Consider the following 57,671-nt stretch of genomic DNA (forward strand, 5'->3'; position numbering starts at 1 on the left):
CGATGCCACTGGCGTGACAACCGGTACACCAGAGGTTCGTCCACTCCGGTCCTCTCGTACTAGGAGCAGCCCCTTCAAATATCCAACGCCCACGGCAGATAGGGACCAAACTGTCTCACGACGTTTTAAACCCAGCTCACGTACCTCTTTAAATGGCGAACAGCCATACCCTTGGGACCGGCTACAGCCCCAGGATGAGATGAGCCGACATCGAGGTGCCAAACACCGCCGTCGATATGAACTCTTGGGCGGTATCAGCCTGTTATCCCCAGAGTACCTTTTATCCGTTGAGCGATGGCCCTTCCATACAGAACCACCGGATCACTATGACCTGCTTTCGCACCTGCTCGACTTGTCGGTCTCGCAGTTAAGCACGCTTATGCCATTGCACTATCAGCACGATTTCCGACCGTACCTAGCGTACCTTCGTACTCCTCCGTTACGCTTTGGGAGGAGACCGCCCCAGTCAAACTGCCTACCATGCACTGTCCCCGACCCGGATCACGGGCCAAGGTTAGAACCTCAAACAAACCAGGTGGTATTTCAAGGACGGCTCCACCGAAACTAGCGTTCCGGTTTCATAGCCTCCCACCTATCCTACACAGATCGGTTCAAAGTCCAATGCAAAGCTACAGTAAAGGTTCATGGGGTCTTTCCGTCTAGCCGCGGGTAGATTGCATCATCACAAACACTTCAACTTCGCTGAGTCTCGGGAGGAGACAGTGTGGCCATCGTTACGCCATTCGTGCAGGTCGGAACTTACCCGACAAGGAATTTCGCTACCTTAGGACCGTTATAGTTACGGCCGCCGTTTACCGGGACTTCAATCAAGAGCTTGCACCCCATCATTTAATCTTCCGGCACCGGGCAGGCGTCACACCCTATACGTCCACTTTCGTGTTTGCAGAGTGCTGTGTTTTTATTAAACAGTCGCAGCCACCAGTTTATTGCAACCCCTTCACCCTTTGCCCGCAGGGGCATCAAGCTACAAGGGCGTACCTTATCCCGAAGTTACGGTACCAATTTGCCGAGTTCCTTCTCCCGAGTTCTCTCAAGCGCCTTAGAATACTCATCTCGCCCACCTGTGTCGGTTTGCGGTACGGTCATCGTTAGACTGAAGCTTAGAGGCTTTTCTTGGAACCACTTCCAATTGCTTCGCTCCCTAAGGAGCTCGCGCCACACCCTTGAATCCTGCGCCCGGATTTGCCTAAGCGCCTTCTCCAATGCAGCGACCGGGACTTCCAACACCCGGACAACCTTCCGCGATCCGTCCCCCCATCGCATCTAACAATGGTGCAGGAATATTTGACCTGCTTCCCATCAGCTACGCATTTCTGCCTCGCCTTAGGGCCGACTCACCCTACGCCGATGAACGTTGCGTAGGAAACCTTGGGCTTACGGCGAGGGGCCTTCACCCCCTTTATCGCTACTCATGTCAGCATTCGCACTTCTGATACCTCCAGCATCCCTTCCGAGACACCTTCGCAGGCTTACAGAACGCTCTCCTACCATGCGTGCAAAGCACGCATCCGCAGCTTCGGTATATAGCTTAGCCCCGTTACATCTTCCGCGCAGGACGACTCGATCAGTGAGCTATTACGCTTTCTTTAAAGGGTGGCTGCTTCTAAGCCAACCTCCTGACTGTTTTAGCCTTCCCACTTCGTTTCCCACTTAGCTATATTTGGGGACCTTAGCTGGCGGTCTGGGTTGTTTCCCTCTTGACACCGGACGTTAGCACCCGATGTCTGTCTCCCGTGATTGCACTCTTCGGTATTCGGAGTTTGCTATGGCGGGGTAATCTGCAATAGACCCCCCAACCATGACAGTGCTCTACCCCCGAAGGTGAGACACGAGGCACTACCTAAATAGTTTTCGGAGAGAACCAGCTATTTCCAAGTTTGTTTAGCCTTTCACCCCTATCCACAGCTCATCCCCTAACTTTTCAACGTTAGTGGGTTCGGACCTCCAGTACGTGTTACCGCACCTTCATCCTGGCCATGGATAGATCACTTGGTTTCGGGTCTACGCCCAGCAACTGAACGCCCTATTCGGACTCGCTTTCGCTACGCCTGCCCTATACGGTTAAGCTTGCTACTGAACGTAAGTCGCTGACCCATTATACAAAAGGTACGCCGTCACCCCTTTCGAGGCTCCGACTGTTTGTATGCATGCGGTTTCAGGATCTATTTCACTCCCCTCCCGGGGTTCTTTTCACCTTTCCCTCACGGTACTGGTTCACTATCGGTCGATCACGAGTATTTAGCCTTGGAGGATGGTCCCCCCATCTTCAGACAGGATTTCACGTGTCCCGCCCTACTTGTCGCACACCTAGTTCTTTCGTACTGTTTTCGCCTACGGGGCTATCACCCGCTATGGCCACACTTTCCAGAGTGTTCGGCTAACAATACAAATAAAGAGTGCAAGGCTCATCCCATTTCGCTCGCCACTACTTTGGGAATCTCGGTTGATTTCTTTTCCTGCGGTTACTTAGATGTTTCAGTTCACCGCGTTCGCTTCGCATAGCCTATGTATTCAGCTATGGATACTCCAAAAGGAGTGGGTTTCCCCATTCGGACATCTACGGATCAAAGCTTGTTTGCCAGCTCCCCGTAGCTTTTCGCAGGCTACCGCGTCCTTCATCGCCTGTGATCGCCAAGGCATCCACCACATGCACTTGTTCGCTTGACCCTATAACGAGTCTGTCTCATCGACAGTTCGTTACAGGTTGAGTTCTCGCATTTGTGCCGTATTCCAATTGAGTCAAACATAGAGTTCGAATCATCTTGAGATACATCGATACAATCACAACCCGGATAGTTTTCACGTCCATCTCATAGACGCTTCCGCTATCCAAATTACTTACTTCTTCCAGATTGTTAAAGAACGACAGCCGATATGGTGTTACTCATATCACTCTGACTGGCTCAATCGCCAATGACAAACGTTCGACGAAGTCGAACGCTTGTCATTGAAGATTGGTGGAGGCAGACGGGATCGAACCGACGACCCCCTGCTTGCAAAGCAGGTGCTCTCCCAGCTGAGCTATGCCCCCATGTACAGGTATGCCTCAGGGTGTACCGTCCGCCAAGACGGTGGTGGGTCTGGTTGGATTCGAACCAACGACCCCCGCCTTATCAAGACGGTGCTCTAACCGACTGAGCTACAGACCCCTGAGTCTGTCTTTAATTTACAGCCGATAAGCGTGAGCGCTCAACTTTGCGAGAAGCTCTAGAAAGGAGGTGATCCAGCCGCACCTTCCGATACGGCTACCTTGTTACGACTTCACCCCAGTCATGAATCCTACCGTGGTGACCGTCCTCCTTGCGGTTAGACTAGCCACTTCTGGTAAAACCCACTCCCATGGTGTGACGGGCGGTGTGTACAAGACCCGGGAACGTATTCACCGCGGCATGCTGATCCGCGATTACTAGCGATTCCAGCTTCATGCACTCGAGTTGCAGAGTGCAATCCGGACTACGATCGGTTTTCTGGGATTAGCTCCCCCTCGCGGGTTGGCAACCCTCTGTTCCGACCATTGTATGACGTGTGAAGCCCTACCCATAAGGGCCATGAGGACTTGACGTCATCCCCACCTTCCTCCGGTTTGTCACCGGCAGTCTCCTTAGAGTGCTCTTGCGTAGCAACTAAGGACAAGGGTTGCGCTCGTTGCGGGACTTAACCCAACATCTCACGACACGAGCTGACGACAGCCATGCAGCACCTGTGCGCCGGTTCTCTTTCGAGCACTCCCACCTCTCAGCAGGATTCCGACCATGTCAAGGGTAGGTAAGGTTTTTCGCGTTGCATCGAATTAATCCACATCATCCACCGCTTGTGCGGGTCCCCGTCAATTCCTTTGAGTTTTAATCTTGCGACCGTACTCCCCAGGCGGTCAACTTCACGCGTTAGCTACGTTACTAAGGAAATGAATCCCCAACAACTAGTTGACATCGTTTAGGGCGTGGACTACCAGGGTATCTAATCCTGTTTGCTCCCCACGCTTTCGTGCATGAGCGTCAGTATTGGCCCAGGGGGCTGCCTTCGCCATCGGTATTCCTCCACATCTCTACGCATTTCACTGCTACACGTGGAATTCTACCCCCCTCTGCCATACTCTAGCTTGCCAGTCACCAATGCAGTTCCCAGGTTGAGCCCGGGGATTTCACATCGGTCTTAACAAACCGCCTGCGCACGCTTTACGCCCAGTAATTCCGATTAACGCTTGCACCCTACGTATTACCGCGGCTGCTGGCACGTAGTTAGCCGGTGCTTATTCTTCCGGTACCGTCATCCCCCGACTGTATTAGAGCCAAGGATTTCTTTCCGGACAAAAGTGCTTTACAACCCGAAGGCCTTCTTCACACACGCGGCATTGCTGGATCAGGCTTTCGCCCATTGTCCAAAATTCCCCACTGCTGCCTCCCGTAGGAGTCTGGGCCGTGTCTCAGTCCCAGTGTGGCTGGTCGTCCTCTCAGACCAGCTACTGATCGTCGCCTTGGTAGGCCTTTACCCCACCAACTAGCTAATCAGCCATCGGCCAACCCTATAGCGCGAGGCCCGAAGGTCCCCCGCTTTCATCCGTAGATCGTATGCGGTATTAATCCGGCTTTCGCCGGGCTATCCCCCACTACAGGACATGTTCCGATGTATTACTCACCCGTTCGCCACTCGCCACCAGGTGCAAGCACCCGTGCTGCCGTTCGACTTGCATGTGTAAGGCATGCCGCCAGCGTTCAATCTGAGCCAGGATCAAACTCTTCAGTTTAAACCTGTTACTGTTTTCGGTTCAGTTAAGAACCGGTCGCTCACTCAAAGCTGACAGGAATATGAATTGCTTCATAAACCTGACTTACTTTAGTGTGAGACTCTTGATACTTTCGCTATCTGATCCGAGGATCAGCTCGCGTCCATCAAGCGCCCACACTTATCGGCTGTTAATTTTTAAAGAGCATTTCTGCGAGGAACTTCGTGTCTCTCAGCAGCGCTGCGTTTTCAGCAGCAGAGAAGCGAGATTATGAACCGTCTTTTTCAACTCGTCAACAACTTTTTTAACTACTTCGTTGCGACGGTTGGGGTTCAACGCCTTGTGTGTCGGGGCTCTACAGCAACCTCGACCGCACTGCTTCCCTTCCTTCTTCTCCCGCGCCGCGTTTCCGTTAGCGCGAAAGAGGCGTGATTCTAAGCACCCACCGCCGATCGCGCAAGGGGTTTCTCGAAAAAATTTAAGGCCCCGCACGCTACCGCGTGCGGGGCCTTAAATAGAGGCGGCCGAATCGTCAGGCCACGCGCATCTGGCGCGCGACTATCTCCATATAGTGATCGAGGTTGGGCGTCACCTTGCCTTCTTCCTTGGCCGTATCGTCCCAGCGACGCAGACGCAGCGCGTCCTCCGCGAACGGGCGCTGCAGGAACGCCGCCGTCTCCTCTTCACTGAAGATGCCGCCCTGCAGCCCGAGGCTGCGCACCGAGTCCGGCGACAGGCTCTCGAAGTAACCGGCGTCCGTCCGGCACAGGCACCGCTTCGCATCGACGTGCAGCCGGATCGGCTCCAGCACCGCATCGTTGAATAGCGGTCGCAGGAACGGCAACACGTAATACTGATGCAGATCGTCGATCCCGCGCGCGCTCGGCGTCTCGCCCTGCCGATTCAGCAGATGCCCGAGATCGTGCAGGAATGCCGCCGCGACCAGCGCTTCGTCGGCACCGGCCTCTTCCGCCAGCAAACCGCTCTGCAACGCATGCTCCAGCTGCGTGACCGGTTCGCCGCTATAGGCAACATGGCCGTGCTCGCGATACAGCCCGTGAATCTCGTCGACAGTCAGTGCCATCCGCTTACTCCCAAGGCAGCGAAAACGTCTTCAGGTTCGTGAAGCTCTTCATCGCTTCCTGAACGCCTTCCTTGTAGCCGAGCCCCGAATCCTTGATCCCGCCGAACGGCGACAGCTCGATCCGGTATCCCGGCACTTCCCAGACGTTCACCGTGCCGACGTTCAGCTCGTTCACGAACCGCACGACCGCGGCCGTGCTGTCCGTGCAGAGGCCCGACGACAGCCCGAACGCCGTCCCGTTGCTGATCCGGATCGCGTCGTCGATCGTGTCGAACGCGATCACGGGCGAGACCGGGCCAAAGGTCTCCTCGCGCACGATCGTCATCGACGGATCGACGTTGTCGAGCACGGTCGGCGCATAGAGCGCGCCGCGCCGCACGTTGCCGGTCAGCAGGCGCGCGCCCTGCGCGACCGCCTCGCTCACCCGCGCCTCGAACAGCTGCGCCGCCGCGTCGTCGATCACCGTGCCCATCTCGTTCGCGGGATCGAACGGATCGCCGTACGTCCAGGCGCGCGTCTTCTCGACGAGCAACTCGGTGAATGCCGGCGCAATCGAGCGCTGCACCAGCATCCGCTTGACGGCCGTGCAGCGCTGGCCCGAATTCCGGTACGAACCGAGCACGGCCAGCGACGTCGCCCGTTCGAGATCGGCATCGTCGAGCACGATCAGCGGATCGTTGCCGCCCAGCTCCAGCACGATGCGCCGGTAGCCGGCCCGCGCGGCGATCGCCTTGCCGATCGACACGCCGCCCGTAAAGGTAATCAGCGACGCATGCGGATGCGTGACGAGCTCGTCCGCGATCTCGCGCGGGTCGCCGGTCAGCACCTGCAGCATCGGTTCGGGCAAACCGGCCTCGTACAGCAGGTCCGCCAGATAGAACGCCGACAGCGGCACCTTCTCGGACGGCTTCACGATCACCCGGTTGTTGGTCGCGATCGCCGGCGCGATCTTGTGCGCAACCTGGTTCATCGGATGGTTGAACGGCGTGATCGCGACGATCACACCGTCGAGCGGTTGCCGCTGCGAGAACACGCGGCGCGCCTTGCCGTGAGGCGTCAGGTCGCACGAGAAGCTCTGCGCGTCGTCTCGCAGCGCTTCGACCGACGCGAACTTCAGCACGTCGGCGACGCGGCCGATTTCGTAGCGCGAGTCCCGTTTCGACAAGCCCGACTCGAGCGTGATCAGGTCGGACGCTTCCTCGGTACGCTCGCGCAACAGCGCGGCCGCTCGCTCGAGGATCTGCGAACGCTCGTAGCGCGTGAGGGTCGGCCGATACGCCATCGCGTAGTCGAACGCGGCGCGCACGTCGTCGACGCTCGCCAGCGGCGCCGTCCCGACACGCGTGCCGGTATACGGATCGGTGACGTCGAACACGCGCTCGCGCGGCGCGCGCATGCCGCACCAGCGCAGCGCCTCGGCGCGGAACGCGGGGTGATCCTGTCGGGGATGAGCCATCATGATGGGATCCGGTTCAGCACGAAATCGAAAACGTCGAAGTTGCGCGGACGACGCGCAGGGTCGTCACGCTCGATCCGACGGTTGAACAGCAACGGCACTTCCTGCTCGGACACGCCGCCGTGCGAACGCAGCGGGACGGTCAGGCCGGACAGGTCGTGTTCGCGCTCGCGCGTGCCGAGCGTCATGTCGCGCCGTGCGATCACGACGAGGTCGCCGATCCGGTCGGGCGGCAACTCGAAGCGCGCAGCCGCTTCCGCGTTGTCGAGCACGAGCTCGACACCGTCGAGGCCACCCACGCGCCACATCGCATCGGTCCGGTCGACGCCGGGCGCCAGGTACACGGTGGCGAACGAACCCAGCGCGCCGTGGTGCACGACGTACGGGTCGGTGATCGGCAGGATCACGCGCGCGGCCTGTGTGCCATACCAGCCGTCGAACGCATCCTGCAGATAGATCACGTTCGGGCGGCCCGTCGCAGGATCGTGCTTCGCGTTCATCCCGTGATCGGCGGTCAGCCCGATCGCCCAGCCGAGCGCGTCGAGTTGCGCGAGATAGCCGTCCATCATTGCGTAGAACGCGTTCGCGCCCGCACTGCCCGGTTCGCACTTGTGCTGTACGTAGTCGGTGGTCGACAGGTACATCAGGTCGACCTGACGCGTCTGCGCGAGCCGCACGCCGGCCGCGAACACGAATTCCGACAACGCCGCGCTGTATACGTCCGGCGACGGCAGCCCGACCCAGTCGAGCACGTCGACGATCCCGTTTTCCGCGAGGTTCGCCTGCGCCGCCTTCTCCGCGGAGAAACAGATGCCTTTCATCTGCCAGCCGAGCAGCCGGCGCAGCTTGTCCTTCGCGGTGACAACCGCCACGCGCGCACCGGCGCCGGACGCCGCCGCGAGCAGCGTGCCGGCCCGCAGGTACGCCGGGTCGTTCATCATCACTTCGGCGCCGCGACCGCCATCGGCGGCCGGATCCCAGAAGTAGTTGCCGCAGATCCCGTGGACCGACGGCGGCACACCGCACACGATCGACAGGTTGTTCGGGTTGGTGAAGGTCGGCACGACGCAGTCGGCGCGCCACGCGGTGCCTTCCGCGATCATCCGGCCGATGAACGGCGCGACGCCGGCTGCCACCGCACGGTCGAGATAGTCGTACTCGCAGCCGTCGACGCAGACGACGACGGTCGGTTCGACCGGCAGCCGGTAGCGCCGGCCGTTCACGTCGACGGAACGCCCCGCGAGACCCGTCGACACCTTGCCCGTCGAGGCCGGCTCGCCGGGCTGCCGCAATGCGAACGCGGCGTTCATGATGCCGCCCGCTTGCCGCGCGGCACGCGCGCAGCAATCAACAGCAGCGCCGCGAGCGACGCGCCGAGCATCAGCAGCGACAGCGCCGATGCGGGCAGGTAATAGCCGCGCTCCACCTGGCCGATCACGACGATCGGCACGGTCGCGAAACCGGGCGGATAGACGGTCAGCGTCGCACCGAGTTCGCCGAGCGACAGCGCGAAGCCGAGCGCGAGGCTCGCGCGCAGCGCCGGCACGAGCTGCGGCAGCAGCACACGGCGCAGCACCATCGCGGGCGGCGCACCGAGGCTCGCCGCGGCTTCGCGCAGCACGGTCAGCTCGGGGCGCAGCGCGGCAGCCGCGCAGCGATAGCAGAACGGCAGAATCAGCGCGAGCTGCACGAGCACGACGATCGCGGCGGAGCTCGACAGGTCGAGCGGCTTCTGGTGATACGCGATCAGTACCGCAAGCCCGAGCACGACGCTCGGCACGCCGTTCGGCACCATCACGAGCGCATCGACGAGCGCACCGAGGCCGCGCCGGTCGCGCCCTTCGAGCGCAAGCGCGAGCCACAGCCCGAGGATCGTGCCGATCGCCGACACGCCGAAGCCGATTTCGAGGCTCGTCAGCAGCGCATCGTATTCCGGCGACCCGAGCCGTTCGAACCAGCGCAGGCTGTAGCCGGCCGGCAGGATCGTGCCCGACCATTGCGTCGCCACGCTCGACAGCGCGACCACCACCACCGGCAGCACGAACAGCCAGAAGCACGCGAACGCGGCCAGTGCGAGCGCCGCACGCGACGCATGCTTGAGCAGCGTGTCGCCCCAGCCGATCTGGTGGCGCGGCACGGCTTGCCCGATACGGAATTCAGCGGACATCGTTCCCTCCCGTCGCACGCCGGTTCACCCGGCGATAAACCGCATACAGCGCCAGCGACAACGCCAGCATCACGACCGCGCCGGCCGACGCGGTCGGCAGGTCGAGGTCGACGGTCGCGCTGCTGTAGATCGCCACCGGCAGCGTCACGAGCCGCGCGCTGCCGAGCACGAGCAGGATCCCGAACTCGTTGAGCGTCAGCAGGAAACACAGCACGGTGCCGGCGGCGATGCCCGGCCACGCGATCGGCAACACGACGCGGCGCGCGAGCATCCAGCCGGACGCGCCGAGGCTGCGCGCCGCTTCGATCAGGCGCAGGTCGAGCGTCGCGAACGACGCGAGCGTCGGCCGCACGACGAACGGCGTGTAGAACACGGTCTGCGCGAGAATCACGCCGCCGATGCCGAACAGGAAGTCGAGCGGCGGATTCTCGAGATGGAACAGGTGCTGCAGCCCGATGCTGATCGAGCCTTGCGAGCCGTACAGGAAGATCAGCGTGAACGCGACGAGGAACGACGGGAACGCCACGTACAGTTCGAGGAAGCGCGTGACGAGCGACGCGCCCGGGAACGGCTTGAAGAACAGCAGCGCGGCGAGCAGCACGCCGAGCACCGACGCGGTGCCCGCGCTCGCGAACAGCACGCCGATCGTCGTCAGCAGCACGTTGCGCGTATCGGGGTTGCCGAAGAACGTACGGTACGCGGCGAAACTCAGCCCGTGATCGCCCGACACGCTCAGCAGCACGAGCCGCACCAGCGGATAGACGACGAGCGGGCCCAGCACGACGATCGCGAGTGCGGCCAGGTGCAGGTCGCCCATGCGCTTGCGGCGCCGCGCGACGGCGGCGTGCGCCGCGGCCGACGCGAGCACGTGCGGCGGCAGGCCGGCTTCAGGGCTCGATAAGGACGACATCGTCTGCCTCGCAATGCAGGGAAACGCGCGCACCGCGCTCGGGAGCCGCGCCGCGGCCGCGTTGCATCGTGACGCGCACGGGTTCGCCGGGCGCCGCGTCGATCACGACCGAGATCGACAGGTCCGCGCCCTGCCACTCGACGGACGACACCGTGCCGTGCAGGCCGCCGGCCGCCGGCGGCATCACGGTCAGGCGCTCGGGGCGCACGCATGCCACCTTGTCGCGCACGTCGTGGCGCGGATCGCCGAGCGGGAAAATCACACGCGGCGGCAACAGGTTGGCCGGGCCGAGATAGCGCGCGACGTAGCCGTCCTGCGGCGCGTCGTACAACTGCTGCGGCGTGCCGAGCTGCGCGATGTGACCGTCGCGCATCAGCAGCGCGCGGTCGGACAGCACGAGCGCGTCGTCGCGGTCGTGCGTCACGCAAACGACGGTCAGGTTCGGCAGGCGTTCGTGCAGCGCTTTCAGTTCGCTGCGCACGGAGGCGCGCAGGTTGGCGTCGAGCGCCGACAGCGGCTCGTCGAGCAGCAGCACGTCCGGCTCGATCACGAGCGCGCGGGCCAGCGCCACGCGCTGCTGCATCCCGCCCGACAACTGCGCGGGCAGGTGGTGGCCGGCATCGCCGAGCTGCACGAGCTTCAGCGCGTCGGCAACGCGGCGCGTCACGTCCGACGACGCCATCCCGCGGGCGCGCAGCCCGAATGCGACGTTCTCGAACACCGACAGGTGCGGGAACAGCGCGTAATTCTGGAACAACAGACCGAGATTGCGCTTGTGCGGCGGCGCATAGGTCAGGTCGCGTCCGGCCACGGTCAGCGTGCCGGTCAGGCCGTCGGCCTTCACGAACCCGGCGATGAAGCGCAGCAGCGTGGTCTTGCCGCAGCCGCTCTTGCCGAGCACGGTCAAAAATTCACCGGCACCGATCGACAGCGACAGATCTTCCAGCACCGTGCGTGCGCCGTAGCGCACGCTCAGGTGTTCGATCTGCACGCCGCCCGGCGCGCCGGACCGCAGCGTTGCATGCGGCTCGGCGGCGCCGAATGCGCCGGGATGGGTCAGGGTGGTTTCCACCGGGTTCATCCTCTTGCTCACTATTACAGGCGGCGTGCGCCGATCACTTCGGCTTGACGACGTCGAGCTGCTTGCCCGAGCTACCGATCACGTCCTTCTTCCAGCGCTCGATCCACTCCGGCTTCTTCGCCATCACCTGGTTCCAGTCGACCGGGATCAGCTTCACGCCCGCGATCGCCTTCTTCACCGCTTCGCCGTTCTTGCCGGCGAGCGGCACGTCGGTGCGGCCCGGGATGCCGTACATGTCCGGCACCTTCGACTGCACTTCCGTCGACATCAGGTAGTCGATCAGCTTCTTGCCGGCGTCCTGGTTCGGGCCGCTCTTGATCAGGCCGATGCCGTACGGCAGCTGGAACGTGGTCGGCTGGTCGCCGGCCTTCGCTGCCAGGAAGATCGGCTTGACGGACAGCGCGCCGTGCTCGGCGTCGTCGAGGTCCATCTGCAGGTCGCCGTTCGCGACGCTGATCTCGTTACGCGACAGCAGCACGTTCAGGTAGCCGGTGCCCTTGGTGTGGAACTTCACGCTCTGCGACAGCTTCGCGAGATAGTCGAACGCCTTGTCCTCGCCCATCAGCGTGGTCGTCAGGATCAGCACGGCCATCCCGTCGCCGGCGGTGGCCGGGTTCGAGTACGCGATCTTGCCGGCGTAGTTCGGCGACAGCAGGTCGGCGAACGTCTTCGGCTGGTTCTTCACGACGTCCGGGTTGATCGCGAACGAGAAGTAGTTGTTCACGAACGTGGCCCACGTACCGTCTTCCGCCTTCGCGATCGCCGGCACGTTCTTGTAGTTCACGCTCTGGTACGGCTGCAGCAGGCCCATCTGGCCGGCTTGCTGGATGAACGGCGGCAGCGTGACGATCACGTCCGCCTTCGGCGAATTCTTTTCGATGTTCGCGCGGTTGACGACTTCGCCACTGCCCGCCGTCACGATGTTGACCTTGATGCCTTCCTTCTTCTCGAACGCCGGCAGCACGTCGCGATACAGGTTCTCGAGGCCGTCCGCCGTATACAGCACGACCGCGTTCGCGGCATGCGCGGGCATCGCCACGCCTTGCAGCAGACCGGCGGCGCAGGCGGCCAGCGCAAGCTTGCGGAACGCGCCGGCAGCGGCGCGCGAAGAATTCTGCAGTGTCATCTCACTTCTCCGTAGGCGGAACACCAAGCGGCCGGGGCACGATCCGGCTCTTTCAGTCGGGCAGGCCGACAACCGGCCTGCCTCGCTGCCGCGCTGCAGGTGGTTTCGCGCGGCAACCGAAGGATCACAGCGTTCGATGACAAACCCGTGACGACTGCCACAATTTCCAAAAAATGACACATTTTGCCAATATCATGCAAGTCATTCAGAAATGCCGACCGGCGTTTCGTCCGACCATTGCTGGAGAAAAACCATGTCCGACCCGATTCTGCTCACACCCGGCCCGCTCACCACGTCCGCCACAACACGCCACGCAATGCAACATGACTGGGGCTCGTGGGACGCCGCATTCAACCAGTTGACCGCCAGCGTCTGCGCGGATCTCGTCGCGATCGCGCGCGGCGGCGACGCGTACGTGTGCGTTCCGATGCAGGGCAGCGGCACGTTCTCGGTCGAAGCCGCGCTCGGCACCCTGGTGCCGCGCGACGGCGTCGTGCTCGTGCCCGACAACGGCGCGTATTGCGCGCGCATCCTGAAGATCCTCGGCCGGCTCGGCATCGACGCGATCGCGCTGCCGTTCGGCGAGGACGCGGCCGTCGACCCGGCGGCCGTCGAAGCGGCGTTCGCGCGCGAGCCGCGCATCACGCACGTCGCCCTGGTGCATCTGGAAACGAGCGCCGGGATCCTGAATCCGCTCGACGCGATCGCGACCGTGTGCCGCCGGCACGGCAAGCGGCTGATCGTCGACGCGATGAGCTCGTTCGGCGCGCTGCCGATCGCGCTGGCGGACAGCGGGATCGACGCGCTGATCTCGGCGAGCGGCAAATGCCTGGAAGGCGTGCCGGGGATGGGGTTCGCGATCGTGCGGCGCGACGCGCTCGACGCGTGCGCCGGCAACTCGCCGTCGCTCGCGCTCGACCTTCACGACCAGTACGCGTATCTGCGCAAGACGGGCCAGTGGCGCTTCACGCCGCCCACGCATGTGATCGCCGCGCTGCGCGCCGCGCTCGACCAGTACCTCGCCGAAGGCGGCCAGCCAGCCCGCGGCGCGCGTTATGCGGAGAATTGCCGGACGCTGGTCGAATCCATGCGCGCACTCGGCTTCGCGCCGTTCCTCGACGCGAGCGTGCAGGCGCCGGTGATCGTCACGTTCCACGCGCCCGACCATCCGGCCTACGATTTCCGCCGCTTCTACGACGCGGTGCGCGACGCGGGCTTCCTCCTGTACCCGGGCAAGCTGACGCAACTCGAGACGTTCCGCGTCGGCTGCATCGGCGCGATCGATGCCGACGACATCCGGCGTGCGGTGGCAGCGATCGCGCAGGCGGTCGAATCGCTCGGGATTGCCGTGCAGCGCGCGTGACGCTCGCGCCAGCCCGGCGCGCAAACAAAAAAGCCCGACGGCCCTTTGGGGCCGCCGGGCGAACGCACCGAGAGTGCGTGGAGCCGTGACTTACAGTTCGATCCGCTTGATGTCGCCGACGACGAAGATGTACGACAGCGCGCCGATCAGCGCGATCACGCCGATGAACACGAGCGCGCCGACGAACGAGCCGGTCGATGCGACGATGAAGCCGACGACGAGCGGCGTCACGATCCCCGCGAGGTTCGCCGCCAGGTTGAAGATGCCGCCCGTCACGCCGAGCAAGCCGTCCGGCGCGATGTCCGACACGAGGGTCCAGCCGAGCGCGGCCATTCCCTGCGCGAAGAAGGCGACCGACATGATCGCGATCACAGCCTCGTTGCTCTGCACGTAGTTCGCGAGGATGATCGTCGACGCCAGCAGCAGGCCCGCGATGATCGGCAGCTTGCGCGCGATGTTCGCCGACTTGCCGCGACGCAGCAGCCAGTCGGAGAAGATCCCGCCGAACATCACGCCAACCGACGCGGCGATGAACGGCATCACCGCGAAGAAGCCGATCTTCAGCCAGCCCATGTGGCGTTCGGTTGCAAGATAGGTCGGGAACCAGGTCAGGAAGAACACGAGCGTCGAGTTGCCGGCGAACTGGCCGAGGCAGATGCCCGCGAGCTGGCGCTTCTTCAGCAGCCGGCCGGCCATCGACCAGCTGAACTGCTTCTGTTCGCCCTTGCCGCCCTTTTCAGCCGCGCCGCTCTTGCGGGCGCCGTGCACGAGGCCGCCGCCCGCTTCGATGTACGCGAGTTCCTCGGCGTTCGCGCCCGGATGGTTGCGCGGCTCGTGATAGAGCTTCCACCAGACGAGGCCGAACACGATGCCGATCGCGCCGACGACCCAGAACAGCGAACGCCAGCCGAACGCGCCCATCAGCGCGAACAGCACGGGACTGAAGAACGCGAGGCCGATGTATTCGCCGACGGTATAGGTGCCCGTCGCCATCGCGCGCTCGCTCTGCGGGAACCACGTCGCGACGACGCGGCTGTTGGTGGGGAAGCACGGCGCCTCCGCGACACCGAGGCCGAGGCGGCACGCGAGCAGCGTCCCGACGCCGGGCACGAAGCCCTGCAGGAACGTGCACAGCGACCACAGCGTCATCGACCAGTAATAAGTGACCTTGCTGCCCAGGCGGTCGAGAAAGAGCCCGCCCGGCACCTGCGCCGCGACATACGTCCACGAAAACGCGGAGAACATGATGCCCATCACCGCCGCGTTGATGCCGAGCTCCTTGGTGAGCTGCGGTGCAGCGACCCCCAGCACGGTCCGGTCGAGATAGTTGATCATCGTGCCGATCGCGAGCAGCGCGAGAATCTTGTAGCGCGCCGACGTGCGCCGGACCGTGCCGGCCGCCTGCGCGGGCGCGGCATTCGTGGGAGTGGTGTGCTGCATGGTCGTCTCCTGGTCTCTCTTTACGTATCTATGGGGTCAGCGCGCGACGAGCGACTGAAAGTGGTCGAACATCCGCTCGGCGTCCGGCGTGCGTCCGGTAAAGATCTCGAATGCGTCGACCGCCTGATACACGGCCATTCCACCGCCCGGCAGCGTGGCGCAGCCGGCCGCGCGCGCGGCGTGGATCAGTTCGGTTTCGAGCGGGAAATACACGATGTCGGCCACCCACATCCCCGCGTGAAGCAGTTCGGCCGGCAACGGCAGGCCGGGGTGCTTGGCCATGCCGGTCGGCGTTGCGTGGATCAGGCCCGTGGCCGCCTGCATCGCGGCCGCGAGATCGCTGCCCGGCGTGACGCGCGCCGCGGGAAAGCGCTGCTGCAGTTCGGCCGCGAGACCGGCGGCGCGCGTACCGTCGACGTCGAAAATCGTCAGTTCGGCCGCACCCATCTGCAGCGCGGCATGCGCGACGGCCGCACCCGCGCCGCCCGCACCGAGCTGGACCACGCGTTCGAGCGACGCGTCGGGCAGCCCGCGGCGGAACGACTTCGCGAAGCCCGACCAGTCGGTGTTGTGGCCGATCCGCTTGCCGTCCTTGAACAGCACGGTGTTCACCGCGCCGAGCGCGCGCGCGTCGTCCGACAGCGCGTCGAGGTGCTCGATCACGCGCTGCTTGCACGGATGCGTGATGTTCAGTCCGTTGTAGCCCATCCGCTGCGCGGCATCGAGCAATTGCGGCAGCGCGTCGACGGTCAGGCCGAGCGCGTCGAGATCGATGCGCCGGTAGACGTAGCCGAATTCCTGGCGGAATCCTTCTTCCTCATGCATCGCGGGCGACAGCGAGCCGCCGATACCCTGGCCGATCAGGCCGATCAGAAAGGACGGGCGGTTCATCGTGCGGCTCCTCGCGCAAACAGGGTCGACAGGCGCTGCAACGCAAACAGGTAGCCGTCGGTACCGCAGCCGCAAATCACGGCTTCGGCAACCGCCGATACGTACGAGTGGTGACGGAATGCCTCGCGGCGATGCACGTTCGAGATATGCACCTCGATCACGGGCTTCGCGATCGCGGAAAGCGCGTCGGCCAGCGCGACCGACGTGTGCGTGTAGGCAGCCGGGTTGATCACGATGCCGTGGGTGTCGTGGCGCGCAGCATGCAGCCAGTCGATCAGCTGGTGCTCGGCGTTCGACTGACGGAAGTCGACCTCCAGCCCGAGCCCCTCGGCCGCCGCATGGCAACGCTGCTCGACGTCGGCGAGCGTTTCCGCGCCGTAGATATGGGGCTCGCGGGTCCCCAGGAGATTCAGGTTGGGGCCGTTCAGCACCAGCACCTTGTACTTGCTCATGACGATTCTGCTCCAAAAACAGGGGCTGAACATGATCGACTCAGCCCCGTGACATCAGGAAGTGGCGCTAGTGTGCGCCGGCACGCGCACGCTGTCTTTTCGGGTTTTCGCTAATTTGTACCATCTAGTTAGTTTGTATAATTCGCCTCACTTCCCCAGTAAATTCGGGATATGGCGCTCGCCCGGAACTCAACGACTGGTTCATTCTGGTCCGATTCGGCCGGCGCCACACCCCGCTCATCCGCAGGATTCGCCCATGCAGCGCTCGATCGCCACCGTGTCACTGTCCGGCACGCTCGCCGAAAAGCTCGCCGCCATCCAGGCAGCCGGTTTCGACGGCGTCGAAATCTTCGAGAACGACCTCGTCTACTTCGACGGATCGCCCGCCGACGTCCGACGCATGGCCGCCGATCTCGGCCTCGACATCGTGCTGTTCCAGCCGTTTCGCGACTTCGAAGGCGTGAGCGCCGCCCAGCTCGCCCGCAATCTGGACCGCGCCCGGCGCAAGTTCGACGTGATGCACGCGCTCGGCACCGACCGCATCCTGGTGTGCAGCAACGTGTCGCCCGACACGATCGCCGACGATGCGCTGCTGGTCGACCAGCTCGGCGCGCTGGCCGAGGCGGCGCGGGAGGCCGGCGTGATCGTCGCCTACGAGGCGCTCGCGTGGGGCCGCGTCGTGAACCGGTACGGCCATGCATGGCGGCTCGTGAACGCGGTGAACAGCCCGCACCTCGGGCTCGCGCTCGACAGCTTCCATACGCTGTCGCTCGACGACTCGCCCGACGCGATCGCCGACATCCCCGGCGACCGGATCGCGTTCGTCCAGATCGCCGATGCGCCGAAACTGGCGATGGACGTGCTCGAATGGAGCCGCCACTACCGCTCGTTCCCCGGCCAGGGCGACTTCGATCTCGCGCGCTTTACGGCCCGCGTGATCGAGTCCGGTTATACGGGGCCGCTGTCGCTCGAGATCTTCAACGACGGCTTCCGCGCCGCCCCGACCGCGATCACGGCCGCCGACGGTCATCGTTCGCTGCTCTATCTGGAAGAACTGACACGCGCGCGGCTCGCACAGGACGGCCACGCGCCGGCGGCCAGCCAGCCGCTGTTCGCGCCGCCGGCACCGGCCGCGCACGTCGGATTCCAGTTCCTCGAATTCGCGGTGGACCCGCAGGCGGCGGCCACCGTCGGCGCATGGCTCGGCCGGATGCGCTTCCGGCTCGCGGGCCGTCATCGGTCGAAGGACGTGACGCTGTTCCAGCACGGCGCCGCGTCGATCGTGCTGAACGCCGAGCGCGACTCGTTCGCCGACGCGTTCTTCCAGCAGCACGGGCTGTCGCTGTGCGCATCGGCGCTCCGCGTCGACGACGCGAAAGTGGCGTTCGAACGCGCGGCCGGCTTCGGCTACGCACCGTTTTCCGGGCGCGTCGGCCCGAACGAGCGCGTGCTGCCGAGCGTGCAGGCACCGGACGGCAGCCTCGAATATTTCGTCGACGAGGCGCCGAACGCGCCGACGCTCTATGAATCGGACTTCGTGCTGACCGACATCGACGGTCCGAGCGAGGTCGGCCCGCTGACGGGTATCGACCACGTGTGTCTCGCGCTGCCGGCCGACGCGCTCGACACCTGGATCCTGTTCTTCAAGACGGCATTCGGTTTCGAGGCCGAGCGCAGCTGGCTGGTGCCCGATCCGTACGGGCTGATGCGCAGCCGCGCGGTGCGCAGTGCGGACGGCTCGGTGCGGATCGCGCTGAATGCGTCGGTCGACCGCCATACGGCCGTCGCCGAATCGCTCGACCGCTATCACGGCACGGGACTGAATCACGTCGCGTTCCGGACCGACGACATCGTGAAGACAATCGCCGCGTTCGCCGCCGACGGCGTGCCGTTCCTGCGGATTCCGGCGAACTACTACGACGATCTCGCCGCACGCTACGCGTTGTCGGACGAACTGATCGACACGCTGAGCGCGCACCACCTGCTGTACGACCGCGACGAGCACGGCGGCGAATTCCTGCATGCGTACACGGAACTGGTCGACAACCGCTTCTCGCTCGAAATCGTCGAGCGGCGCGGCGGCTACGACGGCTATGGCGCGGCGAATGCCGCCGTGCGCCTTGCCGCGCAGGCCCAGCGCAGGAAATAAGGGAAGGAATGACGTGTCGTTTCGGCGCCGAACCGGCTGAAAAAACGGTGCGGCCCGGCGACGCACGTCGCCCGGTGCACCATTATGGTGAATGCCGGGGTTTCGCCCGCCCGACAAGGCGCACCGCCTGCGGCCGGAGACGGCCGCCCGGCGGGGGTTACATCCGGTAACGCTCGCCGCAGCGCAGCATCCGCGGCAGCACCGCGGTTTTAAGAATCGCTTAAGTCTTCGACGGCACCATCCGCAACCAGTACCCGATGGAAATCCCGAAATGGAGGACAGCGATGAGCGCCGTAGAAGCACCCGCGGGCCGCCCGGCCGCACCCCCGAAGAAGACGATGTTGCGTCGTCTGCTCAGCCATCATGAAATCGCGACGCTGCTCGTGCTGCTGCATGCACCGATCAGCGCGAACGCCAAACCCGAATTGCCTGCGCTGCAGGAAGCCGGCCTCGTCGAGATGGTCAGGCTCGACGCCGATACGGCACCGAGCTTCCGGCTCACCGAAGATGGCACGGCCATCCTGAAAGGGCTCGGCTACCGCTGAGCCGCCGCTTTCCCGTTCCAGCCCCGCCCCGAACTTCCGGACCTGCCCGCACGCGCCCGGCGCGTCGCGTCAGCCAGCCCGGTCCTGCAACATCAGCCGGTATTCGGTCGGCGTCACGCCGACCGTCGCCTTGAACTGGCGCGTGAACGCGCTGTGATCCGTATAGCCGCATAACGCCGCGACATCCGTCACCTTGTCGTGCGTGACGAGCAGCGCCGTGGCCGCATCGAGCCGCGTTTTCAACAGCACCTGGCGCGGCGTCAGGTGGAACACCTTGTGAAAGTAGCGTTCCAGCTGCGCGACCGACATCCCGGCCATCTGCGCGAGCTGCTTCAGGTTCAGCGGCTGCACGTAGTGATCCTGGATGTGCTGGACCACGTCGGCGAGCTTGCTGTACGCCGGGTGCGACCCTTCGTGCGCCTTCAGGTCGCGCGAGATACCCGCGAGCCCGATCACCTTGCCGGCTGCATCGCGCAGCGGCTCCTTGCAGGTCAGGCACCAGCCCGGCTGACGCCCCGGATACAGATGCAGCTCGAGCTGGTCCATCAGTTGCTGGCCGGCGTTGATCGTCGCCATGTCCTGCTCGAAATAGGTGCGGCCGAAGCGGCGCGGAAACGCTTCGTCGGTCGTCTTGCCGAGCAGGTCGCGCTTGTCCTTGTAGCCGCAGCGCATCGCGAGCGTGCGATTGACGAGCGCGTAGCGACCGTTCGCGTCCTTCACGAAGAACGCGACGTCGGGCAGCGCGTCGAACACCGGTTCGAGCAGGCGGAAGTGCGCGAGCATCGCGCCGAAATCGGCATTGTCGGGCTGGTAGCGCAACGTGTCGGACAGGCTCATGGGCGGTACGGCAAGCAAGGTCGTCATCCCGGAATCTGCAAAGCGAGTGGCTGATGGCGTCGATTATAGGAGCGCCCCCTCGAACGCGTGGCGGCGATCCCGGGAGGCAGTGCAATCCGCGGGCACGGCGGAGTACGGCGGGTAGTCGTCGGCTGACGATGGCCGACAGCGGGCGGCGTGTCGTGCGGTTGTGTGCGCAACGACTACGCCGCGTGTGGCGCCGCGCTGTGAAGCACGCTCGTACATTCCGCACGTTCCGCCACATCACACCAGCGCTGCGCCGCGATGCCGGAGCGAACCGCATCGACACCTCGGCCACGCGCGCCCGAACCCGCCATCCTAAAAATGCCGGCGCATCGCGTCTTGGCGCGTTTGCGCATCAAGAATGACGATTTCAGCATATATCAGGGTATTCGACGATATGCCGAAATCGTCGCCGGTTGCGTACCGAACGCGCAAGACGCGCGTATTTTCGCTACCTAGACTTCGCTCAACGGTCACGAGACGACATCCCGCCGCCGCCCCGCACGCAGATTCCGGCACAGCGCGCAGCGTCCGGCGAGCCCGCACGGCTTTCACCCAGGCCGGCCAACCGATACGTCTCGCCCGGCTTACCGCACCGGCCAGCCAGCCGGCGGCGGCCCAACCATGCCATCAAGGGGAAGTGAAAGTGAAGCTGAAGGTATCGCACGTCGCGCTGGCTGCTGCCTGCGCACTGTCGGGCGCACACGCCATTGCCGCCGACGTCGTCAAGATCGGTTTCGCCGCACCGCTGACGGGACCGCAGTCGAACTACGGCACCGACATGCAGAAGGGCGTGCAACTCGCAATCGCCGACTTCAACGCAACGCATCCGACGATCGGCGGCAAGCCTGTCACGTTCCAGCTCGACTCGCAGGACGACCAGGCCGACCCGCGCACCGGCACCACCGTCGCGCAGCGGCTGATCGACGACAACGTCAGCGGGATCATCGGCCACTTCAACTCGGGCACGAGCATTCCCGCGTCCGACCTGTACGATCGCGCGGGGCTGCCGCAGATCTCGATGGCGACGTCGCCGCAATACACGGCGCGCGGCTACAAGACGACCTTCCGGCTGCTGACGAGCGACGCGCAGGCCGGCCGCATCGTCGGCACGTATGCGGTGAAGACGCTGCACTTCAAGCGCGTCGCGATCATCGACGATCGCACGGCCTACGGCCAGGGCATCGCCGACGAATTCGCGAAGGCGGTGCAGGCCGCGGGCGGCACGATCGTCAAGCGCGACTTCACGAACGACAAGGCGCTCGACTTCTCGGCGATCCTGACCAACCTGAAGGGCATCAACCCCGACGCGATCTTCTACGGCGGCGGCGATGCGCAATCGTCGCCGATGATCCGCAAGATGCGCCAGCTCGGCATGAAGTCGGCCTTCGTGACCGGCGAGATGTCGCGCTCGCCGACCTTCCTGAAGGTCGGCGGCGAAGCGGCCGAAGGCGCGATCGTCTACATGGGCGGGCTGCCGAAGGAAAAGATGCCGGGCTTCGCCGGCTACGCGGCACGCTACAAGGCACGCTTCAACGAAGACGTGATCACCTACTCGCCCTACTCGTACGACGGCACGATGGCGCTGCTCACCGCGATGAAGAACGCGAACTCGACCGACCCGAAGGTCTATACGCCGTATCTCGGCAAGGTGTCGGTCAAGGGCGTGTCGGCGCCGAGCATCGCGTATGACGCGAAGGGCGACCTGAAGGATGCGCCGGTCACGATCTACAAGGTCGAGCACGGCGCGTTCAAGCCGGTCGACACGATCGCCGGCAACTGATCCGGCGTCTGTCCCGCGCGGCGCGGCAAGCGGTTCATCCGCATGCCGCGCCGCGTGCATTTCACGTTCGGCGAAGTCCGAAGCCTTCCTCGGCGCAGCCCTGCGCGCGCGTATTTCGCGCTCCTGTAGAATCCCCCCACCCGCTTTCACGCTTCGTCTCCGTTGCGCCCCATCCCGGTGCGACGGTGCGTGTCGCGCGTCCTATCCGGCGCTCGGCACACATTCGACGACGCAGGCGCGCCTAGTCAGTCCGGCCAATAAGCGGGCCTGGAGACGCAGCACCGACAACAACATTCGAATACCGATCGTTCTGACCATGCAAGCTTCCGAATTGAGCGGCGTGCCTCGCGCCGCCGAACGCGCGCTCACGCGCAGCGACTACAAAACCCTTGGCCTTGCCGCACTCGGCGGCGCGCTCGAGTTCTACGACTTCATCATCTTCGTGTTCTTCGCGCCCGCGATCGGGCAGCTGTTCTTCCCGCACGACATCCCCGACTGGCTGCGCCAGTTGCAGACCTTCGGCATCTTCGCGGCCGGCTATCTCGCGCGTCCGCTCGGCGGCGTGATCATGGCGCACTTCGGCGACCTGTTCGGCCGCAAGCGGATGTTCACGCTGAGCGTGCTGATGATGTCGGTGCCGACGCTGCTGATGGGCCTGCTGCCGACCTACGACACGGTCGGCATCCTCGCACCGGTGTTGCTGCTGCTGTTCCGCGTGCTGCAGGGCGCCGCGGTCGGCGGCGAAGTGCCGGGCGCGTGGGTGTTCGTGTCCGAACACGTGCCGTCGCGCCACATCGGCTATGCGTGCGGCACGCTGACCGCGGGCCTCACGGCCGGCATCCTGCTCGGCTCGCTCGTCGCCGCCGGCGTCAACAGCCGCTATTCGGGCGCCGAAGTCACCGCGTTCGCGTGGCGCATTCCGTTCCTGCTCGGCGGCGTGTTCGGCCTGTTCTCCGTGTACCTGCGCCGCTGGCTGCACGAAACGCCGGTGTTCGCCGAGATGAAGGCGAAGAAGGCGCTCGCGGCCGAGATCCCGCTGAAGGCCGTGCTGCGCGACCACGGCCGCGCCGTGATCGTGTCGATGCTGCTCACGTGGATGCTGTCGGCGGCGATCGTCGTCGTGATCCTGATGACGCCCGCGCTGCTGCAGAAGCAGTTCCACCTGACGCCCGCGACCACGCTGTTCGCGAACAGCGTCGCGACGCTGTGCCTGACGGCCGGCTGCATCACCGCCGGCTCGCTCGCGGGCCGGATCGGCGCGAAGCGCGTGCTCGGCATCGGCGGCCTCGGGCTGGCCGCGTCCTATTACCTGCTGTTCGCGCAGGTCGCGGCCGACGCGTCGACGCTGCCGCTGTACTACGGGATCGCCGGCTTCATGGTCGGCACGATCGGCGCGGTGCCGTTCGTGATGGTGCGCAGCTTCCCGGCCGTCGTGCGCTTCTCGGGCATCTCGTTCTCGTACAACGTCGCGTATGCGATCTTCGGCGGCCTGACGCCCGTGATCGTGTCGCTGATGATGAAGTCGAACCCGCTCGCACCGGTGGTGTACGTCGCCGTGATCTGTGTGCTCGGCGGCATCGCCGTGCAGTTCTCGAAGGATGCGAAGGACCTGAAGGACGCACGCTGAACGCCGGCGCGCACGCGCCGCTTCATGAACAAAGGGCCGAATCCCGCACACCGCGGGATTCGGCCCTTTTGATTTGCTTCAGCGCGACAGCGCGGGGCGGCTCAGTTCAACGCAGCACGCCGTACGACGAGCTCGGACGACGCAGCGCGTCAATGCTCGCACCACCGGCGCCCGTCACGAACAGCAGCAGGAAACCGCCGGAGATCGCAACGTTCTTCCAGAAGTGGATCACCATGTCGTGCTGGACGGCGGCGTTGGTCGCGTCCCAGAAATTGTGCCCGACCATCGCGGTCGCGATCGTATAGACCGCCATCAGCAGCGCGAGCGGGCGCACCTTGTAGCCGACGATCAGCAGCAGGCCGCCCAGCCCCTCGATCGCGACGACGATCGGCGCGACGACCTGTTGATAGGGCACGTTCAGCGCGTGCAGATACGCGACGAAGTCGCTGTAGCCGAGCAGCTTCATGATGCCGCCCCACAAGAACAACGCCGCCAGCGCCAGGCGTGCGAAAAAAATGACGCCGGAATCGACGGTACGCGTCATGCCTTTCTCCTCGTATGCAATTCGGCCGTCCGCACGGAGCGTGCCGTGCGGTTCGGGCCGCGCAACCCTGCGGGGCCCGCGGCAAATGGGCCAGCATAGAGGGTCTTTCCGCGGTGTCCAAGCAAAAGGTTGTAGCAAATCTTTACACTGCGGCGGGTGCGCCGGCCAGCAGGTGCGACGGAAAGGCGTTTAGCCCGCGTCGCTCAACAGCACGCCCTTCTTGAACAGGAAGCAGCCGTAGCCGCGCAACTCGCCGGTGACGATCACCGCATACGCGTGCTGCGCGCGCTCGTAGAACGCGAACCGGTCGATGCCCGCGAGCGGCACCGCGCGCCCTTCCGCGCGATCGATCTCGGCCTGCACCTCGCGTTGCACGGGCGGCACGGCGGCCGGATCGCCGACGACTTCCATCCGCCATGCAGGCGTGTCGACGAACGTGTCGAGCGGCAGCACGGACAGCACCGCGCGCGCGACGCGCGCCGAGTCCGCGCCGTCGATGCGCAGCGCACGACCCACGACGGTGTGCTGCGCAACCGATTCGGCCGGAAAGTTCGCGTCGCAGATCGCGACTTCATCTCCGTGGCCCATCGCGCGCAGCGCGTGCAGGATGTCGGCGTGCAACAGCGGATCGAGATTCTTCAGCATGTCGGCAAGTCTCCGGGATCGGGAACGAATTGCATAACGTTACCCGATCCCGGCGGCGGCCGGGCGTGCGTCGTTCGCGTCACGCCGCCGCGGCCGGCATTTCGTCGATGAAACCCGTGACCGACTTCAGACGCCCGGACGCATCGACGGTGCCGAAATCCGAGCCCTTCACGATCGCCGCGCCGTCGGGCGACACGAGCGCCCACGAGAACCGCAGGTGCTGGCCGAACCCGTCGACGTCGGTCGTGCGGTGAAAGCGGTACGCGGGAAAACGCTCCTGCACCGCGGCGATCATCGTGTCGATGCCGGCGTGGCCGTCGCCGGCCATCAGCGGATCGCGATAGGCGGCGTCGCTCGCGTAGGTCGCATCGATCAGCGCACGACGGCGCGCGACGTCGGATTCGTTCCATGCGTCGATGTAGCGGTCGATCAGGTTGGCGTGAGCGGACCGGGCGGTTTGGGCGGTGTTCATGGCGAGGCTCCTTGTGTCGGTGAGAAACGATGTCGCGAACCTTTCGGGTCCGCGTGCTGCTATCGTCGCCGGCCTCGCGCGGGCGGTCGATTACGTGCGAGGTAACGAAATCGCGCCCGCGCCGCCCGCCGCGATCAGCCGTCCGCGTAATCGACGGCAAGGCTCCACGCGGGATCGCCGTGCTTCGCCCAGTACGCGTCGAACAGCCGGCGCGTGAGCGCGCCCGGTCGTCCATCGCCGATCACCACATCGTTCAGCCGCGTGACCGGCATGATCCCGCCCGCCGTCGACGTGATGAACACTTCGTCCGCGTCGCGCAGCTGCGCCTCGTCGAGGCGGGCAGCCTGCGCGTCGATGCCCATCGCCGCCGCCAGCTCGAACACGGTCTGTCGCGTGATGCCGTGCAGCACGCCGCGCTCGGGCGTGCGCAGCCGGCCGTCGCGTGCGACGAACACGTTGAATCCGGGCCCTTCGGCGATGCTGCCGTCCGTGCACTTCAGCAGGACCGACTCCGCGCCGGCGTCATAGCCCTTCAGCAGCCCGGCGACGAGGTCGAGCCAATGGTAGTTCTTGATCTGCGGATCGACCGATTCGGGCGGAATCCGCCGCACGTCGTCGATCACGTGCAGGTGCAGCCCTTCGCGCAGCTGCCGCTCGTTCGCGACCGAACCGTACGGCACCGCGAACGCGATGAACTGGTTCACGGCATCGCGCGGGTCGCGGCTGAAGGTGGGCGACACGCCGCGCGTACACAGCATCTCGACATAGGCATGGCGCAGCCCCGAGCGACGCACGCACTCGACGAGGATGTCGCGCAGTGCATCGTCGGTCAGCGCCACATTCAGCCGCAATCTCGCGAGCGAGCGCCGGAACCGCTCGATATGCCGGTCGAGCCGGAAGAACCGGCCGTTCCAGACGTGCACGGTATCGTACGTGACGTCGGAATGCAGGAAGCCCCAGTCGAGCACCGATACGCGCGCATCGGCGATCGGGATGAAGCGGCCGTTCATGTAGGCGGCGCCCTGCGGAAACGCGGGCGCTTCGACGGACGGAATGCCATGCGGCGCCATGCGCGTCTCCTCGGGCGCGGGCGGGGTGTAGTCGACCTGCGCGGCGAACGACGCGCGATCGGCTTCGAACGCGCTGCGATGCACGACGGCATTCGGCCCGGCCACCCGATCGAACGACAGCTTGCCGTCGAGATGATCGATCTCGTGCTGCATCAGTTCCGATTCCGCGGGCGACAGCGCGTCGCGCTGGTGCGGCTCGCCGTCGAGCGTGGTGTAGCGCACGCTCACCGATGCATGGCGCTCGACGCGCACGAACAGGTCCGGAAAGCACATGCAGTCGTCCCACAACGTCATCCGCGCGTCGCTGCGCCACACGATCTCGGGGTTCACGATCACGTCGGGCCAGCCGTCCAGCGCGAGCGCAATCATCCGCTGCCCGATGCCGATCTGCGGCGCGGCGATTGCGCGACCGAAGCCGTGCTCGTCGCGAAATGCGCGCAGCGCAGCGCGCAATGCGCAGGCCGCTTCGTGCACGGCCGGCGCCGCAACGTCGTCGACCGGACGTGCGGTATCGCGCAGCGATGCCGTGCCCACGGGAAGAATCCGCGTACTCATTTGACCACCTCCGACAAAGTCACCTTGTTGCCTCCTTTGAACGTCGAAATCGTTGCCGCCGGGTTGCGCAGTTCGCCGTGTGCATCGAATGCGATGCGGCCGGTCACGCCCTGGAAATCGACACGATGCAGCGCATCGACGATCTTCGCGGAATCGGTGGACTGAGCGAGCATCACCGCGTGATAGACGGCCATCATCGCGTCGTACGCATACGGCGCGTAGAGCTGCACGGGTGCGCCATATTTTTGCGTGAAGCGCGCCGCAAACGCCGGGCCGCCCGGCATCTTCGCGAGACTGCGGCCGCCGTCGGCGCACACGAGATTGCCGTCGAGCGCGTCGCCCGCGAGCGCCAGAATCTCGTGCGTGCACAGCCCGTCGCCGCCCAGCAGCGGCACGTCGATCCGCAGCTTCTTCATCTGCTTGAGCATCGGGCCGCCCTGCGTGTCCATCCCGCCGAAGAAGATCGCGTCGGGCGTCTTGCCCTTGAGCAGCGTCAGCGACGCGGCAAAGTCGAACGCCTTGTCGGTCGTGTATTCGCGCGCGACGACGGCGGCGCCCGACTTGGCGAGCCCGGCGACGAACACGTCCGCGATGCCTTGCCCGTACGCGGTGCGATCGTCGACGACACCGATCCGGCGCGCGTGCAGTTGCTCGACCGCGTAACGGGCGACGGCCTGCCCGAGGAAGTCGTCGTTCGCGAGCAGCCGGAACGTGGTGCGGTAGCCGAGCCGCGTGAACGCCGGATTGGTGGCCGACGGCGTCAGCTCCGCGATGTTCGCCGTCGCATAGAGCCGCGCGACGGCGATCGACGTGCCCGAGTTCTGGTGACCGATCACGGCGCTGACGTGCGTATCGACGAAGCGCTGCGCGACCGTCGTCGCGACCTTCGGATCGGCCTGGTCGTCCTGTGCGTCGAGCGCGAACGTGACCGGATGGCCGGCTACGCTCGGATGCGCCGCGTTGATTTCGTCGATCGCGAGCCGGATGCCGCGGGCGCTGTCCTCGCCGAAATGGGCCTGCGCGCCCGTGAGTGCACCGGCAAAACCCACGACCACCGTGTCCGCGCCGAACGCGGGAAGGGCCAGTACAAGCGGCGCAAGCGCCAGCAGCAAACGTCGGGAACGCATGATGTTTTCCTCGCGGCTTCATCGTTGACGGATGCTACGATTATCGGCATCCCTCACGAAATCCGATAAACATCGACTGGCTCATTTCGTGAATTCGTTTCGTTTTTTCTTTCCGAAGGAAATCCGATGAACACCGCCGCCGCGCCGCTGGACGACTTCGACCTGCGCATCCTCGCCCGCCTCCAGCACGACAACCAGATCACCAACCAGGCGCTCGCCGCCGAGATCGGCCTGAGCCCGCCCGCATGCCTGCGCCGCGTGAAGCGGCTGCGTGACGAGCGCTATATCCAGCAGGACGTCGCCGTCGTCGATCCGAACAAGGTCGGCCTGCCATTGACGATGCTCGTGCTCGTGCAGGTCGAGCGCGAACGGGTCGACCTGCTCGACGAGTTCAAGCGGTTCCTGAAATCGCTGCCGGAAGTCATGCAGTGCTATGTGGTGACGGGCCGCGCCGATTTCGTGCTGATGATCGCGATGCGCGATATCGACCACTACGAGGAATTTTCCACGCGCGTATTCCGGCAGCACCACAATATCCGCCACTTCGAAACGATGGTGGTGATGTCACGCGTGAAGGTCGGACTGTCGCTGCCGATCGGCAGCGACTGACGCGCGCGGTCGCGCGCCACAACGAAAAACGGGCGCCCGAAGGCGCCCGCATCGTCGTTCATCCCCGCCCGCGCGTATCAGGTCACCGGCGCCGGGTTGAACAGCGTCAGCGCGTTCGCGAGCTTCCATTGCTCGGCCCACGTGCGGCGCTTGCCGCTCGCGACGTCGAGCATCAGCCGGAACAGTTCCCAACCCACGTCCTCGATCGTGGCCGCGCCGGTCGCGATCTGCCCCGCGTCGAGATCCATCAGGTCGTGCCAGCGGCGCGCGAGATCGCTGCGCGTCGCGACCTTGATCACCGGCACCTGGGCAAGACCGTACGGCGTGCCTCGGCCCGTCGTGAAAATGTGCAGGTTCATGCCCGCCGCGAGCTGCAGTGTGCCGCAGATGAAGTCGCTCGCGGGCGTGGCCGCGTACAGCAGCCCTTTCTGCCGAGCGCGGTCGCCCGGACGCACGACGCCGGCAATCGACGCGCTGCCCGACTTCACGATCGAGCCCATCGCCTTCTCGACGATGTTCGACAGGCCGCCCTTCTTGTTGCCGGGCGTCGTGTTCGCGCTGCGGTCGACGCGGCCGCGCTGCAGATAGCGGTCGTACCAGTCCATCTCGCGGATGATCTCGCGGGCGACGTCCTCGTTCGCCGCGCGCGACGTGAGTTGCGCAACACCGTCGCGCACTTCGGTCACTTCGGAGAACATGATCGTCGCGCCCGCGCGCACGAGCAGGTCGGCCGCGAAGCCGACCGCCGGGTTCGCGGTAAGCCCGGAGAACGCATCGCTGCCGCCGCACTGCACGCCGACGACGAGATCCGACGCCGGGCAGGTTTCGCGACGGCGGCGATTCAGCCGCTCGAGATGCGATTCGGCCATCTTCATGATCGAGTCGATCATCGAGTTGAAGCCGACGTGCGCGGCGTCCTGCAGGCACACGACGCCACCGTTGCCGGTCGCGCCGTCGGCCGCGACCGGAATCGAGCCGGGCGGCAGCAGGCGCTCGGGCTGCAGCTTCTCGCAGCCGAGGCTGACCGTCATCACCTCGCCGCCGAAGTTCGGGTTCAGGCTGATGTTGCGCAGCGTGCGGATCGGGATGTCGGCATCGGGCGCATCAATCGCGACGCCGCAGCCGTACGTATGTTCGAGCCCGACCACGTCGTCGACGTTCGGGTAACGCGGCAGCAGTTCGTCCTTGATCCGCTTCACCGCATGCTCGACGACGCCCGACACGCACTGCACGGTCGTCGTGATCGCGAGGATGTTGCGCGTGCCGACGGAGCCGTCCGCATTGCGGAAGCCCTCGAACGTATAGCCTTCGAGCGGCGCCAGCACCGGCGCGGCGCGCGTCGCGAGCGGCAGGTCGTCGAGCCCCGGCGGTTCGGGCATGCGCATCGTGCGTTCATTGACCCAGCTGCCGCGGCGCAGCTCGGTGAGCGCGTAGCCGATCACGACGTTGTAGCGGACGATCGGGTCACCGGCCGCGAGATCGGCGAGCGCCACCTTGTGCCCTTGCGGCACGCCTTCGCGTAGCGTGAGCCCGTCGGCGAAGGTCGCGCCCTCGGGCAAACCGCCGTCGTTGACGACGATCGCGACGTTGTCGTCGGGGTGCACGCGGATATAGAGAGGGGAAGCAGTCATCGGAATTCCTGGAAGCTACCGGTGATATTGTTAGTCATCATACGACATTCAACACCCACGCGGGGTAGTACGTAAACCCTTATCCGGAAAGACCCTACCCACAATCCAGAAGCAAACTGCTTGCGTCACCCCTCCCCTCGTTGTACGATGACATACAACGACATCGCCAATGTGGCACGTATGCCGTTCCCGACGAACCCAGCACTCGCGCTAGACGGACGACCCAACCATGACCTCACCGCAAGAACTCAAACAGATCATCTCCCACGGCCTGCTGTCGTTTCCGCTGACGGACTTCGACGCTGACGGCAGCTTCCGCCCGACCACCTATGCCGAGCGCCTCGAATGGCTGGCGCCGTACGGCGCGACCGCGCTGTTCGCAGCCGGCGGCACCGGTGAATTCTTCTCGCTCACGCAGCGCGAATATTCGGACGTGATCCGCGTCGCGACGGAAACCTGCAAGGGCAAGGTGCCGATCCTCGCCGGCGCGGGCGGTGCGACGCGCGTCGCCATCGAATATGCGCAGGAAGCCGAGCGCCTCGGCGCGAGCGGCGTGCTGCTGATGCCGCACTACCTGACCGAAGCGAGCCAGGAAGGCATCGCCGAGCACGTCGAGCAGGTCTGCCGTTCGCTGAAGATCGGCGTCGTGGTGTACAACCGCGCGAATTCGAAGCTGAACGCCGACATGCTCGAGCGCCTGGCCGACCGTTGCCCGAACCTGATCGGCTTCAAGGACGGCGTCGGCGAAATCGAAAGCATGGTCACGATCCGCCGCCGCCTCGGCGACCGCTTCGCGTACCTCGGCGGCCTGCCGACGGCCGAAGTCTACGCAGCCGCGTACAAGGCGCTCGGCGTGCCGGTGTACTCGTCGGCAGTGTTCAACTTCATCCCGAAGACGGCGATGGCATTCTACGAAGCGATCGCGAAGGACGACCACGCCACGGTCGGCCGCCTGATCGACGAGTTCTTCCTGCCGTACCTGCAGATCCGCAACCGCCGCGCAGGCTACGCGGTCAGCATCGTGAAGGCGGGCGCGAAGCTCGTCGGCCACGACGCGGGCCCGGTGCGCGCACCGCTCATCGACCTGACGGATGCCGAAATGGCCGAACTGGACGTGCTGATCAAGAAGATGGGCCCGCAGTAAGCGGGTCTGGCTGGCGCGGCGCCCTCTGCGGCGGCGCGACCGGCCGTTGTATTGCCTGTTTTGCATCGCGGCCGGCTTTTGCCGGCCGCTGGCGTTTGTGGCGACAGCAGCGCGATGCCTCCCGCCGCGCCATTCACGTCACATCTGCGCGATGACGCCGACGATCCGGTGACGCACGTTGCCGAGCCTGATCCGGGTCACCTCGATCTGGCCCTGCGCATCCGCGCGCGCGCGGGCGTTCGACTCGCTGCCGAGAATCTGTCCCAGCACGTCGCGATCGACGACCGCATCGAAGAACCGGCCGACCGTGATCGTCGCGGACTGCTTCGCGGTCAGCAGCGCGCTGTTGGCCTGCATCAGCGCTTCGGTGCGCTGGTTCTGGTCGCGCTCGTCGATGTTGCGGCGGTGCTCGAGCGCGAACACCAGCGCCTCCATGTCCTGCCTGAAACGGCGCACGGCGAGGCCGAACATGAGCGAATGCGCGTCCGAGCCCGTCACGGGCCGCCCCTGGTTGATCGTCACGTCGAATTCGCTGCCGCCCAGGTCGCGCTGGAATTCCAGCAGCGCATTCGCGAGCACGCGCCCTTCGCTGTACTGGCCGATCCGGCTGCGCACGGAATGCGCGACATCGCCGATCGCTTTCCACAATCCGGCGGCGAACAGGTGATCGCCGCGCTTGCTGATGTTCATCGGGTGGCTCCTTGTTGGTCTTGTGCCGGGCTCTCAGGCTCGCCCGCGGGCCGGCCGGCCCGAGGCTTCGCTACTGTAGGAGAAAATCGGGTGGCGCGGAAGCCACCATGAAAAAAGCGGAGGCAGCCAGCCGGCCACCCCCGCTTTCATTCGTCCGGCAAACGGCCCGGGCTTGCACCCCGAGCCGCCGCCCCTTACTCCGCCTTGCCGTCCCGCAGACGCGGAATCCCGAGCGGATTGCTTTCCTGCAGCCCTTCCGGCAGCAGGTCGTCCGGGAAGTCCTGGTAGCACACCGGCCGCAGGAAACGCTCGATCGCGGTCGCGCCGACCGACGTGACGGCCGGGTTCGACGTCGCCGGGAACGGCCCGCCGTGCACCATCGCGTCGCACACCTCGACGCCGGTCGGGTAGCCGTTGACGAGCAGGCGCCCGGCCTTGCGTTCGAGAATCGGCAGCAGGCGGCGCGCGAGCGGCTTGTCGTCGGCGTCCATCTGCAGCGTGGCCGTCAACTGGCCTTCCAGCGCGTCGAGCACGCGCGCGACTTCGTCGAGATCGCGGCAGCGCACGATCAGCGATGCCGGCCCAAACACTTCGTGGCTGAACGCCGGCTCGGACAGGAACGCCGGTGCTGCGACTTCGTACAGCGCGCCGCCCGCCTGGCATTCGGTCTGCGCCGCTTCGCCCGCGCCGATTTCACGCACACCCGGCAGTTCGGCCAGCTTGCCGCGACCGTTGCGATACGCGTCGGCGATGCCGCGCGTGAGCATCACGCCAGCCGGCTTCTTCGCGAGCGCCTGCGCGGCGACCGACTCGAACCGGTCGAGATCGGGACCGTCGATCGCCAGCACGAGGCCGGGGTTCGTACAGAACTGGCCGACGCCCTGCGTCAGCGAATCGACGAAGCCCGTCGCGATCGCGTCACCGCGCGCGGCCAGCGCGGACGGGAACAGCACGACCGGGTTGATGCTGCTCATTTCCGCATAGACGGGAATCGGCTGCGGGCGCGCGTTCGCGAGCTGCACGAGCGCCATGCCGCCCTGACGCGACCCGGTGAAGCCGACGGCCTGGATCGCCGGATGGCTGACGAGCGCCGCGCCGACCACGCGGCCGGGGCCCATCAGCAACGAAAACACGCCGGCCGGCATCCCGCATTTCGCAACGGCGGCGCGGATCGCGCGGCCGACCAGTTCGGACGTGCCGAGGTGAGCTTCGTGCGCCTTGACGATCACCGGGCAGCCGGCCGCCAGCGCCGACGCCGTGTCGCCACCGGCCACCGAGAACGCGAGCGGGAAGTTGCTCGCGCCGAACACGACGACCGGCCCGAGCCCGACCTTCTGCAGCCGCAGGTCCGAGCGCGGCAGCGGCGTGCGCGCGGGCTGCGCGGGATCGATCGACGCAGCGAGGAAACGCCCGTCGCGCACGACGCGCGCGAACAGCCGGAGCTGGCCGACGGTGCGGCCGCGCTCGCCCTGCAGGCGTGCGACGGGCAGCCCCGTTTCGGCGTGTGCGCGTTCGATCAGCGCATTGCCGAGCGCGACGATTTCGTCGGCGATCGCTTCGAGAAACGCCGCGCGGGCCGCGAGCGGCTGCGCGCGGTACGCATCGAAGGCGTCGCGCGCGAGTTCGCACGCGCGCTCGACGTCGGCCTGCGTCCCGACGCCGAACGCCGGCGCGTCGATCGGCGCGCCCTTCGTCGGGTCGAACGCGCGCAAGGTACCGGCCGAGCCGGCCACCGCGTCGGCGCCGATCAGCATCTCTCCAGTCAGTTGCATGGGGTGTGCTCCGTGGTTCGGGAATGATGGACTCATTGTAGCTCAACAGATACGATGTCTGCCGACGCTATTTCAATATTCGCGTGGCATGCCGAACCTGTCATCGCCGCCGCGAAAGCCTTGTACATCCAGTGTACCCGCCTGTTTCTGACCTTTTCGCGTCATCTTTCAAAGGGAAAACCCGAGGTTTCTGCATCCTGTCATTGCTCATAAAATTTCGGTCATGTCATACGACGACGTACATTAAAGTGCCCAATCAGACCACCTCTCGCGATCTCCCGATCGATCTCGCCGGCACCGCGCGCCGCACCGCCGTGCGCTACTGGATCCTGGCGATGCTGTTCGTCGTCACGACGCTCAACTATGCGGACCGCGCGACGCTGTCGATCACCGGCACGCCGATCCGCAAGGCCTTCGGCATCGATCCGGTGACGATGGGCTACATCTTCTCGGCGTTCAGCTGGGCGTACGTGCTCGCGCAGCTGCCGAGCGGCTGGCTGCTCGACCGCTTCGGCGCGCGGCGCGTGTATGCGACGAGCATCTTCCTGTGGTCGGCGTTCACGCTGCTGCAGAGCACGATCGGCCTCGGCGGCAGCGCGGCGTTCGCGGTGACGGCGCTGTTCGTGATGCGCTTCGCGGTCGGCATCGCCGAAGCGCCCGCGTTTCCCGCGAACGCGAAGGTCGTCGCGAGCTGGTTCCCGACCGCCGAGCGCGGCACGGCGTCGGCGATCTTCAACGCCGCGCAGTATTTCGCGGCGGTGGTGTTCTCGCCGCTGATGGCGTGGCTCACGCATGCATACGGCTGGCATCAGGTGTACCTGTGGCTCGGCCTCGCCGGCATCGCGCTCGCGTTCCTGTGGCTGCGCGTGATGAAGGATCCGGTCGACCATCCGGGCGTGAACCGCGCCGAACTCGAGCATATCGAGCAGGGCGGCGGCCTCGTGCGCACGACGAGCCGGCCGACCGGCGCGCGCAGCAACGGCACGGCGTCCGCCGGCAGTCGCGTCGCGGGCTGGTACTACGTGCGCCAGCTGCTGTCGAACCGGATGCTGCTCGGCGTCTATCTCGGCCAGTACTGCGTGAACGTGCTCACCTACTTCTTCCTCACGTGGTTCCCGATCTACCTCGTGCAGGCGCGCGGGATGTCGCTGCTGAAGGCCGGTTTCATGACGTCGCTGCCGGCGATCTGCGGGTTCCTCGGCGGCGTGCTCGGCGGGATGCTGTCGGATACGCTGATCCGTCGCGGCGTGTCGCTGACGCTCGCGCGCAAGATCCCGATCGTCGGCGGGATGCTGCTGTCGATGGTCATCATCGGCTGCAATTACGTCGACAGCGAAGTGCTCGTGATCGCGCTGATGGCCGTGTCGTTCTTCGGCAAGGGGATCGGCTCGCTCGGCTGGGCCGTGGTCGCGGACACAGCGCCGAAGGAAGCGATCGGCCTGTCGGGCAGCCTGTTCAACATGTTCGGCAACACGGCCGGCATCGTCGCGCCGATCGCGATCGGCTACCTGGTCGGCGCGAGCGGCTCGTTCAACGGCGCGCTCGTGTTCGTCGGGCTGAACGCGCTCGTCACGGTGTTCAGCTATCTCGTGATCGTGAAGGACATCAAGCGCGTCGAGCTGCGTCACCGCGACGCGTAAGTATCGGCAGGAAGGGAAAAACGGCGGCGGCCGCGCATCGGCGCGCCGCCGTTTTTGCATCGGTCAGGCCGCCGAATGCGCGACGCGCAGCATGTCGTGCACGCCAGACGTCATCAGCGCGAGAAACCCGAGCAGGCCGACGTAGCAGAGCGCGTAGGTCGTCTTCGTCTCGACCGACGTCGCGTAGTACATGCGGTTCTCGGGCGCGTCGGGATCGTAGCGCCACGCGCGCTTCAGTTGCGGCAGCGCGAGGATCGCCATCACGATCAGCAGCGGGCTCGGCCGGTACACGAACAGCGCGATGAGCACGGGCACGCCGGCGAACCAGATGCGCGGCGACAGCACCGCGGTGATCCGCCCGCCGTCGAACGGCGACAGCGGAATCATGTTGAACAGGTTCAGGAAGAAGCCCGTATAGGACAGCGCGAGCAACAGGTTGCTGTCGTAGTGCCGCGCGGCCGCGTAGCAGGCCAGCGCGCCGAGCGTGCCGACGAACGGCCCGGCCAGCCCGACGTACGCCTCGGTCTCCGCGTCGTGCGGCATCTCCTTCAGCTGGATCCACGCGCCGACGAACGGGATGAACGTCGGCAGCCCGACGTCGAGCCCGCGCCGCTGCGCGGCCAGGTAGTGACCGGCCTCGTGGACGAACAGCAGCGCGACGAAGCCGGCCGCGAAGCGCCAGCCGTAGAACAGCGCGTAGACCCCGATCGACGCGAGCATGGTGCCCGCCGACACGAGCACCTTGCCGAGCTTCAGGCCGCCGAAAATCAGCAACAGCAGCTTGGTCATTCCTTGCGCTCCGTGCCGGACATGGCGGCTGCGTCAGCGGCATCGGCGACGACCGGCACGGCCGCCGGCTTCGGCTTGCGTCCGAAGAAGCGCTTGAGCGCCGCGCCGCCCGCCAGCAGCGCGACCGCGCCGATCTTGAAGAACTTCACCGCGAACGCGCCGATCAGCGCGAGCAGCCCGAGCTTCTTCGCGCCGACGCCGACGACCAGCGCCGCGAGCCCATACTCGGCAACGTGGTCGGTCGACTTGTTGAAATCGGCATAGCGCTTGCCGTCGTTGAAGCGGATGTTCGCGAGCAGGTCGTCGGCCTCCGGCCGGTACTTCGGCAGGTCGGCGAGCGTCGACGCCATCGTCAGCGACAGGTAGCCGTCGCGGCCGAGCACGAGCGTCCGGTAGTTCACGCCGTCGTTCTCCGCGTTCGCGGCCGCGCCCTTGTCGCGGATGATCGCGGACCACACGAGCCGGTGCGTGGCGGCGTCGTAGGCGGGCGCCTGCGCCCAGCCGACCACCTCGGTTTCGGGCAGGCCGCGCTCCTTGCGCGCCGGGTTGTCTTCCTCGGTGCCGGCCTGCAGGCTCTTCAGCAGTTCGTCCGGTTTCCAGTCCCTGGCATCGTCGTCGCGGATATAGCCGCTCGGCTCGAACGACACGACCGAGATCCAGTCGGCGTCCGGATCCTCGGGCAGCACGAGGCCCACCAGCTTCGATTCGTCGATCGCGTTGCCCATCGAGCGCAGGTAGCGGCCGGCTTCGGCGGCCGGCACGAACGACTCGCCCGCCTTCAGCTTCAGCACCGCTTCGTGTTTCACGTCGATGTCGGCCGGCCCGTTCACGACAGCCTGGTTGGCGGCCGCCGCGGCGGCCCGCATTTCGACCTGGGCGGCTTCGGTTTGCGCATGGCCGCGGGTTGCGGCGAAGGCGAGCATCGCCACGCAGGCGAGTCGGACGGCGAGTGTTTTCATTGTTGGATTCCCCTGGAATGCCTTGTCGTCAATGTTCGCGACGTCCGGCCCGAGCGTGGTCGTCGCGGGTCCGGCGCCGCCTCTCAGGTTGGCACGGGGATGATGGTAACGCACCGCCGGGGGGCGTCCTGGAACCGGGGGAACGCGCGCCGCACACGCAGCCCCGCGCCGGCACGCGCAATCGGCGACGGCGGCCGAACCGGAATGCTTACCTCGCAGGTCATGCCCAGTGCGCGCAGGATTGCCTATCATCGTGGACATGAACTCGACCGCCGCCCTTCATTCGCTCCCCCCGTCCGCCGGCCGCGCGTCCGGCATCGGCCCGCTGCTGCGCACGTGGCGTCAACGCCGGCGCCTGAGCCAGATGGCGCTCGCGCTCGAAGCGGACGTGTCCGCGCGACACCTGAGCTTCGTCGAATCGGGGCGGGCGCAGCCGAGCCGCGACATGGTGCTGCATCTCGCGGAGCGCCTCGACGTGCCGCTGCGCGAGCGCAACGCGCTGCTCGTCGCGGCCGGCTATGCACCGCTCTTTCGCGAGCGGCCGTTTTCGGATCCGCAGCTCGATGCGGCGCGCGGCGCAGTCGAAGCGGTGCTGCGCGGCCACGAGCCGTATCCGGCGCTCGCGGTGGATCGTCACTGGACCCTGCTCGCCGCGAACCGGATGCTCGGCGCGCTGGTCACGCAGGCCGATCCGGCGCTGCTGCAGCCGCCCGTCAACGTGCTGCGCCTGAGCCTGCATCCGGACGGCCTCGCGTCGCAGATCGTCAACTGGCACGAATGGCGCGCGCATATCCTGCATCGGCTGCAACGGCAGATCGACGCGAGCGGCGACCGCACGCTGCATACGCTGCGCGACGAACTCGCCGCATACCCGGCGCCGGCCGGCCAGCCCGACGACATGGCCGCGCGCGCCGACTACGCGGACATCGCGGTGCCGCTGCGGCTGCGCACGGCGGCCGGCGAGCTGACGTTCTTCAGCACGACGACGGTGTTCGGCACGCCTGTCGACGTCACGCTGTCGGAGCTGGCGATCGAGGCGTTTTTCCCGGCGAATCCGCAGACGGTGGACGCGATGCGCGCGCTGGCCGACGCGTTGCCGGCGCAGTGAGCACACTCACGCAAATCGACGGTGGACACACCGCCGAAACCGGGATTCCGTTGAAACGCGTCAAGCCGGCGGTGCGTCCGCGTCCAGAAACGCCACCGGCCGCCCCGCCGGCTGCCCGTTCAGCGCACCGTCACGCACCGCAACCTGCCCGCGCACGACCGTATGCACGGGCCAGCCGGTGACCGTGCAACCGTCATAAGGCGTCCAGCCGCTCACGCTCGCGATCCATTCGTGACGGATGATCCGGCGCGCACGCAGGTCGACGATGCTGAAGTCGGCGTCGTAGCCGGGCGCAATCCGCCCTTTACCTTCGATGCCAAAGATCCGCGCCGGGCCGGCACTCGTCAGATCGACGAGCCGTTCGAGGCTCAGGCGGCCGGCCTGCACGTGATCGAGCATCAGCGGCAGCAGCGTCTGCACGCCGGTCATCCCGCTCGGCGACTGCGGATACGGGCGGCCCTTTTCTTCGCGCGTATGCGGCGCGTGATCGCTGCCGAGCACGTCGACCACGCCATCGCGAACGGCCTGCCACAGCGCAAGCTGATGATGCCGCTCGCGCACGGGCGGGTTCATCTGCGCGAACGTGCCCAACCGTTCATAGCAATCGGGCGCATGCAGGCTCAGGTGGTGCGGCGTGATTTCGACCGTCACGCGCCGCCGATGCTGCGCGAGAAACGCCATTTCCTGTGCGGTGGAGACATGCAGCACGTGCAGACGCCGCCCCGTCTCGGCGGCCAGCCCGACGATGCGCCGCGTCGCGAGCAGCGCGCTTTCGTCGTCACGCCAGCGCGGATGGTCGCGCACGTCGCCGCTCGCTTCGACGATCGTCCGGCGTTCGCGCAGCCGCGCTTCGTCCTCGGCGTGCACCGCCATGCGCCGGCGACCGTGCCGCAGGATGCGGCGCAATACGGTGTCGTCATCGGCCAGCAGGTCGCCGAACGAACTGCCCATGAACACCTTCACGCCCGCGCAGCCGGGCAGGTTTTCGAGCGCCGGCAACCGTTCCGCGTTCACGGCCGAGCCGCCCACATAGAACGCGTAATCGCACCACGCCCGGCCGTGCGCAAGATCCAGCTTCGCACGCAGATCGTGTTCGTCCAGCGTCAGCGGCTGCGTATTGGGCATCTCGAAGACGGCCGTGACGCCACCGAGCACCGCGCCGCGCGTGCCGGCCTCGAACGTCTCCTTGTGCATCAGGCCCGGTTCGCGGAAATGCACCTGGCTGTCGACGACACCCGGCAGCACGTGCAGTCCGCCGGCATCCAGCGACACGTCGGCGCTCCAGCTGCCGCGCAATGCGCCCAGCGCAACCACGCGGCCGCCCGCACACGCCACGTCGATCCGCTCGGCACCGCCGGGCGTCATCACCGTGCCGCCGTGAACGAGCAACGCCGCATGACGCCGCGCTACCGCGTCGAATGCGTCACCGTCGCCGGCTCGCTGTCGAATGCGCTCGGCCATCGGTCAGAACTCGTTCTGGATGTGCTTGTAGCCGAGCACCAGCGCATTGTTCGTGCGTGCAACGTCCTCGGAGAAGTCGCTCGCATCGGCGCTGACCTGCGGCAACGCCGCGAGGTCGGTTTCCGGCCCGATGCGCTCCGTCGAGCGCACGTAGAAGCCCGGCGGCAGATGACAGCCGTCGACGACCGCGTTGTAGCGCACGACGCACCCGTCGTCGATCGTGCAGTTGAACAGCACGCTGTTGAACCCGACGAACACGCCGTCGCCGACCTTGCACGGCCCGTGCACGATCGCGCGATGCGCGATCGACGTGTGCCGGCCGATGGTGACGCTCGCGCCCGACTTCGAATGGATCACGACGCCGTCCTGGATGTTCGAATGCGCGCCGATCGTGATCGGCGCGATCTCGCCGTTCGTATCCGTTTCGTCGGCACGGATCACCGCGTACGGGCCGATGAACACATTCTCCTCGACGATCACGCGGCCGCACAGAATGGCGGTCGGATCGACGAACGCGTTCGGGTGGATCTGCGGCAGGTCGCCGCGCGGGTTCTTTCTGATCATCTGGATTCCTGCATAGATGGGACGCGATCGCGCGCGAGCCGCTCGAACAGGCCGGGATCACGCCACTGCGCGGCGATGGCCGGCGAGAACACGATCGCGTCGAGCTCGATACGGCCCATGCACGGATTGAACGCATCGTCGCGAAAGCACTGCGCGTAGCCGGTCTCGGTTTCGTGAACGATCACCGAATGCAGGCGCACGTCTGCCTCGCCGTTCGACATCGCGGTGCCGGACAGCACCGCGTCGACGAGACGAAACAGCACGCGCGAGAACTGCTCGGCGCTCGGCGAAACGGGCAGCAGCACCCAGCGCTCCGAGTGCCGGCGCATGCTGTCGACGTAATCGCGATCGTCGCCGGACCACAGCGTCACGGCATGGTCGAACGCGTCGATCAGGTCGCGCACGTCGCCTTTGAGCAGCCCGAAGTCGTACACCATCTGCCCGTTGTCGAGCGCATGCGCTTCGAGCAGCAGTTCGACCTTGTATGAGTGACCGTGGATCGAATGCGAACAGCGCCGTGTGCTGCAGCCGCGCACGATGTGCGCGTTCTCGAACCGGAACAGCTTGCGGATCAGCATGCTGGCAACCCGTCACGCGCCGGCGCCGCCCACGCGACCGCATCGTGCGGATGCAGGCTTTCCAGATGACGCACGTGAACGCGCGGATTCGCATAGGCCCCGTCCAGCGCCGCCTGGACGCGCCGCGCGGCATCCTCGACGAACATCAGGTTCCGGCCGTTCAGCACCGCGAACGCCTGTTCGTCCGCGCGCTTCACGGCGGTCTGCACCGGCGTGCCGAGTGCATGCTCGACGCGATCGATCAGCTCGATCAGCCCGAGGGTCGCGTGGCCGGCAGCAAGCCCGACGTCGACGACCGCCTCGCTGCGCTGGCTGTGCGGCGTCGCGGCGGTCGCATGCCGCTGCAGCCATGCGGCGACCGCGGCCGGCTCCACGCGATCGTCGCGCCCGAACGCCGCGAGAAACGCCTGTTCGACCCAGTGCCGCGACAGTGCGGCCGAACACGGACACGTCGACGCATAGACGATCGTCACCTGCGCGTGCAGCGCGAACACGTCGCCCGTCAGCGTCGCATCGAGCCGCACCGGATACGACTTCCAGCCGGCCAGCCCTTCGGTGACGAGCGCCGGGCGGCGCGCCAGCAGATCGAAATGCAGCCGCAGCCGTGCGCTGCGCGTGCCGCAGTCGCGATGGCTGTCGATCATCTCGTGCAGCACGCGTTGCAACCCGGCCGGAGACAGCGCTTCGCGCTCGCCCAGCATGTCGAGCAGCCGGTACAGCCGCGACATGTGGATGCCTTTCACATGCGGCGCGGGCAGATCGACCTGGACATCGGCGCGCGCATGCACGTCGCGCCGGCAGCAGGGTTCGGCCACCGCGACGGGCAGGTCGATGCCCTGCATGCCAACCCAGTCGAGCGGGTGGTGCCGCGGCGCGGCGTCGGTCACGGAAATATCGGGAAGCGGTGCATTCATGCTCGGAGTCCGGTGGAGCGCCTTCTCCATCCGGTTCGATGCAGGAAGCGCGTTCGGGTCAGGCCCAGTCGTGAAACGGGTTGTCCCACGTGATCCATTGTTCGGGGCCGGCGGCCATCTCGGTGTCGGTCAGCAGACACGCGTCGAAGCGCGCGCGCAGCGCCGGCTCGTCCATGTCCATGCCGATCAGCACGAGCTCCTGCCGCGCGTCGCCGACGCGCTCGTCCCACCGCGCGCGAATCTGCGCGACGGCCTCCGGGTCCTGCGGCCAGCGCTCGGGCGGCACGGCCGCCCACCAGTGACCGGCCGGCCCGTGCCGCGCGACCGCGCCGGCCTGCGACCACGAACCGGCGATGGTCGGATGCGTGGCCATCCAGAAGAAGCCCTTGGAACGGACGACGCCCGGCCATTCGCTTTCGACGAGCGCGAAGAAGCGCTGCGGATGGAACGGCCGCCGCGCCCGGTAGACGAAGCTGCGGATCCCGTATTCGTCGGTCTCGGGCGTGTGCGTGCCGCGCATTTCCCGCAGCCAGCCCGGCGCGAGCGACGCCGCATCGAAATCGAACAGCCCGGTGTCGAGCACGCGCTCGAGCGGCACCTTGCCGAATTCGGCGATCTCGATCCGCGCGCGCGGATTCAGGCCGCGCAGCAGCGCGATCAGCCGTTCGCGGGCCGACGCGTCGATCAGGTCGATCTTGTTGACCACGATCACGTCGCAGAACTCGATCTGGTCGATCAGCAGATCGACGACCGTGCGCGCATCCTCGTCGCCCATCGATTCGCCGCGCGACTGCAGGCTGTCGCGCGACGCGTAGTCGCGCAGGAAGTTGAACGCGTCGACCACCGTCACCATCGTGTCGAGCCGCGCGACTTCGCCGAGGCTGCGACCGTCCTCGCCTTCGAACGTGAAGGTCTCGGCCACCGGCAGCGGCTCGGAGATACCGGTCGACTCGATCACGAGCTGGTCGAAGCGCCCTTCGCGCGCGAGCCGGTCGACCTCGATCAGCAGATCCTCCCGCAGCGTGCAGCAGATGCAGCCGTTGCTCATCTCGACCAGCTTCTCGTCGGTGCGCGACAGCCCGGCGCCGCCGTCGCGCACGAGCGCGGCGTCGATGTTGACTTCGGACATGTCGTTGACGATCACCGCGACGCGGCGGCCTTCGCGGTTATTGAGGATGTGGTTGAGCAGCGTGGTCTTGCCCGCGCCGAGAAAGCCGGACAGGACGGTCACGGGAAGCCGCGCGGACGGTTGGGAGGCGGTGTTCATCGGGCGATTCCGGAAGCGGGACGGTGGACAGGAAGTGATATATTGTATCGATACGATATAACATATCATTTCGGGCGTCCAGCACGACGACAACGTGGCGGCGTGGCGCCGCACGCATCATGCCGTTTGAAAGGTGGGGTTGATAAGCTGCCCGGCGAGACCGTCGGCCACCCCTACACACCATGAAAAACAACACGCTTGCCACGCTGTTACTGTGCGCTGCCGTCCCCGGCGTCGCACTCGCACAATCGGTCGCCGCGCCCGCGCTGAAGCCCGGCGACACCTGGACCTACATCGACACGGTCGAACTCGGCCCGAACGGCTGGCGCCAGACGCGCGACCAGATTTCCATAGAGCGCACCACGTCGGATCACATCTACGTCGAAACCCGGCAGAGCGGCACGACGCAGGCGCCGCGCGAAGTGATCGTCGACGCGGACTGGAGCCGTGCGCGCAACGTCAACGGCACTGAAACCGTGGTGAACCGGCCGCTTGCGTTTCCGCTGACGGTCGGCAAGATGTGGACGGTCAAATACCGCGAAGCGCACCCGAATCCGCAGCACGCATCGGAAGCGTACGACACGCATTACAAGGTGGTCGGCCCCGATACCGTCACCGTGCCCGGCGGCAAGTTCGATGCGATCAAGATCGAGGCTGAAGGGACGTGGAACGCGCAAACCGCGCCGGGACAGTCGATCACGTCCGGCGTGTCCCACAACGCAGGCGGATCGACGATCGTGATGCAGAGCCGCAACAACGGGATGGTGGAACAGACCGGCAAGACCTACAAGGCGTTCTGGTACGTGCCGTCGGTGGGCCGCTGGGTCAAGTCGGTCGAGGAGTACTACGACGTCAACGGCGTGCGGACCGCGCGCTATTCGAACGACCTGGCGTCGTACACGCGCGCCGGGACGGCCAGCGGCAGCGGTGCGCCGTTGGCCGGCGGGCCCGCGACCGCGACCGCGTCGCCGGAAGGCCCGCCTCCCGGCGATCAATGACGTAGCGCTCCGTTACGTATAAAGCGACGCCTGCGGCAATTCCCCCGTCAGCGCAAACCGGCCGACATCGCGCAGCCGGTAGTCGAGCGGATCGTGCAGCGTATGCGTGCGCGCATTCCGCCAGAAGCGGTCGAGGCCGAGCGTCGCGGCCGTCGCGCGCGCGCCGCACGCATCGAACAGCGCCTCGCCGTTCTCGAGTGCCGCTCGTTGCGCGACGATCTTCGCTTCCGACACGGCGAGCGCCGCTTCCGCGCGTTCGTCGGCCGTCAACGCGTGCCGGCGCGTCCACGCGCGCTGCAGTTCGACGGCCGCGCGATCGGCCAGCGACGCGGCGGCAACGGCCTGCACGCGCATGTCGCCGAAGCGCTGCAGCGTATAGGGATCGTCGCTCGCCTGGGCGACGCCCGAGTGTATCCACGGCCGGCCCTGCTGCTGCACGTAGTCGCGCGCCTCGGCGAGCGCGCCCTCCGCAAGCCCGACGAACAGGTTCGTCAGCACGAGCTGCGACACCAGCGTGCGCAGCGTCGCGCGCGGCGTCGGCGGCGCTTCGGAGCGATGCAGCACTTCGTCGGGCGCGAGCGTCACGCCGTCGAAGCACACGCTGCCGCTGTCGGTCTGGCGCTGGCCGATCGGATCCCAGTCTTCGTTGACGGTGATCCCGTCGCGATCGGTCGGCACCACGCCGAACACGGAACGGCCGGTTGCGGGATCGTGCGCGGACACCGTCATCCGCTGCGAACCGCGTGTGCCGGAGCAGAACCCCTTCACGCCGTCGAGCCGGTAGCCGCCGTCCGGCGTCGCGGCGGCCACGAGCCGCGTGTCGAGCGGATTGACCGCATTGCCCCACCACCAGCGGTGCTCGACCGTGCCGCGCAGATAGCGTTCGCGCTGTGCCGCGCTGCCCCACACGTCGACGCTCACCACCTGCAGGACCTGGAACCCGACCAGATGCGCGAGCGCACTGTCGACGCGCGCGATCCGCCGGATCGTGTCGTAGATCTCGGGCCACGCGGCTTCCTGACCGCCGAATTCGCGCGGCACGGCGAGCGTCAGCAGGCCCGCGTCGGCGAGCCACTGCTTCTCGTCGGCCGCGTGACCGCCCGCGCGATCGCGCGCGGCGGCCGTCACGCGCAGCGCGTCGATGGCACGCGCCAGCGCAGCGGCGTCGATGCCGTGCGCGCCGGTCTCCGGTGCAAGCGTGGCCGGGCCACGTGGATCATTCATGCGACAGCTTCCTGTTCAATGGTTTCGTGCGCAACGACCGCGCCCGACAACGGCGCGAGCGCGTCGAGCCGGCGGCCGGTCAGCCGTGCCAGGATCTCGCGCCGCCAGTCGTCGTAGATCGCGCGGTATTCGGCGATATCCGCACCGAACACCTGCGCAGTATGCGCGTATTCGTCGTGCAGATAGCCGTCGAGCCGCGCCTGCGTTTCCTCGTCGGCGGCGATCACGCGGTCGATCAGCGCATCGCGCTCCGCGGCCGGCAGCGCGTTCAACGTGTCGAACCACCACTGGACGATCTGCACGCGATGCCACTCCTCGTCCGGCCGGATCCGGTTCTCGCCGTGCTCGCGCATCGCGCCATCGGCGATGCGGCCGGTCTTGCGCTGGATCCACAGCTTCGCGAGGATGTGCAGCTCGTAATGCCATTCGAACGCGAGGAAGCCGGCCACGTCGCGCACCGCGATATCGCCGATGCGTTCCCAGTGCGCGGCAACCAGCTGCTCGACTTCCGGCAGCGGATCGCGGCCCGTCAGCTCGGTCACGCGTTCGCGGCCGATCACCGCATGCGCGCCGTCGTCGCCGAGCTGGCGCGACAGGATCAGCTGGAAATGCGGATCGTCGCGAAACAGCGTGTCGATCGCTTTCGCGACGACCTGCACGATGAACAGGTCGTGCGACGCCATCTTCGTGTAGTAGTCGGCGACGGCAGCCCGTTCGCCGTCGTTGCGCGGCTCGCGCGGCGGGGTGGCGAGCTTGTCCGGAAAGCCGGGACGATGGCGTCGCGCGACCGCCAGAAACAGCGCTTCCTCGAATTGTCCGTTCCACTCGCGCGGCGCGCCGATGGGCAAGGTCATGGGTATCGTTCTCTCAGGGTCGTCGATGAAAAGAGCCGGCGCTCGTGGCGCCGCTCAGGTACGCCGGGTCACGTGTCGGACCAGGCGGTCGCCGGTGATTTGCACGGCGGAAACGAGGGCGATCAGGATCACGATCACGGTCACCATCACGGTGGTGTCGAAACGCTGGTAGCCGTAGCGGATCGCGAGATCGCCGAGCCCGCCCGCGCCGACGGCGCCCGCCATCGCGGTCGAGCCGATCAGCGCGACGACGGTGATCGTGAAGCCGCCGAGCATGCCGGGCAGCGCTTCGGGCAGCAGCACGTGCCACACGATATGGCGGCGCTTCGCGCCCATCGCGAGCGCGGCCTCGATCAGCCCGCGATCGACTTCGCGCAGGCTCACTTCGGCGATCCGCGCGAAGAACGGAATCGCGGCGATCGACAGCGGCACGACGGCCGCCCAGACGCCGATGGTCGTGCCGATCAGCACGCGCGTGAACGGCAGCAGCGCGACGAGCAGGATGATGAACGGCGTCGAGCGGAACACGTTGACGAGCGCACCGAGCACCGCGTTCACGCCGCGCCGCGCGTAGATGCCGCCGGGCGCGGTCGTCACGAGGATCACCGCGAGCGGGATGCCGATCAGCGCGGCGATCGCGGCCGATGCGGCGACCATCGACAGCGTGTCGCGAATCGCGTCGAGCAGTTCGGGCCACCAGAGGTCAAACATAGCCGAGCACCTCCGCGTGATTCGCGTGGCGACGCGCGCGCTCGAGCAACGCGGCGACCGCGCCGCCACGTGCCGACGACGAACCCGCGTCGTCCGCGCGCGGCGACGCCGCGATCACGAGACGCCCCTGCGCATGCCCCTGGATGCGTTCGATCCCGCCGTGCAGGAATCGCACCGAGCCGCCGAGCGCCACCGCGAGCGCACCGACGTCCGGCTCGCCGCCGCTTTCGCCCGTATAGCGGACGTCGAGCACGACCTGCGCACCGTCGGGCAACGCGGCCAGCTCGGGCAACGGCTGCACGCGCGCGGCCAGTTCGGCCGGCAGGTCGTGCACGAGCGTGCTGAGCAGCGCGCGCGTCGCGCCATGCCGCGGTGCGCCGAACACGCGCCACACGGGGCCGGTTTCGACGACCTCGCCCTGTTCGATCACCGCGACCGTGTCGCACACCGCGCGAATCACTTCCATCTCGTGCGTGATCAGCACGATCGTCAGACCGAGGCGGCGGTTGATGTCGGCGAGCAGTGCGAGGATCGACTGCGTCGTCTCGGGATCGAGCGCCGACGTCGCCTCGTCGCACAGCAGCACCTCCGGATCGTGCACCAGCGCCCGCGCGATGCCGACGCGCTGCTTCTGGCCGCCCGACAGGCTCGCCGGATACGCGTCGCGCTTCGCGGCGAGCCCGACGAGTTCGAGCAATGCATCGACCTTGCGCACGCGTTCGGCCTTCGGCACGCCGGCGATCTTCAGCGGCAGCGCGACGTTCTCGAACACCGTCTTCGCCGACAGCAGGTTGAAATGCTGGAACACCATCCCGGTGCGGCGGCGCAACGCGACGAGGCCGTCCTCGTCGAGCGCGCCGACGTCGACGCCCTGCACGCGCACGCTGCCCGAACTCGGACGTTCGAGCCCGTTCACGAGCCGCAGCAGCGTCGACTTGCCCGCACCGCTGCGGCCAATGATGCCGAACACCTCGCCGCGCCGCACGTCGAGCGTCACGTCGCGCAGCGCGGCGGCCTGGCCGCGCGGCGTCGCGAACACCTTGCCGACATGTGCAAGCGACACGGCCGCGCCGTCGGCCGGCGCGTGCGCTTGCTCATGCGCATCCGCGCTCACGCCGGCGCCGGCCCGCACGGCCGATGCCTCGATGAAACCCAGCGTATCGAACAATTGCGTCATCGCTTCGCTCCGTCACGTTCATGCATGCGCGGGATGCGCCGGTTCGGCCCGCGCCGCGGCGGCCGGCCGGTGCTGCGCACCCGTGTGCCACGCGGGCAATCTCGCGCCGCCGCCGAACAGCTTCTCGCGCAGCGTCGGCGCCGGGTCGTAGTCTTCCTTGTAGACGCCGCGGTTCTGCAGCTCGGGCACGACCCAGTCGACGAAATCCTCGAACGACTCGGGCATCACGGTTCGCGTCAGGTTGAAGCCGTCGATGCCGGTCTCGTCGATCCACGACTGCAGTTCGTCCGCGACCTGCGACGGCGACCCGACGATCGGCGCATAGCGGCCGCCGAGCGACATCTGTTCAAGCATCCGGCGCACGGTCCACGTGCCGGTCGTGCTCTTGCGCGAGATCGCGTCGACGGCCGACTGGATCGAATCGGTCTTCACGTACGAAATCGGCTCGTCGAGGCCGTACTTCGCGAAGTCGATGCCGGTCGAGCTCGCGAAATGCGCCAGGCCGGCTTCCGGGCTCGCGTAGCGCCGGTATTCGTCGAACTTCTCGCGGGCGAGCAACTCGGTCCCGGCCGTCACGACGCTCACGCCGGCGAAGATCCTGATCGACGCCGGGTCGCGGCCCTGCCGTGCGGCGGCCGCACGAATGTCGAGCGCGGCCGCGCGCGCGGCGGCCTTGCTCTGGCCGTTCACGAACACGCATTCCGCGTGCCGCCCCGCGAACTCGACGCCGCGCGCCGATGAACCGGCCTGGTACAGCACCGGCGTGCGCTGCAGCGACGGCTCGCTCAGATGAATCGCGTCGACCGAATAGAACGGCCCGTCGTGCTTCACGCGCCGCACCTTGCCCGGCTGCGCGAACACGCGGGCGTGCGCGTCGCGGATCACCGCGTCGTCGTCCCAGCTCTGCTCCCAGAGCTTGTAGACGACGTCCATGTAGTCGTCCGCGCGCTCGTAGCGGTCGTCGTGGCCGATCTGCTGCGCGAGGCCCATCCCGCGCGCTGCGCTGTCGAGATAGCCGGTCACGATGTTCCAGCCCACCCGCCCCTTGGTCAGGTGATCGAGCGTCGACATCCGGCGCGCGAACAGATACGGCGGCTCGTAGGTCAGGTTCGCCGTCACGCCGAAGCCGAGATGCCGCGTGACCTGCGCCATCGCCGGCACGAGCAGCAACGGATCGTTGACGGGCACCTGCACCGATTCGCGCAGCGCGGCGTCGGGGCCGCCGCCGAACACGTCGTACACGCCGACGATGTCCGCGAGAAAGATCCCGTCGAACTTGCCGCGTTCGAGCGTCTTCGCGAGATCGGCCCAGTAGTCAAGATCGGTGTAGTGCGCGGAGCGGTCGCGCGGATGGGTCCACAACCCGTGGTTGATGTGCCCGACGCAGTTCATGTTGAACGCGTTGAGCAGGATCTTCTTGCGGTTCGCCGTCGTCATGTCCGCCTCCGTCACCACGCGATCGCGTACAGCGAGCCGAACGCGTTGTCGAGCGCACGGCGCACCGCCGGCGAGTGCTGGTAGATCGCGATGAACTTGCGGATGCGCGGATCGTTCACGCTGTCGGGCCGCACGACCCACTGGATCGCGAAGCTCTTGTTCTCGGTGCCGTCGAACAGCAGCGCGCTGTTCGGGTCGGTCGTGCCGGCCAGCTTGATGAAGCTCGGGTAGCCCTGCGCGAGATCGACGTCGTCGAGCGAGCGCGCGAGCTGCGACGCTTCGAGCGGGATGATCTTCAGGTGCTTCGGGTTGGCCACGATGTCGTGCGTGGTCGCGCGGTAGTCGGTGCCCGGCTTCAGCGTGATGAGGCCCGCGCGCTGCAGCAGCAACAGCCCGCGCCCGCCGTTGACCGGATCGTTCGCGATCGCGACGCGCGCGCCGTCCTTCAGCTCGGCGAAGCTTTTCACCTTCTTCGAATAAAGGCCGATCTTCATGATCGTGCCGGGCGCGATCGACACGAAGTCGTAGCCGCCCTGCTTCTTCGCGTTCTCCAGAAACGGGATGTGCTGGAAGTAGTTGACGTCGATGTCCTTGTTCGCGAGCGCCGCGTTCGGCGTATTCCAGTCGGTGAATTCGACGATCTTCACGTCGAGCCCCTGCGCCTTCGCCTCCTGCGCGGCGATCTTCAGCGCTTCGATCTGCGGGCTGGTCGAAATGCCGACCTTCAGCGGCGCGGTGTCGGCGTGCGCGCCGCTCGGCAGCGCGAAGCCGAACGACACCGCGAGCAGCGCGGCCGCCAGCAGGCGGGCCGGCCGGATCAGCCGCGCGAGGCGGCCGGCGGAAAGGCGGGCGGGAAAAACGGGATGCAGCATGGAACCACTCTCCTGTCCAAAGACGGTATCGACGGATGAGCGACGCCGCGGCGAACGCGCGGGCGCTCTCCGGACAGTCGTCGTCGCATCGGAAAAGGATCAGCCGATGATAGAGAGCAGCGGGAGGGCGGTCTACGAAGCGATTGTGCGAAGAAAATCGCGCGCGGCGATATGGCCCGCCAATCCGCGCGCCATCGGGGCGCGATCCGGGGCCAGGCAAGCGCCCCGGCCGGCCATCTGGCCGAAATCTCGGCCCGGGCGCCGGGCCGATTCCGAGATCTCGGCCAGCCCGTCGCGGCAACCCTTTCCGCAGACGAAATAAATCCCTTATGAATCAATGCATTAAAAATATTCCGGCAGGCCGGATTTCTGGCACGGGGGTTGCGTAGTAGACGGCACACAATGCCGCGAAGCGATGCAGGCATTCCAACATCAGGAGACACGTCTTGCAGACCTCTATCCAAACCCAATCCCATCCGGAGCCGATGTCCGAAGCCGGTCCCGCCACGCGCGAACGCTTCTGGCCGGAAGGCTGGTGGAAGCTGATGGAAATCCGCATCGGCATCATTCCGCTGCCGGTCTACGTGATCCTGTTCGCGCTGATCGTCGGGTTCGTGGTGACGGGCAAGGTGCCCGGCGAGATTTCGATGGCGATCGCCGTGCTCGCGTTCTTCGGCTTCACCTGCGCCGAACTCGGCAAGCGGCTGCCGCTCCTGCGCAACATCGGCGCGGCCGCGATCTTCGCGACCTTCGTGCCGTCGGCGCTCACGTACTACCACGTGCTGCCGAAGCCGGTGCTGAACCTGACGGTCGAGTTCACGAAGTCGACCAACTTCCTGTACCTGTTCATCGCGTCGATCATCGTCGGCAGTATCCTGAGCATGGACCGCCGCGTGCTGATCCAGGGCTTCGTGAAGATCTTCATCCCGCTCGCGGCCGGTTCGGTCGCCGCCGCGATCGTCGGCACGGCCGTCGGCACCGCGCTCGGCCTCGGCGCACGCCACACGCTGCTGTACATCGTCGTGCCGATCATGGCGGGCGGTGTCGGCGAAGGCGCGATTCCGCTGTCGATCGGCTATTCGGAACTGATGCACCTGCCGCAAGGTGAAATGTTCGCGATGGTGCTGCCGCCGGTGATGCTGGGCAGCCTGACCGCGATCATCCTGTCGGGCGCACTGGACATGCTCGGCAAGCGCATGCCGCACCTGACCGGCAACGGTCGCCTGCAGGTCGGCGAAAGCGGCGACATGACGCCGGAAAGCGAAGAGATCCGCGGCCACGTCGACGTCACGCACATCGCGGGCGCCGGCATCACCGCCATCACGCTGTACCTCGTCGGCCTGATGGCACACAAGCTGTTCGGCCTGCCCGCGCCGGTCGCGATGCTGTTCCTCGCGGTGCTGGTGAAGCTCGCCCGCGCAGTGTCGCCGCCGCTGCAGGAAGGCGCGTTCGTCGTCTACAAGTTCTTCTCGACCGCCGTCACGTATCCGCTGCTGTTCGCGATCGGCGTGGCGATGACGCCGTGGGACAAGCTGACCGCCGCCTTCACCGTCGTCAACGTCGTGACGATCGTGTCGACCGTCGCGACGCTGATGGGCACCGGTTTCGTGGTCGGCCGCCTGCTGAAGATGTACCCTATCGACACCGCAATCGTGAACGCCTGCCACAGCGGGCAAGGCGGCACCGGCGACGTCGCGATCCTCACTGCCGCGAACCGGATGCAGCTGATGCCGTTCGCGCAGATCGCCACCCGCATCGGCGGTGCGATCGTCGTCACGGTGACGCTGATCCTGGTCGCGCACTTCGGATGATGCGCGGCCGCGCGCACCGTCGCGCGGGCTGCTTCGCACGCGCCGCCGCCGGCTCTGCCGGCGCGCGGCGCACGTCGTTCCGGGCCCGGGCCTGTTCACGCCGATCGCTGACAACAGGCCCCGGCGGCGGGCTTCGATAAGGACGAACGTGCAGAAGAGCTTCAAGGGAATCCCGTGGTGGGGCTGGGCATCGGCCGCCGTGCTGTATGTCGGCGTGGCGGGCGCGGCCGTCGATTTCGCGTGGGAACGCGCGATCGACGCGCTCGAGGAAACCGGCGCGCACCGGCTCGACCTGTATGCGTCGAGCCTGAAGAGCGAGCTCGGCCGCTTCGAGATCCTGCCGGGCCTCGTCGCGCGCCAGGACAGCGTGCGCGCGATGCTGAAGGCCGCACCGCACGACGCGCCCCCGCTCGTGCATACCGTCGACACCTACCTCGAAGCCGTGAACCGCGACGCGGGCAGCGGCGCGGTCGACGTGATCGACCTGCAGGGCGAAGTGATCGCCGCCAGCAACTGGAACGAGACGATCAGCTTCGTCGGCACCAACGTGTCGTACCGGCCGTACTTCAAGGATGCCCTCGCGCACGGCAGCGGCCGCTTCTTCGGGATCGGCACCAATACCGGCGTGCCGGGCCTCTACTTCGCGAGCGCGGTGCGCGACGACGGCGTGCCGATCGGCGCCGCCGCGGTGAAGATCAGCGTCGACTCGCTCGAATCCGCGTGGCGCGCGCCAGGCGTCGCCGCGATGGTGGTCGACAGCAACGGCGTGGTCGTGATCTCGACCGAACCGGCGTGGAAATTCACCGCGCTGCGCCCGATCACCGCGCAGCAGCAGCGCGACATCCAGGCGTCGCGCCAGTACGCGGGCCGCACGGTCGACGCGCTGCCGTACCACCGCATCGGCGACCGCAGCACGGCCGCGTGGTTCGGCACGTTTCCCGATCCGCGCCACACCGGCCGCAACACCCGCTATCTCGTGATGTCGCGCCCCGCGCCGCAGGCCGGCGATTCGCTGATGGTGCTGCTCGACATCGCCGGCGCGCGACGCCAGCAGCAGACCGCGTTCGTGTTCGTCACCGGCGCGTTCCTGATCGCCGCGCTGCTCGCCGGCTATGCGATCCAGCGGCGCCGGGCGATCGCCGCGCGGCTGAGCGTGCAGGATGCGCTGCGCCGCGCGAACGACCGGCTGGAGCTGACGGTCGCGCAGCGCACGGCCGCACTGACGGCCGCGAACGAGCAGATGCAGCGCGAGATCGTCGAACGCGAGCGCACCGAACAGCGGCTGCGCGATTCGCAGCAGGAAGTGGTACACGCGGGCAAGCTCGCGGTGCTCGGGCAGATGGCCGCCGGCCTCACGCACGAGCTGAACCAGCCGCTCGTCGCGATCCGCACGCTGTGCGACAACGCGCGCACGTTCTTCGAGCGCGGCCAGCCGGCACCGGCGTACGCCAATCTCGAACGGATCGGCAAACTCGTCGACAGCATGGCCGTGCTCACCGGCGAGCTGAAGACCTTCGCGCGCAAGCCCGACGTCGAGCGCGTCTCCGTGTCGCTGAACGAGGCCGTCGCGCATGCGCGGCTCATCTACGATGCGCGGATCCGCGACGAAGGCGTGCTGCTCGACGTGAACATCGCACCCGGCACGGCCGTATCCGCCGAATCGAGCCAATTGCAGCAGGTGATCGTGAACCTGCTCGGCAACGCGCTCGACGCGGTGCACGACGCGCCGGTGCGCCGCATCGTCATCGACGCGGTCGGGCCGGACGACGACGGCCGCGTGTACTTCACGGTCGCCGACAGCGGCGCGGGTATCGCGCCCGAAGTGCTGCCGCACCTGTTCGAGCCGTTCGTCACCACCAAGCCGCGCGGCCAGGGCCTCGGGCTCGGCCTCGCGATCACGTCGCGCATCGTCGAGGCGTTCGGCGCGAAGATCGCCGCGACGAACCGCGACGAAGGCGGCGCGCAGTTCACCATCGAATTCGCGGCGGCAACGCCGCAACAAAGGACAGAGCATGGAAGATGAGATTCGGGTGCTGGTCGTCGAGGACGATGAAAACGTCCGGATCGGCGTCGAGCAGGCAGTCGAGCTCGCCGGGTTCCCGGTCGACGCCTTCGCGTCGGCGGCCGACGCGCTCGCGCACGTCGCACCCGGCGCCCCCGTCGTGATCGTGTCGGACGTGCGGATGCCGGGCATCGACGGGCTGCAACTGCTCGAACGCGTGATGGCCGTCGATGCGCAGATTCCGGTCGTGCTGATCAGCGGCCACGCCGACATTTCGACGGCGGTGGGCGCGATGCAGGACGGCGCGTACGACTTCATCGAGAAGCCGTTTTCGTCGGACGTGATCGCCGGGCGCGTCGCCCGCGCGGTCGAGAAGCGCCGCCTGACGCTCGAGGTGCAGGGCTTGCGCGCGGCGCTGAACAACTGGCACGGCATCGAGGCGTTCGTGCTCGGCAAGTCGCCCGCGATGGCCGACGTGCGCAAGAAGATCCTGCGCCTCGCCGACACGTCGGTGTCGGTGCTGATCACCGGCGAGACGGGCACCGGCAAGGAACTGATCGCGCGCAGCCTGCACGACTTCGGCGGGCGGCGCGATGCGCATTTCGTCGCGCTGAACTGCGGCGGCCTGCCCGAGCAGATCTTCGAGAGCGAGCTGTTCGGACATGAAGCCGGCGCATTCACCGGCGCGATCAAGAAACGCATCGGCAAGATCGAATGGGCGCACGGCGGCACGCTGTTCCTCGACGAGATCGAGACGATGCCGATTCCGCTGCAGATCAAGATGCTGCGCGTGCTGCAGGAGCGCGTGGTCGAGCGGCTCGGCGCAAACGAGCTGATTCCGGTCGACTGCCGCGTGATCGCCGCGTCGAAGGCCGATCTCGCGGAACTCGCGACCGACGGACGCTTCCGCGCGGACTTGCTATATCGCCTGAACGTCGCGCAGATCGAGCTGCCGCCGCTGCGCGAACGGCGCGAGGACGTGCCGCTGCTGTTCGAGCATTTCGTGCTCGCGGCCGCGCGGCGCTTCGGGCAACCGGCGCCGGTCGTCACCGCTGCGCAGGTGTCCGAACTGATGACGCACGCATGGCCCGGCAACGTGCGCGAACTGCAGAACGTCGCCGATCGCTTCGTGCTCGGCCTGACCGGCGACAGCCTGCTGTCGTCCGGCGGCACGCCCACGGCAGGCGGCACGCTCGCGGAACAGCTCGCATATTTCGAGCGGATGCTGATCGAGGACATGCTGCGGCGTCACAACGGCAACGTGGCGGACGCAAGCGAAGCGCTCGGCATGCCGAAGAAAACGCTTTATCACAAGCTGCGCAACCTGCGGATTCCCGCGCGCGGCGACGCGGCGGCCGACGGCGGCGAATGACGCGAACAAGGATACGCACAACAGCATGGATCGCATTGATATCGCCGCACACGGCCCCGTCACTGGCCACCCTCGCGGCCACCTGATCCGCGGCGTCACCCGCGCACAGAAAACCTTCCGCCCGAGCGACTGGCCCGAGCGGCTCGCAGGCGTCATCACGCTGTTCGTCGGCGAGCGGCGGCCCGGCTATCCGTGCGCGCTGTCGCGGCTCGCGATGCCGGTCGTCAACGGCGGTGTCAAATGCCTGGTCGTGTCGGACGAATTGCGCGACGTGTGCGCCGATGCGTTCGACTTTGCGATGCAGTTCGCCGCCGACAACGACCTTCCCGTCGAGCTTCAGGCCGCGTCCGCACCGGCGGCGCGCTGACATACAGGCCGCGTCCAGCGGCCTTTTTTCTCCCCTTTTCCCCGCTTTTTCCGCTGCGATTCGCCCGTGCGCAGGCGTTCGCAGATGCTTTCGATTCCCAAACAAACCGTCAGACAATTGAAGGCTTCGGCATATCGACCACGCTGCGACAAGGGTTTTCGGCCGAACCATCAATAAAATTGATCGTCACGATGAAAATTATGCGTTTTCCTTGCAGCTCGCCCTGATGCATAGTTGCGTCGAGTTGACGCACCTTTGAGTCTTTTAGTCATGAACATGCGAATCGAGCCGTCCGTGCTCGCGAACCCCGACCTGCAATTTGCGACGCTTTCGTCGGGCATCAGCCTGCCGTATGTCGAGCGGGGCAGCGGCGCGCCGATGGTATTCGTACACGGATCGTTGTGCGACTACCGTTACTGGGATCCGCAACTCGCATCGCTGTCGTCCCACTACCGCTGCATCGCACCGAGCCTCAGCCACTACTGGCCGGCCGTCGAAGCAGGCATTCAGGACGACTTCAGCTGGCAGAACCACGTCGACGAGCTCGCCGAATTCATCGACGCACTCGATCTCGGTCCCGTGCATCTCGTCGGTCACTCGCGTGGCGGCAGCGTCGCGTTCAACGTCGCACGCCAGCATCCGCATCTCGTCGACACACTCACGCTCGCCGATCCGGGCGGCCCGCTGCAACAGCCGGGCGTGCGTGAAGCCGCGTTGCCGGCCGCCGCGATCGCGCTGCGCACGCAGGCCGTGAACCTGATCGATCAAGGCGAGACCGAAGCCGGCCTCGAGATGTTCGTCGATTCGGTGAGCCTGCCCGGCGCCTGGAAGAAGAGCACGTCGCGCTTTCGCACGATGGCGATCGACAACGCGAGCACGCTGCCGAAGCAACTGCGCGATCCGCTGCCCGCGTATTCGGCGCACACCGCGTCGGATGTCGCATGCCGCACGCTGCTGATCGACGGCCAGCGCAGCCCGAAGATGTTCCGCAACAACGTCGACACGCTGTCGCAGTGGATCGGCAATACGCAACGGCAAACCGTTGCCGGCGCATCGCACGGGATGAACGCGGCGAGCCCCGCGGTGTTCAACCGTTACGTGCACGAGTTCATCGCAGCGTAACGCTTGCGGGCGGCATGCGCGCCGCCCGGTCTTCCCCTCTCCTGCCGACACGAAACGACGTGGATCTGCCGCATCGTTTCGCATCCCTCTGCATCACGCAGCCGGTTCCGCCTTGCGCGTCACCGCATCCGGCAACCCGAACACGCTGTCGAACGACCAGTTGTACGCGAACGTGAAGATCGGGAAGAACACGATCAGCACCGCGTCGTACAGGAACGCCTGCAGCAGCGACACGTCGAGCCACCACGCGATCAGCGGAATCAGGAACGTCACGAGCGCGACCTGGAATCCGATCGCATGCACGACGCGCCGCCCGACGGTGCGCGTCGTTTCCGTGCGCCGCCGCTCCCACGCCTCGAATCCGAGGTTGTACAGAAAATTGACGGCGACGCCCGTCGTCGAGATCATCACGCCGAGCAGGCCGCTCGTCGCCGCGCTCGCACCGCTCAGCATCCCGAGTACCGACGATGCGACGAGGATGCCGAGCACCTCGAACATCACGACGT

The 57,671-nt window shown here is 66.3% G+C and carries 48 protein-coding genes, 2 tRNA genes and 2 rRNA genes (1 of these 52 running past the window's edge); 15 read left to right on the plus strand and 37 right to left on the minus strand.

Annotation, left to right across the window (positions count from 1 at the left end):
- From BX604_RS27835 to phnS, 11 genes are all read right to left on the minus strand, one after another.
- Positions 1-2,688: ribosomal RNA gene (locus BX604_RS27835) — 23S ribosomal RNA — on the minus strand; the annotation flags it as partial.
- 288 nt (positions 2,689-2,976) lie between these two features.
- A tRNA-Ala gene (locus tag BX604_RS27845) sits at positions 2,977-3,052 on the minus strand.
- A gap of 41 nt (positions 3,053-3,093) precedes the next feature.
- Positions 3,094-3,170 (minus strand) — tRNA-Ile (locus BX604_RS27850).
- A gap of 62 nt (positions 3,171-3,232) precedes the next feature.
- Positions 3,233-4,765 (minus strand): 16S ribosomal RNA (locus tag BX604_RS27855).
- Between the two features lie 511 nt (positions 4,766-5,276).
- Positions 5,277-5,828, minus strand: coding sequence for a phosphonate degradation HD-domain oxygenase (locus tag BX604_RS27860; protein WP_098554088.1), 552 nt, complete (start codon positions 5,826-5,828; stop codon positions 5,277-5,279).
- Positions 5,829-5,832: 4 nt separating this feature from the next.
- Positions 5,833-7,287, minus strand: a complete 1,455-nt coding sequence (gene phnY, locus BX604_RS27865) for a phosphonoacetaldehyde dehydrogenase (RefSeq protein WP_098554089.1) — start codon at positions 7,285-7,287, stop codon at positions 5,833-5,835.
- A complete protein-coding gene (phnA, locus tag BX604_RS27870; protein ID WP_098554090.1) occupies positions 7,284-8,594 on the minus strand; it encodes a phosphonoacetate hydrolase in 1,311 nt (436 codons plus the stop codon). The genes phnY and phnA overlap by 4 nt, the downstream gene beginning before the upstream one ends.
- A complete protein-coding gene (gene phnV / locus BX604_RS27875; RefSeq protein ID WP_098554091.1) occupies positions 8,591-9,451 on the minus strand; it encodes a 2-aminoethylphosphonate ABC transport system, membrane component PhnV in 861 nt (286 codons plus the stop codon). The genes phnA and phnV overlap by 4 nt, the downstream gene beginning before the upstream one ends.
- Positions 9,441-10,361, minus strand: a complete 921-nt coding sequence (locus BX604_RS27880) for a 2-aminoethylphosphonate ABC transporter permease subunit (protein ID WP_098554092.1) — start codon at positions 10,359-10,361, stop codon at positions 9,441-9,443. The genes phnV and BX604_RS27880 overlap by 11 nt, the downstream gene beginning before the upstream one ends.
- Positions 10,339-11,442, minus strand: coding sequence for a 2-aminoethylphosphonate ABC transport system ATP-binding subunit PhnT (phnT, locus tag BX604_RS27885; RefSeq protein WP_098554093.1), 1,104 nt, complete (start codon positions 11,440-11,442; stop codon positions 10,339-10,341). The genes BX604_RS27880 and phnT overlap by 23 nt, the downstream gene beginning before the upstream one ends.
- 34 nt (positions 11,443-11,476) lie before the next feature.
- Positions 11,477-12,568: a 2-aminoethylphosphonate ABC transporter substrate-binding protein gene (phnS, locus tag BX604_RS27890; RefSeq protein ID WP_098554094.1), complete on the minus strand. Its 1,092-nt coding sequence runs from the start codon at positions 12,566-12,568 to the stop codon at positions 11,477-11,479.
- 253 nt (positions 12,569-12,821) lie between these two features.
- On the opposite strand from phnS, the gene BX604_RS27895 reads away from it, so the two are divergent.
- Entirely contained in the window at positions 12,822-13,931 is a 1,110-nt protein-coding gene (locus tag BX604_RS27895; protein WP_098554095.1) for a 2-aminoethylphosphonate--pyruvate transaminase, read from the plus strand.
- A gap of 90 nt (positions 13,932-14,021) precedes the next feature.
- Here BX604_RS27895 and BX604_RS27900 read toward each other — a convergent pair whose 3' ends face one another.
- From BX604_RS27900 to aroQ, 3 genes are read right to left on the minus strand one after another with little or no spacing between them, the layout of a single operon-like run.
- Positions 14,022-15,371 carry an MFS transporter gene (locus tag BX604_RS27900; protein WP_098554096.1) on the minus strand — a complete coding sequence of 450 codons (1,350 nt, stop codon included), beginning with the start codon at positions 15,369-15,371 and terminating at the stop codon, positions 14,022-14,024.
- 36 nt (positions 15,372-15,407) lie between these two features.
- Positions 15,408-16,262, minus strand: a complete 855-nt coding sequence (locus tag BX604_RS27905; RefSeq protein ID WP_098554097.1) for a shikimate dehydrogenase — start codon at positions 16,260-16,262, stop codon at positions 15,408-15,410.
- Entirely contained in the window at positions 16,259-16,714 is a 456-nt protein-coding gene (gene aroQ, locus BX604_RS27910; protein ID WP_096506634.1) for a type II 3-dehydroquinate dehydratase, read from the minus strand. The genes BX604_RS27905 and aroQ overlap by 4 nt, the downstream gene beginning before the upstream one ends.
- Before the next feature lie 256 nt (positions 16,715-16,970).
- Between aroQ and BX604_RS27915 the strand changes: the two genes are divergently transcribed.
- Both BX604_RS27915 and BX604_RS27920 read left to right on the plus strand, forming a co-directional pair.
- Entirely contained in the window at positions 16,971-18,863 is a 1,893-nt protein-coding gene (locus BX604_RS27915; protein ID WP_098554098.1) for a bifunctional sugar phosphate isomerase/epimerase/4-hydroxyphenylpyruvate dioxygenase family protein, read from the plus strand.
- 284 nt (positions 18,864-19,147) lie between these two features.
- Positions 19,148-19,408, plus strand: coding sequence for a hypothetical protein (locus BX604_RS27920; protein ID WP_098554099.1), 261 nt, complete (start codon positions 19,148-19,150; stop codon positions 19,406-19,408).
- A 69-nt stretch (positions 19,409-19,477) separates the two neighbouring features.
- Here BX604_RS27920 and BX604_RS27925 read toward each other — a convergent pair whose 3' ends face one another.
- A complete protein-coding gene (locus tag BX604_RS27925) occupies positions 19,478-20,272 on the minus strand; it encodes an AraC family transcriptional regulator (RefSeq protein ID WP_098554100.1) in 795 nt (264 codons plus the stop codon).
- Between the two features lie 643 nt (positions 20,273-20,915).
- Here BX604_RS27925 and BX604_RS27935 point away from each other — a divergent pair.
- Positions 20,916-22,052 carry a branched-chain amino acid ABC transporter substrate-binding protein gene (locus BX604_RS27935; RefSeq protein WP_098555010.1) on the plus strand — a complete coding sequence of 379 codons (1,137 nt, stop codon included), beginning with the start codon at positions 20,916-20,918 and terminating at the stop codon, positions 22,050-22,052.
- Positions 22,053-22,368: 316 nt separating this feature from the next.
- A complete protein-coding gene (locus BX604_RS27940) occupies positions 22,369-23,679 on the plus strand; it encodes an MFS transporter (RefSeq protein WP_098554101.1) in 1,311 nt (436 codons plus the stop codon).
- A gap of 106 nt (positions 23,680-23,785) precedes the next feature.
- On the opposite strand, the gene BX604_RS27945 is transcribed toward BX604_RS27940, so the two are convergent.
- From BX604_RS27945 to BX604_RS27965, 5 genes are all read right to left on the minus strand, one after another.
- Entirely contained in the window at positions 23,786-24,223 is a 438-nt protein-coding gene (locus BX604_RS27945; protein ID WP_096506655.1) for a DoxX family protein, read from the minus strand.
- 189 nt (positions 24,224-24,412) lie between these two features.
- Positions 24,413-24,868 (minus strand): RbsD/FucU family protein, encoded by a 456-nt coding sequence (locus BX604_RS27950; RefSeq protein ID WP_098554102.1) that lies wholly within the window; start codon positions 24,866-24,868, stop codon positions 24,413-24,415.
- Between the two features lie 79 nt (positions 24,869-24,947).
- Positions 24,948-25,340 carry a nuclear transport factor 2 family protein gene (locus BX604_RS27955; protein ID WP_098554103.1) on the minus strand — a complete coding sequence of 131 codons (393 nt, stop codon included), beginning with the start codon at positions 25,338-25,340 and terminating at the stop codon, positions 24,948-24,950.
- Between the two features lie 134 nt (positions 25,341-25,474).
- Positions 25,475-26,965 carry an aminotransferase class IV gene (locus BX604_RS27960; RefSeq protein ID WP_098554104.1) on the minus strand — a complete coding sequence of 497 codons (1,491 nt, stop codon included), beginning with the start codon at positions 26,963-26,965 and terminating at the stop codon, positions 25,475-25,477.
- Positions 26,962-28,092, minus strand: coding sequence for a branched-chain amino acid ABC transporter substrate-binding protein (locus tag BX604_RS27965; protein WP_098554105.1), 1,131 nt, complete (start codon positions 28,090-28,092; stop codon positions 26,962-26,964). The genes BX604_RS27960 and BX604_RS27965 overlap by 4 nt, the downstream gene beginning before the upstream one ends.
- A 126-nt stretch (positions 28,093-28,218) precedes the next feature.
- On the opposite strand from BX604_RS27965, the gene BX604_RS27970 reads away from it, so the two are divergent.
- A complete protein-coding gene (locus BX604_RS27970; protein WP_098554106.1) occupies positions 28,219-28,701 on the plus strand; it encodes an Lrp/AsnC family transcriptional regulator in 483 nt (160 codons plus the stop codon).
- Between the two features lie 77 nt (positions 28,702-28,778).
- On the opposite strand, the gene garD is transcribed toward BX604_RS27970, so the two are convergent.
- Positions 28,779-30,332, minus strand: coding sequence for a galactarate dehydratase (gene garD, locus BX604_RS27975; protein WP_098554107.1), 1,554 nt, complete (start codon positions 30,330-30,332; stop codon positions 28,779-28,781).
- 229 nt (positions 30,333-30,561) lie between these two features.
- Here garD and kdgD point away from each other — a divergent pair, with 229 nt between their 5' ends.
- Positions 30,562-31,476 (plus strand): 5-dehydro-4-deoxyglucarate dehydratase, encoded by a 915-nt coding sequence (gene kdgD / locus BX604_RS27980; protein ID WP_098554108.1) that lies wholly within the window; start codon positions 30,562-30,564, stop codon positions 31,474-31,476.
- 138 nt (positions 31,477-31,614) lie between these two features.
- Here kdgD and BX604_RS27985 read toward each other — a convergent pair whose 3' ends face one another.
- Complete coding sequence (locus BX604_RS27985; protein WP_098554109.1) at positions 31,615-32,166, minus strand: hypothetical protein; 552 nt, start codon at positions 32,164-32,166, stop codon at positions 31,615-31,617.
- 194 nt (positions 32,167-32,360) lie between these two features.
- Positions 32,361-33,938, minus strand: a complete 1,578-nt coding sequence (locus tag BX604_RS27990) for an aldehyde dehydrogenase (NADP(+)) (RefSeq protein WP_098554110.1) — start codon at positions 33,936-33,938, stop codon at positions 32,361-32,363.
- 248 nt (positions 33,939-34,186) lie between these two features.
- Here BX604_RS27990 and BX604_RS27995 point away from each other — a divergent pair, with 248 nt between their 5' ends.
- Positions 34,187-35,578 (plus strand): MFS transporter, encoded by a 1,392-nt coding sequence (locus BX604_RS27995; RefSeq protein WP_098554111.1) that lies wholly within the window; start codon positions 34,187-34,189, stop codon positions 35,576-35,578.
- A 63-nt stretch (positions 35,579-35,641) separates the two neighbouring features.
- Here BX604_RS27995 and BX604_RS28000 read toward each other — a convergent pair whose 3' ends face one another.
- Both BX604_RS28000 and BX604_RS28005 read right to left on the minus strand, forming a co-directional pair.
- Entirely contained in the window at positions 35,642-36,367 is a 726-nt protein-coding gene (locus BX604_RS28000) for a site-2 protease family protein (protein WP_098554112.1), read from the minus strand.
- Positions 36,364-37,326, minus strand: a complete 963-nt coding sequence (locus tag BX604_RS28005; RefSeq protein ID WP_098554113.1) for a DUF2167 domain-containing protein — start codon at positions 37,324-37,326, stop codon at positions 36,364-36,366. Before BX604_RS28005 ends, BX604_RS28000 begins: the two co-directional genes overlap by 4 nt.
- A 259-nt stretch (positions 37,327-37,585) precedes the next feature.
- Here BX604_RS28005 and BX604_RS28010 point away from each other — a divergent pair, with 259 nt between their 5' ends.
- The gene (locus BX604_RS28010) at positions 37,586-38,434 is read left to right on the plus strand and encodes a helix-turn-helix domain-containing protein (RefSeq protein WP_098554114.1); all 849 of its coding nucleotides are present in this window, start codon (positions 37,586-37,588) and stop codon (positions 38,432-38,434) included.
- A gap of 60 nt (positions 38,435-38,494) precedes the next feature.
- On the opposite strand, the gene BX604_RS28015 is transcribed toward BX604_RS28010, so the two are convergent.
- Genes BX604_RS28015 through zigA form a run of 5 tightly spaced genes read right to left on the minus strand, consistent with a single transcriptional unit; the run spans position 38,495 to position 43,218 of the window.
- Positions 38,495-39,895: a dihydroorotase gene (locus tag BX604_RS28015; protein WP_098554115.1), complete on the minus strand. Its 1,401-nt coding sequence runs from the start codon at positions 39,893-39,895 to the stop codon at positions 38,495-38,497.
- Between the two features lie 3 nt (positions 39,896-39,898).
- Positions 39,899-40,459 carry a gamma carbonic anhydrase family protein gene (locus BX604_RS28020; RefSeq protein WP_098554116.1) on the minus strand — a complete coding sequence of 187 codons (561 nt, stop codon included), beginning with the start codon at positions 40,457-40,459 and terminating at the stop codon, positions 39,899-39,901.
- Positions 40,456-41,037, minus strand: a complete 582-nt coding sequence (locus BX604_RS28025) for a 6-pyruvoyl trahydropterin synthase family protein (RefSeq protein WP_098554117.1) — start codon at positions 41,035-41,037, stop codon at positions 40,456-40,458. Before BX604_RS28025 ends, BX604_RS28020 begins: the two co-directional genes overlap by 4 nt.
- Positions 41,031-41,951 carry a GTP cyclohydrolase FolE2 gene (folE2, locus tag BX604_RS28030; protein WP_098555014.1) on the minus strand — a complete coding sequence of 307 codons (921 nt, stop codon included), beginning with the start codon at positions 41,949-41,951 and terminating at the stop codon, positions 41,031-41,033. Before folE2 ends, BX604_RS28025 begins: the two co-directional genes overlap by 7 nt.
- Before the next feature lie 58 nt (positions 41,952-42,009).
- Positions 42,010-43,218, minus strand: a complete 1,209-nt coding sequence (gene zigA, locus BX604_RS28035; RefSeq protein ID WP_098554118.1) for a zinc metallochaperone GTPase ZigA — start codon at positions 43,216-43,218, stop codon at positions 42,010-42,012.
- 182 nt (positions 43,219-43,400) lie between these two features.
- On the opposite strand from zigA, the gene BX604_RS28040 reads away from it, so the two are divergent.
- Positions 43,401-44,216: a hypothetical protein gene (locus BX604_RS28040; RefSeq protein WP_098554119.1), complete on the plus strand. Its 816-nt coding sequence runs from the start codon at positions 43,401-43,403 to the stop codon at positions 44,214-44,216.
- Between the two features lie 12 nt (positions 44,217-44,228).
- Here the strand turns inward: BX604_RS28040 and BX604_RS28045 are convergent, their stop codons facing one another.
- The 6 genes from BX604_RS28045 to BX604_RS28070 are packed head-to-tail and all read right to left on the minus strand — an operon-like array spanning position 44,229 to position 50,491.
- Positions 44,229-45,440, minus strand: coding sequence for an acyl-CoA dehydrogenase family protein (locus BX604_RS28045; protein ID WP_098554120.1), 1,212 nt, complete (start codon positions 45,438-45,440; stop codon positions 44,229-44,231).
- Entirely contained in the window at positions 45,437-46,294 is an 858-nt protein-coding gene (locus BX604_RS28050) for a hypothetical protein (RefSeq protein WP_098554121.1), read from the minus strand. The genes BX604_RS28045 and BX604_RS28050 overlap by 4 nt, the downstream gene beginning before the upstream one ends.
- A gap of 54 nt (positions 46,295-46,348) precedes the next feature.
- Positions 46,349-47,005, minus strand: a complete 657-nt coding sequence (locus tag BX604_RS28055; protein WP_098554122.1) for a methionine ABC transporter permease — start codon at positions 47,003-47,005, stop codon at positions 46,349-46,351.
- Positions 46,998-48,182: a methionine ABC transporter ATP-binding protein gene (locus BX604_RS28060; protein WP_098554123.1), complete on the minus strand. Its 1,185-nt coding sequence runs from the start codon at positions 48,180-48,182 to the stop codon at positions 46,998-47,000. Before BX604_RS28060 ends, BX604_RS28055 begins: the two co-directional genes overlap by 8 nt.
- Positions 48,183-48,200: 18 nt before the next feature.
- On the minus strand, positions 48,201-49,619 hold the full coding sequence (locus BX604_RS28065) for an LLM class flavin-dependent oxidoreductase (protein ID WP_098555017.1): 1,419 nt from the start codon (positions 49,617-49,619) through the stop codon (positions 48,201-48,203).
- 11 nt (positions 49,620-49,630) lie between these two features.
- On the minus strand, positions 49,631-50,491 hold the full coding sequence (locus BX604_RS28070) for a MetQ/NlpA family ABC transporter substrate-binding protein (RefSeq protein ID WP_098554124.1): 861 nt from the start codon (positions 50,489-50,491) through the stop codon (positions 49,631-49,633).
- A 446-nt stretch (positions 50,492-50,937) separates the two neighbouring features.
- On the opposite strand from BX604_RS28070, the gene BX604_RS28075 reads away from it, so the two are divergent.
- From BX604_RS28075 to BX604_RS28095, 5 genes are all read left to right on the plus strand, one after another.
- Complete coding sequence (locus tag BX604_RS28075; RefSeq protein WP_098554125.1) at positions 50,938-52,302, plus strand: 2-hydroxycarboxylate transporter family protein; 1,365 nt, start codon at positions 50,938-50,940, stop codon at positions 52,300-52,302.
- Positions 52,303-52,438: 136 nt separating this feature from the next.
- Positions 52,439-54,325 (plus strand): sensor histidine kinase, encoded by a 1,887-nt coding sequence (locus tag BX604_RS28080; RefSeq protein ID WP_098554126.1) that lies wholly within the window; start codon positions 52,439-52,441, stop codon positions 54,323-54,325.
- Positions 54,315-55,676, plus strand: coding sequence for a sigma-54-dependent transcriptional regulator (locus BX604_RS28085; protein ID WP_098554127.1), 1,362 nt, complete (start codon positions 54,315-54,317; stop codon positions 55,674-55,676). The genes BX604_RS28080 and BX604_RS28085 overlap by 11 nt, the downstream gene beginning before the upstream one ends.
- Positions 55,677-55,701: 25 nt before the next feature.
- Positions 55,702-56,043 carry a DUF3579 domain-containing protein gene (locus BX604_RS28090; RefSeq protein WP_098554128.1) on the plus strand — a complete coding sequence of 114 codons (342 nt, stop codon included), beginning with the start codon at positions 55,702-55,704 and terminating at the stop codon, positions 56,041-56,043.
- Between the two features lie 270 nt (positions 56,044-56,313).
- Entirely contained in the window at positions 56,314-57,165 is an 852-nt protein-coding gene (locus BX604_RS28095; protein ID WP_098554129.1) for an alpha/beta fold hydrolase, read from the plus strand.
- A 93-nt stretch (positions 57,166-57,258) separates the two neighbouring features.
- Here the strand turns inward: BX604_RS28095 and BX604_RS28100 are convergent, their stop codons facing one another.
- Positions 57,259-57,671, minus strand: the 3' portion of a protein-coding gene (locus BX604_RS28100) for a PACE efflux transporter (protein ID WP_098554130.1). The gene runs 28 nt beyond the window's last position; only the last 413 of its 441 coding nucleotides appear in the window; the start codon falls outside the window, past its right edge; it ends in the stop codon at positions 57,259-57,261.

It is taken from the genome of Burkholderia sp. JKS000303 (assembly GCF_002563755.1).
In the GTDB taxonomy this organism is placed as follows: domain Bacteria; phylum Pseudomonadota; class Gammaproteobacteria; order Burkholderiales; family Burkholderiaceae; genus Burkholderia; species Burkholderia anthina_B.

What these genes read in the sequence shown, in the direction of transcription:
- BX604_RS28070 (WP_098554124.1), bottom strand. Translation starts at nt 50,491, where the DNA reads ATGCTGCATCCCGTTTTTCCCGCCCGCCTTTCCGCCGGCCGCCTCGCG.
- zigA (WP_098554118.1), bottom strand. Translation starts at nt 43,218, where the DNA reads ATGAACACCGCCTCCCAACCGTCCGCGCGGCTTCCCGTGACCGTCCTG.
- BX604_RS28020 (WP_098554116.1), bottom strand. Translation starts at nt 40,459, where the DNA reads ATGATCAGAAAGAACCCGCGCGGCGACCTGCCGCAGATCCACCCGAAC.
- BX604_RS28055 (WP_098554122.1), bottom strand. Translation starts at nt 47,005, where the DNA reads ATGTTTGACCTCTGGTGGCCCGAACTGCTCGACGCGATTCGCGACACG.
- BX604_RS28025 (WP_098554117.1), bottom strand. Translation starts at nt 41,037, where the DNA reads ATGCTGATCCGCAAGCTGTTCCGGTTCGAGAACGCGCACATCGTGCGC.
- BX604_RS27960 (WP_098554104.1), bottom strand. Translation starts at nt 26,965, where the DNA reads ATGAGTACGCGGATTCTTCCCGTGGGCACGGCATCGCTGCGCGATACC.
- aroQ (WP_096506634.1), bottom strand. Translation starts at nt 16,714, where the DNA reads ATGAGCAAGTACAAGGTGCTGGTGCTGAACGGCCCCAACCTGAATCTC.
- BX604_RS27900 (WP_098554096.1), bottom strand. Translation starts at nt 15,371, where the DNA reads ATGCAGCACACCACTCCCACGAATGCCGCGCCCGCGCAGGCGGCCGGC.
- BX604_RS28045 (WP_098554120.1), bottom strand. Translation starts at nt 45,440, where the DNA reads ATGAATGATCCACGTGGCCCGGCCACGCTTGCACCGGAGACCGGCGCG.
- phnV (WP_098554091.1), bottom strand. Translation starts at nt 9,451, where the DNA reads ATGTCCGCTGAATTCCGTATCGGGCAAGCCGTGCCGCGCCACCAGATC.
- BX604_RS27965 (WP_098554105.1), bottom strand. Translation starts at nt 28,092, where the DNA reads ATGCGTTCCCGACGTTTGCTGCTGGCGCTTGCGCCGCTTGTACTGGCC.
- BX604_RS27895 (WP_098554095.1), top strand. Translation starts at nt 12,822, where the DNA reads ATGTCCGACCCGATTCTGCTCACACCCGGCCCGCTCACCACGTCCGCC.
- BX604_RS27985 (WP_098554109.1), bottom strand. Translation starts at nt 32,166, where the DNA reads ATGAACATCAGCAAGCGCGGCGATCACCTGTTCGCCGCCGGATTGTGG.
- BX604_RS27860 (WP_098554088.1), bottom strand. Translation starts at nt 5,828, where the DNA reads ATGGCACTGACTGTCGACGAGATTCACGGGCTGTATCGCGAGCACGGC.
- BX604_RS27905 (WP_098554097.1), bottom strand. Translation starts at nt 16,262, where the DNA reads ATGAACCGCCCGTCCTTTCTGATCGGCCTGATCGGCCAGGGTATCGGC.
- BX604_RS27990 (WP_098554110.1), bottom strand. Translation starts at nt 33,938, where the DNA reads ATGCAACTGACTGGAGAGATGCTGATCGGCGCCGACGCGGTGGCCGGC.
- folE2 (WP_098555014.1), bottom strand. Translation starts at nt 41,951, where the DNA reads ATGAATGCACCGCTTCCCGATATTTCCGTGACCGACGCCGCGCCGCGG.
- BX604_RS28095 (WP_098554129.1), top strand. Translation starts at nt 56,314, where the DNA reads ATGAACATGCGAATCGAGCCGTCCGTGCTCGCGAACCCCGACCTGCAA.
- BX604_RS27915 (WP_098554098.1), top strand. Translation starts at nt 16,971, where the DNA reads ATGCAGCGCTCGATCGCCACCGTGTCACTGTCCGGCACGCTCGCCGAA.
- BX604_RS28060 (WP_098554123.1), bottom strand. Translation starts at nt 48,182, where the DNA reads ATGACGCAATTGTTCGATACGCTGGGTTTCATCGAGGCATCGGCCGTG.
- phnA (WP_098554090.1), bottom strand. Translation starts at nt 8,594, where the DNA reads ATGAACGCCGCGTTCGCATTGCGGCAGCCCGGCGAGCCGGCCTCGACG.
- BX604_RS28010 (WP_098554114.1), top strand. Translation starts at nt 37,586, where the DNA reads ATGAACTCGACCGCCGCCCTTCATTCGCTCCCCCCGTCCGCCGGCCGC.
- garD (WP_098554107.1), bottom strand. Translation starts at nt 30,332, where the DNA reads ATGACTGCTTCCCCTCTCTATATCCGCGTGCACCCCGACGACAACGTC.
- BX604_RS27945 (WP_096506655.1), bottom strand. Translation starts at nt 24,223, where the DNA reads ATGACGCGTACCGTCGATTCCGGCGTCATTTTTTTCGCACGCCTGGCG.
- phnT (WP_098554093.1), bottom strand. Translation starts at nt 11,442, where the DNA reads ATGAACCCGGTGGAAACCACCCTGACCCATCCCGGCGCATTCGGCGCC.
- phnY (WP_098554089.1), bottom strand. Translation starts at nt 7,287, where the DNA reads ATGATGGCTCATCCCCGACAGGATCACCCCGCGTTCCGCGCCGAGGCG.
- BX604_RS27880 (WP_098554092.1), bottom strand. Translation starts at nt 10,361, where the DNA reads ATGTCGTCCTTATCGAGCCCTGAAGCCGGCCTGCCGCCGCACGTGCTC.
- BX604_RS27950 (WP_098554102.1), bottom strand. Translation starts at nt 24,868, where the DNA reads ATGCTGAAGAATCTCGATCCGCTGTTGCACGCCGACATCCTGCACGCG.
- BX604_RS28040 (WP_098554119.1), top strand. Translation starts at nt 43,401, where the DNA reads ATGAAAAACAACACGCTTGCCACGCTGTTACTGTGCGCTGCCGTCCCC.
- BX604_RS27970 (WP_098554106.1), top strand. Translation starts at nt 28,219, where the DNA reads ATGAACACCGCCGCCGCGCCGCTGGACGACTTCGACCTGCGCATCCTC.
- BX604_RS27955 (WP_098554103.1), bottom strand. Translation starts at nt 25,340, where the DNA reads ATGAACACCGCCCAAACCGCCCGGTCCGCTCACGCCAACCTGATCGAC.
- BX604_RS28065 (WP_098555017.1), bottom strand. Translation starts at nt 49,619, where the DNA reads ATGACGACGGCGAACCGCAAGAAGATCCTGCTCAACGCGTTCAACATG.
- BX604_RS28005 (WP_098554113.1), bottom strand. Translation starts at nt 37,326, where the DNA reads ATGAAAACACTCGCCGTCCGACTCGCCTGCGTGGCGATGCTCGCCTTC.
- phnS (WP_098554094.1), bottom strand. Translation starts at nt 12,568, where the DNA reads ATGACACTGCAGAATTCTTCGCGCGCCGCTGCCGGCGCGTTCCGCAAG.
- BX604_RS27925 (WP_098554100.1), bottom strand. Translation starts at nt 20,272, where the DNA reads ATGACGACCTTGCTTGCCGTACCGCCCATGAGCCTGTCCGACACGTTG.
- BX604_RS27920 (WP_098554099.1), top strand. Translation starts at nt 19,148, where the DNA reads ATGAGCGCCGTAGAAGCACCCGCGGGCCGCCCGGCCGCACCCCCGAAG.
- BX604_RS28000 (WP_098554112.1), bottom strand. Translation starts at nt 36,367, where the DNA reads ATGACCAAGCTGCTGTTGCTGATTTTCGGCGGCCTGAAGCTCGGCAAG.
- kdgD (WP_098554108.1), top strand. Translation starts at nt 30,562, where the DNA reads ATGACCTCACCGCAAGAACTCAAACAGATCATCTCCCACGGCCTGCTG.
- BX604_RS27940 (WP_098554101.1), top strand. Translation starts at nt 22,369, where the DNA reads ATGCAAGCTTCCGAATTGAGCGGCGTGCCTCGCGCCGCCGAACGCGCG.
- BX604_RS28015 (WP_098554115.1), bottom strand. Translation starts at nt 39,895, where the DNA reads ATGGCCGAGCGCATTCGACAGCGAGCCGGCGACGGTGACGCATTCGAC.
- BX604_RS28090 (WP_098554128.1), top strand. Translation starts at nt 55,702, where the DNA reads ATGGATCGCATTGATATCGCCGCACACGGCCCCGTCACTGGCCACCCT.
- BX604_RS28050 (WP_098554121.1), bottom strand. Translation starts at nt 46,294, where the DNA reads ATGACCTTGCCCATCGGCGCGCCGCGCGAGTGGAACGGACAATTCGAG.
- BX604_RS28085 (WP_098554127.1), top strand. Translation starts at nt 54,315, where the DNA reads ATGGAAGATGAGATTCGGGTGCTGGTCGTCGAGGACGATGAAAACGTC.